We start from the raw sequence: 41,619 nt of genomic DNA, 5'->3' as shown, positions 1-41,619 counted from the left end.
TTATATACAAAATATTTCAGTGTTAAAAATCCCCCTTGGCCCATTTGTCAAACTCTCGTCACCAAATAATCTTTAGGAATCAAGGGGGAGTTATTCTAGCTCGTAAGTCTCCGTTGGTGATTGTTTTTGCCGATAGACAGGTCACATGAACGGCTGAAGCTAAATATTTGTGTCCCCTTTGTGAACCTTCGTGCTTTTCGTGGCTAAATAAAACTTTCAAAAAAATACCCTGCTTGAACAAACAGGGTATTGATATTAGAATTTGAAGTTTGGAAGATTGTCCAAAATGTCTTTGGTCATTCGATCTAGATCGTAGTCATGTTGCCAGCCCCAATCTTTTCTAGCGCAGGAATCATCGATACTATCCGGCCAGCTGTCTGCGATAGCCTGCCGAAAATCAGGATTGTATTCGATTTTGAACTTAGGAATATGCTTATGAATGCTTTGATAGATTTCTAGAGGATTGAAATTCATCGCTGCAAGGTTGTAACTAGAGCGGATTTTCACCTCTTCACGCGGCGCATTCATCAGATCCAAAGTAGCTTTGATAGCATCGGGCATATACATCATGGGTAGAGATGTATCTTCTCGAAGGAAGCACTCGAACTTCTCACCAGCTATAGCTTTATGGTAAATATCCACTGCATAATCGGTCGTGCCACCACCAGGAAGAGACTTGTAGCCAATCAATCCAGGATATCGAAGACTTCGAACGTCCACATTGAATTTTTGAAAATAGTATTCACACCATCTTTCGCCCGCTTGTTTTGAAATGCCATAAACCGTATTTGGCTCTTTCACGCAATACTGAGGAGTATTGATTTTTGGCGTATTTGGTCCAAAAACGGCAATGGAGGATGGCCAGTAAATTTTGTTTAGCTTAAATTCTTTGGCCAGCTCAAGGACATGGAGCAAACTTTCCATATTGAGCTCCCAAGCGAAAAGTGGCTTTTTCTCTCCTACGGCAGAAAGCACTGCCGCCAAATGATAAATTTGAGTGATTTGTTCTTGTTTGACCAAGTTTCTCAATCTAACCTTATCCATCACGTCGAGAACATGAAATCGACAAAATTCAAATTTTAATTGTGCGGATTTGTCAAGATCTGTAGCTATTACTTGGTTTGCGCCAAACTGATCTGCCAGAGACTTAGTGAGTTCTGAACCCAATTGCCCTGCAGCGCCTATTACTAGGATTTTTTCCATCGATGTTTCTTTCAAAATCTACCTAAAGAAGAGCTCTAGGTTTTTGTTTATATTTGGGTTTGCAGTCGCAAAAGTACAAAAAAACAGCTCTCTGAGTCGAATTTTTGACTAAAGGAACCAGACGTTTTTGAACAACATAAAATCAACAAGTTATCATGTACGATCAATTCAGACCCAAATTACAAGAGGAATTAAAAGGAATCGAAGATGCCGGACTTTTCAAAAAAGAACGTGTCATCACTTCTCCGCAGTCAGCAGAAATTACCATTGCCGGTGGACAGAAAGTATTGAATTTTTGCGCCAACAACTACCTAGGTCTTTCCTCACACCCAAAAGTAATCGAAGCAGCCAAAGCATCGATTGACTCTCATGGCTTTGGAATGTCTTCAGTAAGGTTTATTTGCGGAACGCAGGATATTCACAAGGAATTGGAAAGGAAGATTTCTGAGTTTCTAGGCACAGAGGACACCATTCTTTACGCAGCGGCTTTTGATGCAAACGGTGGTCTGTTTGAGCCGATTTTAGGAGCTGAAGATGCGATAATATCCGATGCTTTGAACCATGCATCTATCATCGATGGCGTGCGTCTTTGCAAAGCCATGCGTTTCCGATATGAGCATAATAATATGGAGGATCTGGAAGTGCAGCTCAAGGATGCTGTGGCAAAAGGAGCAAAGCAGAAAATCATCGTGACTGATGGAGTGTTTTCCATGGATGGAACGATAGCCCAGCTGGATAAAATCGTGGAACTGGCAGAAAAATATGAGGCATTAGTAATGACAGATGAGTGTCACTCTACTGGATTCATGGGGAAAACTGGCCGCGGCGTTCATGAGCATTGTGGAGTGATGGGAAAAATTGACATCATTACCGGTACACTCGGAAAAGCTTTGGGTGGTGCTTCTGGAGGTTTTACTTCAGGAAGAAAAGAAATTGTTGAATTGCTTCGTCAGCGTTCTAGACCGTATTTATTCTCCAATACATTGGCTCCATCTATTACAGGTGCGTCGATCGCAGTTTTTGATCTCTTGTCTGAGACGACCGAGTTGAGAGATAAGCTGGAAGAAAATACAAAATATTTCCGTGAGAAAATGACTGCTGCTGGATTTGATATCAAGCCGGGGGAGCATGCTATCGTACCGATAATGCTATATGATGCGGTTCTATCGCAGAAAATGGCGGAGAAAGTGCTAGAGAAAGGGATTTACGTAATTGGCTTCTATTTTCCTGTAGTTCCAAAAGGTCAAGCTAGAATCCGTGTTCAGATCTCAGCTGGTCATGACCGGGCACAGCTGGATCAGGCGATTACGGCGTTCACTGAAGTTGGAAAAGAGTTGGGAGTAATAGACTAATATGATTATCCGAACTTTTCCCATATAGCTCATTTTCGTTCTTTTATTGGCCGAAAGACGGAAGGCCGAAGCTAAGCCGGGTTTCTACACTAGATTCCCGGTTTTTTATGATTTTTTTTTAGCCACAAAGCTCGCGAAGGAGGCGCAAAGGTCGGTTATGTCCTGCTTCGCCAGAAGCCGAACTTGCTCAGGATTTATTCCGATAATTGGTTTTCTATATCCATTTTTTGATGTAAGATCCTGTCAATTAATATTATATTTAATTCAATTTTAGTAAGCACTAGATGTGATTTCGCTAATTAGATCTGTTTTTTTTAACCACCATAATTGATTTTCCAATTTGTGGATCAATACAGATTGAATCAATAATTTCAAAAATTAAGCGATAGTAACTATTAGCTTGTTCAACCGACCACTTTTCAGGTGTGTAATTCCAGATGGATTCTAAATCATTTATCGCCAGCTTACTTAATTCATAAACCAATTTCATTTGACGAATTTCTCATTCAATTGAGTCAAATGTTTCACTGGGTCAAAATTCTTAACATATCCACTTTGTTCGCCAGCTTCTATTACTTCGCCTAGCAAATGAATTTTTTGCTCTATTTCATCTACCATCCTCAAACCTGCTCTAATCACTTCGCTGGCAGAAAAATACCTTCCAGATTCTATAGGATGATTGTATAAGACGGGTTTTTTTGGCCACAAGCGCACGAAGGAGGCACAAAGGTCGCAGTTGTTTCCTCCTTGGATATGGAGTTTGAATATTGATCATTGAGACTTTACAGGCTTTTCGCCTCTCAAAAACAATTATCTGACTGTGATGTGGTAACAACTCTGTTTTCTTTCTTTGATGAAGAAAATTTTGTCGGATTCTTGAAATTCATTTAGAATCATTTCTAGCTTTTTCTGTGCGGCTCTGTTAGAACCTTTCTTTCCGTTAAATCTAATGTAGGATATATCAAAAGAGACCCCATAAGAATGAGAGCTGATACCAGAAGTTGCATTTCTATTTCTTCTTTTAAGGCTAGTTTGCTGCTCGGGTGTTCGAGTAACTGATGTAATTGTGAAAAAACTATCCTTATCCGTTTGCGTTTGAAAAGCTTGCCCTAGTCCCTCAAGCACTATTTTAGAGTATGGAGTAATGTAAGGATGGCTATGCGTTAGTGCCATTACTTCGTATCCAGCTCCATGATTTACAAGCTCTAACTTTTGCTCTTCAATAAGTTTTTTAAAATGGCTCTCGTCCTCAATTAGACCAAATCCATTATTTTCTCCTGCATACAGGTGTTTGTCATATTCTTTAGTGATTATCCCTTCAGGAATAGGAAGAATAATTCTAGGAGCGGGTAATTCAAGCTTTATAGGTTGGGGTGTCTCAACATGTATTGCAGGTTCTGGATTGCTTTTTAAGGTAGCATACGTGTCTGTTATTTGCTTTTTCAAATCGGGCATATAGGCTTGAGTTGCAAGAGCACCTGCCGAAAAAAGTATGAAAAAGAAGGCAAGTTGTAGGAAAGGGGGTTTTTTCATTGGTAAATAAAATACTTAATTTTTTGAAATTTTGCTGATGATCAAGGACTGCAGCCGAGCAAAGATTAATCCATGTTAAATGCTCCGAATTAACTAATCACATTTAATTTGAAGGCTGTCTTCCCTGCCTTCATTTGATAGAAATGATAACTTTCCTTTTTTATGAGCCAAATCCCAGATGAAATTTTTCTTAGGGCTAATAGACTTATAAACGGTATTTAAAGGGGGATATTACAGGATGGCATCAATGACGTAAAAATGACTTTTGCTAGTCGCAAAGAATTTCGTAGAGCAAATCTATTTTTGGATTTAACAAAATGAACAAGAAAATGGCTAGCAAAGCAATTGGTGTTAAGTTAAAGGCACTTCGATTAAAAAATGGTTTTTTGCAGGATGAATTGGCAGAATCTGCTGGAGTGAGCTTTGGACTGTTCGACGAATGGAAAATGCTGAAGCAATTCCATGCATGGATACAGTCAAACGATTACTCCAGATTTTGGGCTGAGCCCTGATGAAGTGCTTGATTGGACTCATACGGAAGAAAAAGGATATTTATTAGGTATGAATTTGTCAGGGTTAGCTTTTTTGCCTATTCCTTTGTTTGGAGTGGTATTGCCAATAGTTCTTTGGATGAGTCGGAAAGATAAGTTAGCTGGAGTAAGTGAATTGGGGAGGGATCTGGTCAATTTTCAGCTCACTTGGACTGCCGTTTATTATTTAGGGCTGACACTTAATGGATGGGTTGATAAATATATGATGAGTTCAGGAGATGTCAGTCCTGGTATTATATTGACTGGGGCATATTCGGATAATTAAGGACTTGCCAGTTAAATACTTTCCAAAAGTCAATTTCGTGAGATAAAAAAAACGGCAAGTGAGAGCTTGCCGTTTTTTTTATGTTGCTGACTTACTTGTCATTGCGAGCTTCCTTCGCTTTTTCAATTCGTATTCTTCGAGATCTTCGAAGCGAGTATCCACGTCAAGGTTATTCAGATAATCATTGATTAACTCTCGTATTTCTTGAAAAGACATATTGTGGAGGATTTTGCCATTTTTTGACATGGATAATTGACCTGTTTCCTCCGATACGATCAACACGATAGCATCAGTTGTCTCTGACATCCCTATTGCAGCACGGTGGCGAAGGCCGAATTGTGCCGGGACTTCACGCTCAGTAACCGGTAAGATACAGCGTGCGGCTTTGATTTTGCCATTGTGGATGATTACAGCACCATCGTGGAGTGGGCTGTATTTGTTAAAAATGGAAATAAGCAATCTTTTAGATAATTCCGCATCGAGAATATCACCGCTTTCGGCATAGAATTTTAATTCTGTGCTTTTTGATATCACCATCAAAGCTCCGGTATTGCTACCGGCAAGTGTTTTTGAGGCATCTATGATAGGACTGATATTGAAAATAGCATTGTCTTTTTTTCTCCAGAAGAAAAGCATGTCTCTCCAGATATTATCATCAGAAAGGAGGGAAGACCGGCCTATAAGAAGGAGAAATTTTCTGATTTCAGGTGCGAAAATAATGATGGCAGCGATCACACCCACTCCCATAAACTGTCCCAAAATGGCAGACAAGAGCTCCATTCTAAGCGCCCGAACTAAGAGATAGATTAAGTAGATAGAGAGGAAACCAAGAAAGATTTTGATTGCAACACTGCCTTTTAGCAGTTTATAAACTTGATACAATAGGGCGGCAACCAACGCAATATCTATGATATTGACGATGGATATGTCTAAAAATCCTATTTTGAAAAGTAAGGTCAAGGGTATAAAGTATTGTATAATTTAAATGTTTCGTTAGCTTCTTTAACGTCATGAACTCGCAGGATGTTTGCCCCATGACATAAAGCAAACATATTCAAAGCTGTTGTACCATTCAGCGCTTTTTCGGCATCCACGTCCAAGGCTTTTGATATCATCGATTTTCTCGAAATACCTACTAGCAGTGGCAATGAAAGCGCTTGAAAATGATGAAGGTTTCGCAGTAGAAAGTAATTTTGTTCTAGGGTCTTAGCAAATCCAAACCCAGGATCAATTATTACATCTTTGATGCCAAACTTTCTGAATTGTTCCAGTTTTTCAGAGAAATAATACAATATTTCTACCAGAATATCTGAATAATTCGTTTTTTTCTGCATGTTTTGAGGATTTCCTCGCATATGCATAGCTATATAGGGCACTTGGAGCTTTGCTACTGTTTGGATCATTTCCTCATCCAGATCCCCCGCCGAAATATCATTTACGATGTGGGCGCCAGAAAGTATTGCCTCTTTAGCCACTTTTGCCCTAAAAGTATCCACAGAAATTAATGTATTGGGGAAATTATCCGTAATCCACTTTACAGCCGGAATGACTCTATCAATTTCTTCTTGAAGACTTACCTCGGCGGCACCTGGTCTGGAGCTGTATCCTCCAAGGTCCAGGATGCTAGCACCATTAGAAATGTGAGAGTCGACTAAAGCTGCTACTTTATCGATTGATTTCTCGGCTCTACTTCCTTCAAAAAATGAATCTGGAGTCAAATTTACAATTCCCATCAGCTGAGGTCTGTCCCAGCTGATTAGCCGTCCATCGATTTGAAGGGTGTTTTTTTGGGGAAATGATTTATCTTCGATTTTAGAAGACTTGCCCGGAAGAGGAAACATTAAATTAAGAGACTTTGGAGACGCAAACGAGTGCCGAATATAAGGAAGTTATCAGCCGTTGTAAAGAACTATTTCGTAAGAAGACTATAGATTATGGTACAGCATGGAGGATTTTTCGCTTGCCATCGATTACAGATCAAATTTTCATCAAAGCACAGCGCATTCGTTCGATTCAGGAAAAGGGAAATCAAAAAGTGAATGACCCGATTGAAGATGATTTCGTAGGAATTATTAACTATTGCCTGATTGCTTTGCTTCAAATAAGCTATTCGAAAGACGATCGGATGGAAATTCCATTTGAAGAACTGGAGTCAGCTTATGATCACTGGGTGGATGAAACACGAGGTCTTTTGGAAAATAAAAATCACGATTATGGAGAAGCTTGGCGGGAGATGCGCGTGAGTTCGATGACAGATATTATATTGATGAAATTGCTTCGCACTAAGCAGATAGAAGATAATAAAGGTCATACTCTGGTGTCCGAGGGTATTGAGGCTAACTATCAGGATATGATCAATTATGCTGTGTTTTGTTTAATTAAATTACGCTATCATGTTTAAACAAGGATTTTTGTGGGTGATTCGATTCATAGTCGGAGGCCTTTTTATTTTTTCTGGGTTGATTAAGGTCAATGATCCTGTAGGAACGGCGATTAAATTGGAGGAATATTTTGATGTGTTTTCAAATGACATTGCAGGTTTCTTCATTTACCTTAAGCCATTTGCATTGGAGCTTGGGGTGTTTTTGGTGGTTGTAGAAGTGGTCCTTGGGTTGATGTTGATTTTGGGAGTGAAAAGCAGATTTACTGTTTGGGCTTTGGCCTTGATGATCTTGTTTTTCACGTTTCTCACTTTTTACTCTGCATATTTCAATAAAGTGACGGATTGCGGATGCTTTGGTGATGCGATCAAATTAACACCTTGGGAATCATTTTATAAAGATTTGATTCTATTGGTTTTGATATCGATACTCTTTCTGTTTCAAATGGAGTTACCAAAGACATCTCCTAAGTGGGCAAGAGGAGTCACATTTGTTGCCTTATTTTTATCTTTTCTTTTGGCCATAGTTGCAATTCGAAATCTTCCATTTATTGATTTTAGAGCGTATAAAGTGGGTGTCAATATTCCTAAAAATATGCAGCCATCCGCTCAGTTGCAGTATTCCTATGTGATGAAAAAGAATGGTGAACTTGTGACTTTTGATCAATATCCGTCCGATGAAAGTCTGGAGTTTGTAGAAATGAATTTAAAAAATCCTGATGCATTACCCAAGATTTCCGATTTCGCTGTTTGGAATGAAGATGGAGATTATTCTGAAGAGGTTTTCACAGGAAATAAAGTACTAATCTTAGTCAGTAGCATGGCGAAAATTAGTGAATCAAACCTTGATCGAATTGATCAATTGGTTAATTCACTTACAGGTTCTCCAGTTCAACCAATTTTTGTAGCTGCAGCATCTCAGATAGAAATTCAGGACTTCACCAAATCAAGAGGATGGGATGTGCTTTCACTACAAGCAGATGCTACCGTAGTCAAAACCATAATCCGTGCTAATCCTGGAATCCTAGTGCTGAAGGATGGTGAAGTGCTTGCAAAATATCATCATAATAATACCCCCGAAGCTGGTGAGGTTCTGGATCTATACATAAAATAGGGGATGGGTAAGAATTTGAAAATTGTATTAGTAGGATTGCCCGGTTCAGGCAAAAGTACATTTGGGAGACAATTAGCATCGGTTCTGGAATTTCCCTACTTCGATTTAGATCATGAGATTGAAGATCGTTTTCACATGAAAATTTCTGATATTTTCACAAAACACGGTGAAGGAAAGTTCCGTGATTGGGAAACAGAAGTTCTTCAAGATTTTTTGAATAGAGAAGATTCCTATGTTCTGGCATCTGGTGGCGGCTGTCCGTGCTTCAATGACAACATGGATATGATCAATGAGAAAGCCGTTTCGGTGTATTTGGATGTGCCATTAGAGGAGATTTCTATCCGATTGGGATTGTCTAAAGCTCATAATAGACCTATGTTTTCTGGGCTTGATCAGGGTGAAATTACCTTTAAACTGAAAAGTTTGCTTGTGGAGCGAGATTACTTCTATAGCCAATCAAAGATAAAACTCAGCGGTGAAGATTTCTCCGCTGAGCTATTGGTATCGGAATTAATTCACCTTCTTAAAAACTAAGACCTAGAGTAAGAACTCCATTTAGCAGGTTATTTTTGATTTCGGTTACTGGGCCAATGTTGTTATTCTGAACATCCAGTACTTGATAGCTTCGATAAAGTGTATTGAACTTTTGATTCACCAAAGCGAAGTCTATTGAGAATTTGTTGATTTTCATCCCAAGGCCACCGCTGATTTGCTGAATGCTTCTGTCATAGTCTGAATCTGCAATTGGGTCCCCATAATAGCCATAACCTCCTCTAAACCTGAAGTTGTTCAATTTATACTCGGCTCCAAATCGAAAATTGATGGTACTCGTGTATAGATTTTGAATTTCTAAATTATCTGGACCTTCATCAAAATCTCTGGAATTAATTCTGGCTGCGCTGTAATCGACCCAATCTACATCAGCTGAGAGGAATCCATTTTTGCCTAAGAATACTGTAGCTCCACCACCTATTTTTAAGGGGGTGTTTAGGTTGTAAGAACTAATGAATACATCTGTGAATTCCTGATATTCTCCTAAAACTTCTTCGATATCTTTTGTAGGGTTGTATACGTATCCGCTATAGTTAGAATAAATATCTGCTGAATATTCATCATTTAAAGCATACCAAGTAGGCGACTGGAATGTTAAGCCTAAGTTCAAGTAGTCAATTGGCTTGTAAATCAGGCCTAAATTCAAGTTTACACCACCACCATTAATTACTAAGCGCTCATTCAGAGAAGAATTCAATAAAGGAGCATCTGTTTCAAAAAATTCATTATACACCTTAGTTGATGAAAAGTTTAGTGTTCTTATCCCTACCGATCCGCCAATAAATAGTTTATAATTGAAATTTGCTCCATAAGCGAAATTTATTTGGCTAGAGCTACCTTCATGTTTAATATTCTCATCTTGCTGAGCGGCGAAATCTAAACTGTTTATAGGTAAATATTCACCTGAAATGGGTTGGCCATTTGAGTTGTATGCAGGATTAATCTGGTATGTTTGATAAGCCAGATTAGTTAAACCTGAAAGCTGTTCTACCGGCAAGCCATTTGCGTCTTGAACGTAGAAATCAATTATTGATGTTTCTCCTGGCTGATCCGAGAAATAACCATATTCGGTGTTGAAATTGGCAATTCTCTGAATACTAATTCCAAATGAACCTCCTTTGAAAGCTCCTCTATCAAATTCACCTTTAGGGTTTGCCATTACAAAACTGACATTCGGCAAAGAGAAGTTTGTCGTGTTATAGCTTTTGCTTTGCCCCAGGTAATCTGTCTCTACTCCCCAGTCAGTATAGCCAATGGTAGCACTTGCCTCAGATGATCTGAAGAAACCTAGTCCGGCTGGATTTCCAGCAATATTAGACACATCACCTCCTAATGACCATTGCGTGCCACCTACCCCCATTATTCGGGCTGAACCAGCAGGTTTTACTTGACTGAATCGAAAAGCATCTTCATAGTATCCACTTTGCGCAAATAGCGTGGAAGCGGATATCAAACATAGTGATAAAACCAGAATGGATATTCTCATTTAGATTTGATTTGGGTGTAATAAATAAACGTACTGAGCTGATGATTATGTTACTCTATCTCATTATTCTTTTCTCGAAAATTTTCATCTTCTTAAATCTATTGGGCTGATTCTACTCAATAGGCATCAACAAATAAGGCAGTGATCACACTGCCTTATTTTAATGATTATGAAATGGAATTTTAATTTCCTCTTCCACCTCTGCTTGGCGTTGAAGTGCCTCTGGAAGCTCCTCCTGTAGAGCCGCCACCACCAGAACTTCTACTTGGGGTGCTGAATGTGGGTGTGTTACTTCTAGTAGGAGTAGTCATCCTCATGGGAGACACTGTTCTTGTATTCGTTCCACCTCTATTGTATGAAGGCGAAGATGTTCTGCTTGGAACGTTGCTTCTATTATAAGAAGGGCTTGCTGATCTACTGTTAGAAGGATATGAATTTCTTACTGTACCACCTCTTCCAGAATCGATTGATCTTGAATTTGTTGTACCGACACTAGGTCTAGCAGAAGGCATTGCACTTCTAGTTCTTGATACTGGTCTGTCCATAGCCGCAGAACTTACATTTCTAGTACTTCCTGTTCTAGCTCTAGAATTGTAAAAATCATTTTGAGAAGAACTGAAATCCCTAGCTGATGCTCTTGAATTATCAGAGTTGGATACCACTCTTCTACCGGTACTATTAGAGCGATTGTTCAAAACGTCTCTTCTTGCTTGTGCTCTGGCAGTACTTGGTTGAAGTGCAGAATTAGAAACATTTCCGCTTCTAGAAGCACCAAGAGTAGAACCTCTTGTTCCCCTCGCACCTCTTACAACTCGGCGATCTCCATACTCTCCACCAGGAAGAACATAAATAGGATTGCGTGAGAACATAGGAGAATAGCCAAATCCTGGATAGCCAAAGCCACCCATGCCAAACATAGAACCCCAAGGATCATGGAAACCACCATATCCAAAACCACCCATGCCAAACATTGGCATTCCAAACATAGGTCTGAAGAATGGGTTACCAAAACCAAATCCAAGATTCATACTGAAACCAGGTCTAAATCCGAATCCAGATCCCCAGAAAGGATCATAAAATCCACCCATTCCGAACGGACTCATTGCAAATGAATTCATTCCGAACGGACTCATTGCAAATGAATTCATTCCATACATCATTCCCATATTGAATGCCATGGAACTATTAAAATTGGAATTATTGCCTGAGTTTCCTACTCTATAATTGTCGTAAGAGTTGATATCGGGATTACTCTCTTCTTCAGCAGCTTCATCAAAGTACACTACATCATCCTGCGAAGTGTTTTCTTCAGCCTGATATCTGGCTATGTAGTCTGGATTCACATTTCTAGAGCTAAAACTTTCTTGTGGAATAGACTCTGTAGAGTTGGATGATAGTGTTTGAAATTGCTCTGGATTATTGTTTTGTACAGCGTACTCAGTTGCGACTTTAGCATCTGAGGCCATGAAATACAGATTATCATTAGCACCTGTTGTAGCTAATTTGTTAGTACTACAGGAAACTAAGATCAGTGATCCAAGAATAAATGATGACGTTATAATTGCAGGGTTCTTCATAGTAGAAGTTTAATTGTTACTTTCTTATACGGTAGCAAGGGTAAAGGGTTATTCTTTTTGCTTTATATTTGCCCCGCATAAGTTAGCAAAAATAATGATAATCTGTATCCCAACCAATTACAATGAGTAAAGGACTACCTAAGAGGAGCGAGGATTATTCGCTTTGGTACAATGAGTTAGTGAAAAAAGCCGATTTGGCAGAGAATTCAGCTGTCAGGGGATGTATGGTCATCAAACCTTATGGCTATTCTATATGGGAAAAGATGCAAGCGGAACTTGATCGGATGTTTAAAGAAACTGGTCATTCTAACGCTTATTTCCCTCTTTTTATCCCAAAATCTTACCTAAGTAAGGAAGCTAGCCATGTAGCAGGTTTTGCTAAGGAATGTGCCGTAGTCACTCATTATAGGCTCAAAAATGCTGAGGATGGTAGTGGAATCATAGTAGATCCAGATGCAAAACTGGAAGAAGAGCTAATTGTTCGACCTACTTCAGAGACGGTGATTTGGAGTACCTACAAAAATTGGGTTCAGTCATATAGAGATCTTCCACTTTTGGTGAATCAGTGGGCAAATGTTGTTCGCTGGGAGATGAGAACCAGATTATTTCTTCGTACTACAGAATTCCTTTGGCAGGAAGGGCACACAGCTCATGCTACAAAAAAGGAAGCTGAAGAAGAGACAAACCGAATGATGAATGTCTATGCGCAGTTTTCCGAAAATTTCATGGCTTTGCCAGTAGTAAGAGGTAGAAAAACTGAAAGTGAGCGTTTTGCCGGAGCGGACGATACTTTGTGTATTGAAGCGATGATGCAGGATGGCAAAGCTCTACAGGCTGGAACTTCTCACTTTTTAGGGCAAAATTTCGCCAAAGCTTTTGATGTGAAATTTGCTACTAAAGAAGGTGGACTTGAATATGTTTGGGGTACTTCTTGGGGTGTGAGCACTCGCTTGATGGGCGCATTGATTATGGCTCATTCAGACGATAACGGTTTGGTATTGCCTCCGAAGTTAGCACCAATACAAGTAGTCATTATTCCGATCTATAGAAAAGACGAGGAGCTAGATGCCATTACAGAGAAAGCAAATGAGATCATGGCTGATCTTCGCAAAGTTGGGGTTTCAGTGAAATTTGACAACCGAGATACATATAAGCCAGGATGGAAATTTGCAGAGCATGAGTTGAAAGGCGTTCCGCTGAGAATTGCCATCGGTCCAAGAGATTTGGAAAATGGCACGATTGAAATTGCAAGAAGAGATACCTTGACCAAAGAGCAGTTTGAATTGACTTCGCAGCCGATTTCAGAGAAAATATCTGGTATGCTTGATGAAATCCAGAAGAGTATTTATTCTAAGGCATTAAACTTTAAAAGTGAAATGACCACAGAAGTGAATTCTTGGGATGAGTTTAAGAAAGTTTTAGAAGATAAAGGCGGGTTTTTATCAGCTCACTGGGATGGAACTGCAGAGACCGAAGAAAAAGTCAAAGATCTCACCAAAGCAACAATCAGGTGTATTCCCTTAGATAGAAAGGACGAAGCCGGAGTATGTGTGTATTCAGGCAAGCCTTCTAAAGGCAGAGTTCTTTTTGCAAAAGCCTACTAATCAACAAGCCCGGAAATATCCGGGCTTTTTTTAGTTGTAATTGACGAGGGGTAACGAGGAAACTCGTATTTTAGACATCTATTCTTTTTCTGAAAAGTCAATGACAATCCTAGTACTATCTAGTCTTCTACTCATAGGTCTTATCCTTTTGCTCGCTGAGGTGCTTTTCGTACCCGGAACTACAGTCGTTGGGATCTTTGGACTTGCTGTGAGTTTGGCCGGAATAGTCTATGCTTTTCTGAGCTTTGACGCTGGGATTGCCTGGTGGATAACTTCAATTGCGGTAATCTTAAATCTTGCCGCTATTGTTTATGGATTTAACTCTGGCGTTTGGAATCGCTTTTCTCTCAAATCGGCAATGCAAGGAGGAGCCTTTGATGGCCGGACTGATGCTTTGCAGATAGGAATGCCCGGCAGAACCATCTCTGATCTTAAACCAATTGGAAAAGCTAGCTTTGACGATGTAGTTTATGAGGTGAAATCAGAAAATGGTTTTATTCCTGTTGAAACTGATGTCACCATTATCAAAATTGAAAACAATAAAATTTTAGTCAAATAATATGGAGAATTTAGATCCGAACAGTTCAATGTTCATCCTAGTGGCCGCGGTCGCAGGAATTGTCCTTCTTTTCGTCTTCTTGTACTTTGTTCCAGTCAATCTCTGGATCACTGCTCAATTTTCAAATGTGAAAGTTGGAATAGGAGAACTTATTGGGATGAGAATCCGAAAGGTGCCACCAAGTATTATAGTGAACTCCCTGATCACAGCGACAAAAGCTGGACTTCAAATGACAACAAATGACCTGGAGACACATTACATGGCTGGAGGTAATATTCCAAACGTGATCAGAGCTTTGATTTCTGCTGATAAAGCAAACATTAACCTGACATTCAAACAAGCGACAGCTATTGATTTGGCTGGTAGAGACGTGTTTGAAGCAGTTCAGATTTCGGTAAATCCAAAAGTGATCAACACGCCAAATGTAGCTGCAGTTGCTGCGGATGGTATTCAATTGATTGCAAAAGCTAGAGTAACCGTACGGGCGAATATTGCGCAATTAGTCGGTGGAGCTGGCGAAGAAACTATCCTTGCCAGAGTAGGTGAGGGAATTGTAACATCAATAGGTTCTGCAGCTACACATAAAAGTGTACTTGAAAACCCAGACAAAATATCGAAGCTGGTACTTCAGAGAGGGTTGGATGCAGGAACAGCTTTCGAGATTCTTTCGATTGATATAGCGGACATTGATGTGGGAACAAACATCGGTGCAAAACTACAAATCGATCAAGCTTCTGCTGATCTAAAAGTAGCTGAAGCAAGAGCGGAAGAAAGACGTGCGATGGCTGTAGCTCTAGAACAAGAGATGAAAGCTAGAAATGTGGAAATGAGAGCTAAAGTGATAGAAGCTGAAGCGGAGATCCCAAAGGCTATCGCAGAAGCATTCAGAACGGGTAAGCTTGGTATCATGGATTACTATAGAATGGAAAATATCCAATCCGACACTTCGATGCGGGAATCGATTGCTAACTCAGACGAATCGAAAGATTCGGGTAAAGGCAAGAACGAGAAGAAATAAGAAAAGGGGCTCAGGCCCCTTTTTTGTTTTTCTTACTTGGTTCTTCTACAGTTTGAATTACCGTAGGAACATAGTTCGTTTTTGTGAAAATCTGCTCATTTACCCAATCAACAAGAATTTTTTCATAAGCCAAAGGAAGAATAATTTCGCCTGCCTCGCTGATTACACCTGTCAGCCCTTCCTTTTGAACAATAACAAAATTTTTTCTTTCTCTTCGAAGCCACTCAAATTCTGTAGGGATAACTTCACTTCCCTCACTATTAAGAAGACCGGTTTTGCCAGATTTTTCTACCATGAAATAACCATCGACAGTTCGATAAATGTCATCAAAGCCTTCGGTATTGAGAGGTGCGCCATAGGTATTCAAAAGGAAATATTTACCATTTGCTTTTGCAATAGCTAAGCCTTTATCGAATGGCTTTATTTCTTCCCAAATTGGATCAGAAACGAGCTCACCAGCTGAACTGATTAAGCCCCAGCTAAGGCCTGTTTTATAAGCCGCGATTTTTTCTGAAAACAAGGTTGTCTCTGCATACTGAGGCTTAATCACCCAAGTTCCAGCAGAATTCACAAAACCAAAAGCACCTTTTGATTTGGCAGGGTAAAGGCCTTCGTTGCCAAATTTGATCTCATCTACCTCAAGCATAGGTTGTACTAACCATCCCTTTTTTCCCAAAAGACCAATTCTGGCATCTCGAAAATGAACATTGTATAAGTCTTTGCCGATTTTATTGACAGCGGTCATCCCTACATCATCAAGTAAAATACCATCGCCTTCCATTACACGACGAAGTTTACCATGTATATATTCCAGCATGATGTCATTCTCAAAAGTGATCTTATGGAATGAATTGTAGCGGATATTTGATTTGATATCATTTCCTTCGATAAGCAAGTACTGATTTTGGTTATATCCATAATAGAAATTACCGTGGGTATGCTGTAGCATCTCAATGATGGGGTCCAAGACATAATCACCTTCCCTATTGATCAACCCAAAACCACTTGCTTCTTTTGCCAAAACAAACTCTCCATCATTATCCGAAAGGAGTTCGAAAGTTTTATCAGGATTGGGAGAAAGCGGCAAAGAATACTCATTCCCTTTGCGGATGATGATTAGTCCTGTATTTGTGATCTTAGCTTCATCCAGTTCACCCAAGTAGGTTGTTTTATTTCTTCCTCGTTGAAATAGCCAGTACTCATTTCCTTTGCTTGCCAAAAGCATATTGAAGTAGGTCTGGATCTTTTCGTATTCCAAAGGCAATACCTGCTGTCCATATTCATGAAATGCACCGATTCCATTTGGGCCTTTTACAAGGATCCATGGCTCTAGGTATTGATAGATTTCTGTCCCAACCAGTGCAACAGCAGGTCTCAGATCGCTTGATAATAGCGAAAGCTCCTTACCTGTTTTTCCTATTCTCACGGTCTCACTGAGTAGGTCAATTTCATCGTAGATCAGTCGAGATTGAAGCTGAATCTTGGTGTCATAGACTTCCCATGATTGAGAGTGGGCAGATTCAGAAATTAAAAAAGTGGAAATGAGACTTATAAGTAGCGTAAAGTTTTTATTCATTAAGATATAGGTTATTCGGAAAGGTGCTAAAGGTAAAATGACCAAAGGTTTGATTTAATCCTTTGGTCATTTATAATAAAGTGTGTAGCGCTAGCTACTCAGTTTTAACTTTCTCCAGATCAAATAGGTCTGAAATAATTTGAATCATTTCCTCTGCTTGATCACGCTGACATGCAGCTCGAAGTTGTACCACTGGAACTTTGAGGATTTTCTGCATCATACTCTTGGTGATTTTGTCGATCACTGCATATTCCTTCGAGTCAGTATTTTTCATAAATCTCGCCATCTCTTCCTGGCGGATTTGTTCTAAGGATTGCTTGAGTTTGTTGATAGTTGGCGAAGCAATCATTTCTTTTTTCCAGTCGAAAAAATCCTTGATGCTCTCCTCAATTATTTCTTCCACCTTCGGAATGGACGCCAGTCTTTTTTCCAATGTTTCGGAAGCTTTACTGCGAATGTTATCTACATTATATAATACTACTCCAGGAACATCCTCCACGGAAGTTTCGATGCTACGTGGCACGGAGAGATCTACTAGCAATTTATAGCTGTTGATTTGAAATTTCTTCACCATTTCCTTCGTGATAAATGGTTCAGAGCGCTGAATAGAACAAACGATCACGTCTGCTTCTTCCATTGCTGCCAAGCAATTCTCAAAAGGAACCACTTCAAAGCCCATTGCTGCGGCTATAGGTTCTGCTTTAGACTGAGTTCTGTTTGTGATTTTGACTTTCGAGGTAGGTAGGTGAACCATATTTTTGGCTACATCTTCACCTATCTCACCAACTCCAATCAATAGTATTCTCGGCTCGAACGTATTCGATGTTAAGCTTTCTATCAATTCTATCGCCGCATAGGAGAGAGAAGCTGCACCATCTCTGAAAGCAGTTTCCTGAACGATGCGTTTATTGGTGAAAAATACCGTATGCATCAACCTATGAAGGAATGGACCAGTCATATTCAGATCCGCAGAAGCCTGATAAGCTCTTTTTATCTGATTGGAAATCTGGATATCACCCACCACCTGAGCTTCTAATCCCATAGAGACTCTGAACAAATGCCTGATTGCAGCTCTGTCGTCATTCACAATCTCAAAATACTCAAGGTAGTTAACGATGTCAATCAGTCCTTTTTCAAGACCGATCAACTTAATTATCTCAGTGCTAATATCCTGATGGTACCTATAATATACTTCTGTTCTGTTACAGGTAGAAAGTATCAATGCGTCATTTAGGCCAAAAAAGTCTTTGATTTTCAGTAAGATACCATGCACAGCTTTCTCATCCAGAGAAATAATTTCTCGGATTTGAACTGGTGCATTTTTATGTGATAAACTGAGTGCTCTAAATTTGATTTGCATCATGCTTAAGCTTGGACTGCAAATTTAACAGACAAAGACACGGGAAGTGTCCATTTCGGGTAGGGATCTATTAATTTGGAATCTATCTAAATAACTATTCTTTTTACCACTGCAATAATAGTGGGTATTGACTTCCGAATCTAATACTATTAACTTATGTCTGATTGATATGTTCTATTTCTTTTTTTAATACCCTATGAGAGCTAGATTTTTTTATTGGTTGAAAGTTTACCTGGGATTTTCCAGTAAAGAATCACGTGGTTTCGTATTACTAATCCCTGTTTTGCTCCTTCTTGTAACTACTATGGGCGTTTTGAAACTAATCAGAAGGTCAAAAGCTGAGAATTTCCACGTTCAATATTTGGCGACAATTGACAGTCTTGAGGCTTCAGGGATGGTGCTCGTGAGTTCGCCCTTTCCTGTTTTCAATCCGCAAGACACGATTGTAAAGAAGTCAAATTCAAAGCAGCTTGAAAATCTCAATCGGATCCCTTTCTCTGAAGCAGATTCTGTGATTTTACAAATAGTGCCGGGAATTGGCCAAAGTACTGCCAGCAGGATCGTGAAATTTAGAGAAAATATCGGTGGCCTCCACAGCAAAAGTCAGCTCTCGGAGGTTTATGGATTAAAACCCGAAACAATCGAAGCGATCTGGGAGTATTTTGATTTTTCGCCAGGGATTTTTAAAAAAGTGAAAATAAATCAAGCTGAAGTGGAAGAGTTGGCGAAGCATCCCTATTTTAGTTATGCAGAAGCAAAAGTTTTAGTCGCATATCGTAAGCAGCATGGTTTATTCCAGTCTTCAGATGATTTCTTGAAAATAAAAATATTCAAGAAGGAATGGATAGATAAAATCTCGCCATACCTAGATTTTCAATAGTACAGTGTTTTCACTTTTCCCAAATGAGCTATTTTCCGCATCTTTGACCCATGGATTCTTACCTGGATCAGATTCAATTACCCAAACTTAATTTGCCGCATTTCGAACCTCAGCTTCTGGAAAAGGAAGGTAAGTTTTGGATTTTCGATTCGCTTCGCAAAAAACAACTGGTTTTGACTCCCGAAGAATGGGTTCGCCAGCATTGGATCAATTTCTTGATTATACAATTAAAATTTCCCAGAGGGCTTCTAGCTTTAGAAAAAGGCTTATTGTACAATAAACTACTGAAACGGACTGACCTGGTAGTCTGGGATAAAAGTGGAAACCCTTACTTGCTTATCGAGTGCAAGGCGCCTAAAGTGAAGCTAACTCAAAAAACTATTGAGCAGGCCTGCATGTATCATAAAGAATTGAAAACGCCTTTTCTCCTCATTAGCAATGGATTACAACACATTTGTCTGAGCTTTGACTCCGCCAATGAGAAGTTTAACCAAGAGAAAAATTTCCCTGAGCCTCCTATTTAAATCTGGTGTTGTAGATTTGCACTTGAGATTTTTCCTCATATTTCCATTATTTACGTCAATTGAGTATGTCTAAGACCTCTTCCATTCACCCTTGTGATCTTTGTGCAAGTAGGAAATTTTCCATGTTTTCTGAGCTTACAGAAGAGCAGGCCTGCAATATCTCGGATAACAAAAACATGATTTCTCATCGTAAGGGGCAAATGCTTTATTACGAAGAAGCAAAACCACTCGGAGTTTATTGTTTGAATTCTGGTGTGGTAAAGGTTTTCAAGACCGCTTCCAATGGAAAGGAACAAATCATTCATTTAGCAAAAGAGGGTGGTCTTTTAGGCTATTCAGCCTTACTGGGTGAAGAGAATTACACCAATTCTGCTATGGTAATCGAAGATGCCAAAATCTGTTTTATCCCCAAGGAGTCATTTCTTAAGACTTTGATAAGCAGTGGGCCTTTTTTCAGAAAGCTCACCAAAGCTCTCAGTCACGAAATCGGCGTGATGGAAGAAAAGCTGGTAGATGCTTCGCAAAAGAGTATCCGTGAGCGATTGGCTTATTTACTTCTGCAACTGGCTAGTTCCTATGGACTCGACGGGGCTGATCCTCAGCAGATTAATTTGGTGCTCAGTCGGGAAGAAATAGCAAGTTTGATAGGTACAGCCACTGAATCTGTAATTCGACTTTTATCAGAATTCAAAAAGGACAAGCTCATTGACCTGAAAGGCAAGAAAATTGTGATTTTAGATAGAGATGGATTGGTGAAACTATCAGATTTCTATGCTTAAGCTGAACGTACCCATTTGCATTTGGGTTGAAACAGTATGAAGTTATCACCCATTAGGAATAGTGTGACACTGGTCATTATGCTGGCTTTTTTCCATTTTTCTACCAATCTGGCAGCCCAATCCCTCGCTTACAAAACTTTACTTTTTACCCTATACGACTCAGATTTTCCAGTTTTGGAACCAGCTCAATTAACTGATTTAACCAAGTATCAGATTTTGGATACACGGGAAAAAGAGGAGTTTGAAGTGAGTCATTTGAAAGGAGCAAATTGGGTGGGTTATGATACTTTTTCCTTAAATAATGTAGCTTCTTTGGATAAGGATAAGCCTGTGTTAGTGTACTGCACGGTAGGAGCGAGATCTCAGGATATTGGTAAAAGGCTAAAAGATGTAGGCTTTAAAGAGGTTTATAATATGTACGGTGGTCTGATCGAATGGGTAAATGAAGGAAAACCAATTTTTCACGGTGATTTTCAAACCAATAAAGTTCATACTTATTCAAAGTCTTGGGGAATTTGGCTGACCAAAGGAGAAAAGGTTTATTAATTGCCACTTTTGGTCTTCTATCCGACCAATTCTTATTTCTCCACATCCTTATTTTGAATAGGATCGTAAATGAGGTCTAAATACAACCCTAATGAAAAATCTGAAAATTTACCTAGTTCTTTTTCTTAGTTCTATTCTTTTGAGCTGCCAAAGCTCGGTGCCTGGAATGGCTGAGACCACGCCTCCAAGTCACAAAGTATGGAATGAATTACTCAAAGCAAATGTGAGCTCCGACGGAAAGGTCGATTATAAAGGATTTATCAAAGAGAAAGCAAAACTTGAAAGCTATCTAAAAAGCATCAGTGAAAATGCTCCAGATCGAAAAGCTTGGTCAAAGGATGAGCAGTTAGCCTATTGGATCAATGCATATAATGCTTTTACGGTGAAATTGATTGTGGATAATTATCCAGTGGAAAGTATCAAAGACCTTGGGCCAGCGCTAAAAATCCCGCTTATTAAAGATGTTTGGCACTATAAGTTTTTCAAAATTGCAGGGCAGGAATCTAGTTTGGATGAAATAGAGCATTCGATTTTACGAAAGGAATTTGAAGAACCTAGAATCCACTTTGCTATCAATTGCGCTTCAGTTTCGTGTCCACCTTTGCTCAATGAAGCTTTCGAAGCAGCTACAATCAATGCTCAATTGGATAAGGTTGCAAAAGGCTTTATCAATTCTTCAAGAAATAAAATCACCCCTGACGCAATTCAGATTTCCTCCATTTTCTCATGGTTTAAAGGCGATTTCACTAAGAATGGAAGCCTAATCGACTTTTTGAATAAATACAGCAAAATCAAAATCAAGTCAGATGCAAAGGTGTCGCATTTGGATTATGATTGGAATTTGAACGAATAGAACCTAGTTTTTGGTAATTTCAACTTGAGTCTTATTTCAACCCCCACCCAATGAGTTCAAATCGCCATGTGGTCATCATCGGTAATGGAATAGCAGGAATTACCTGTGCCAGACAGCTACGCAAGCTTGATGAACAGGTTAGAATTACTGTGATTTCTGGTGAATCGACCTATTTTTTTTCGAGAACTGCCCTAATGTATGTGTTCATGGGGCATATGAAATTTGAGCATACACAGCCTTATGAAAACTGGTTTTGGGAGAAAAACAGAATCGAACTCAAGGAAGGCTGGGTAAAAACCATAGACTTTACTGCCAAGAATCTCCTTTTTCAGTCAGGAGAAAATACGAATTACGATGAGCTTGTGATTGCGACAGGTTCTAAACCAAATAAATTTGGCTGGCCAGGCCAGGATCTTCAGGGAGTGCAAGGATTGTATTCCAAGCAGGATCTGGAGCTTATGGAAGAAAACACCCAAGAGGGAGTTCAGCGGGCGGTCATCGTAGGCGGAGGTTTGATAGGGATTGAGATGTCTGAAATGCTCGCTTACAAGAAAATCCCAGTGACCTTTCTAGTTCGGGAAACTGGCTTTTGGGACAACGTGCTGCCAAAGGAAGAATCCGAATTAGTGGGCAGACATATGCGAGAACATCACATTGATCTAAGATTGAATGAGGAATTGGATGAAATAATTTCTGGTCCGAATGCCCGGGTGAAAGCCGTCCGAACGAAAGGCGGAGAAGAAATCCTTTGTCAATTCGTTGGACTCACGGCTGGAGTTACTCCCAGTATTGACTTTCTTCGGAATACTGAATTGGAGGTGAATCGCGGAGTAAAAGTTGATTTTGGCTTCCAAACAAATATTCCAAATGTGTATTCCATTGGTGATTGTGCGGAGTTTCATGAGGTGCCTGCTCCGGATCGAAAATCTGTTGAGCAAGTTTGGTACACAGGAAGAATGCACGGGGAGACGTTGGGCTATATTTTGGCCGGTAAGAAGGTCAGTTATAAACCTGGGGTTTGGTTTAATTCTGCCAAATTTCTCGATATAGAATATCAAACTTATGGTACAGTGCCTGCGAAATGGGATTCTGAGAAAATCAAATCTTTCTATTGGGAGCATGCAGGAGGAAAAGTTTGTTTCAGAATGTTAATGGATCCGCAGGGTAGAATTTTGGGGATTAATAATTTGGGGTTCCGTCTAAGACACGAGTTTTTCGATCTGGCCATTCGTGAGAAGTGGGATGGAGCAAAAGTTATTTCCAAACTAGACAAAGCCAATTTTGATCCTGAGTTTTTTGCTCCTTTTTACATAGAAATTCAGAAAGCATACAAAGGTCAATTCGGTGGCGACGTAAAGATTTCCAAGAAAACATTTATCCAAAAACTATTCGGAGCAAGCGTATGAAATCGAACATGAGAAGGAACGACACACAGTGGGATGATTATAGTACATGCGAGATTCTCACGAAACGAGTTCGGGACAGGCTTTCTGACCATAAAAAAATAATCATTAACAGATGAAATCGAGCATGATGAAGAACGCACACACTGGGATGATTATCAATCATGCGAGATTCTCCCGAAAGAAGTTCGGGACAGGCTATGAGGCTTATAAAAATCAAATTATCTACACATGAAAGTGATTCAGAAATTAGGCATCCTGTTGTTTTTGGTAGGTTTGACAGTCTTCACTGCAATGCCATTTTTAGGTAATTATACACTGACAGAAGATCTGGTCTTAGCTAATACGAAGGATATTCACCAGGAGAAGATGGCTGAAATTCTTTCACCAATGTTTGGTGAAACCTATACTTCGAATTTCTCTTTCATCGCAGCTTTTAAGGAGAATTTCAATTCGTATAACGATCCGCTGAAGGAGGAATCCAAGTGGGATGAAGTAATCTGGGATGATTATAGTTTTCCTCTTGCCCAAGCATCTGTTGCCAGTCCCGTCCGCGATAATCCGTGGCTTTTCATGGTATTATCTCTCGGGATAGCAATTTTAGGAGGCTTGATGTATAATCTTCCAAAATATAGAGAGGAGCCTGCAGGAATCAAAAACAATGGGATTTTCCATTCTTCCATGAAAAATCGAGGCTGGATGGGAATGATTACGGGTGCGTATTTGATTCTTTTTTACATCATTTTGTATTGGTTTCCGGCCTATATCGTCAATCAAGTCTGGATGATGACACCACTGAGTATGATTTTGAGTGGTAATCCAGCGAGTCAATGGTTTCTGTATGGCACAATTTACACTTTGGCAATCACTGTCATGGGTGTGCGGATGTTCCGAAAATATAGGGGAAATAAATACCAGCAATTGCGAACTGCTTCTGTGATGTTCTTCCAAACAGCGTTTGCTTTCCTGATTCCAGAAATTCTTGTCTTACTGAATCAGCCTTATTTTGATTTCAAAAATATCTGGCCACTGGATTATGACTTTTTTTATGATTATCAGATTGATACATTTTTGAGTTCAGGTGGTGTGGGGATGTTTATGCTGATTTGGGGGATTCTTTTGATCGTAATTGGAGTACCGGCCTTCACTTATTTCTTTGGGAAAAGATGGTATTGCTCTTGGGTATGTGGATGTGGAGGCTTGGCTGAGACGCTGGGAGATCCATACCGCCAGCTTTCTGATAAGTCACTGAAAGCATGGAAATTTGAACGAGTGATCATTCACAGCGTCTTGGTTTTGGCAGTGGTGATGACAGCTTTGACCATTGCCAATTACTTTTCTGGCTTTGCGCTTTTGGGCAGTGCCACGAATCAACTACATTCGTTTTATGGTTTTGCGATTGGATCTGTATTCGCAGGTGTCGTAGGAACTGGATTTTATCCATTCATGGGCAACAGGGTTTGGTGTAGATTTGGATGTCCTCTGGCAGCTTATCTGGGAATGGTGCAGCGTTTCAAATCAAGATTCAGAATCACAACCAACGGCGGTCAATGTATTTCCTGTGGCAATTGCTCTACACATTGCGAAATGGGAATCGACGTTCGCTGGTATGCACAACGTGGGCAGGAAATCGTAAGATCCAGCTGCGTAGGATGCGGAGTTTGTTCTTCTGTTTGCCCTCGCGGAGTGTTGAATTTGGAAAATGGCCCAGAAAAAAACAGAATCAACGAAATGCCAATAATCATTGGAAATGATTCCATCAAGATACATGCATAAATGATCTTCTTATATCTTTTGATTGGGATTTATGCCCTGGGAATGCTGTTTATTTTCATTTACAGTCTCGCTCAAGGGCATTTGCTTTTGAGGTTTCTCGGCGCAAAAAAGTCACTCAAAGAAGTGCCTCATATTGAGCCAGAAGTATGGCCAAAAGTCACCGTCCAGCTACCAGTATTCAATGAACTCTATGTTGTTGAGCGTTTGCTTGAGTCAGTTGCCAAACTCAATTATCCTGCAGATCTACTGGAAATTCAAGTATTGGATGATAGTACGGATCAGACTTCTGGGTTGATTCAGAAAAAAACAATCAATTATCCTGAGATCAATTTTCAATACATTCATCGGGTTGACCGATCTGGCTTTAAGGCTGGTGCTTTGAAAGCAGGGTTGGCAAAATCGTGCGGTGAATTCATCGCTATTTTCGATGCTGATTTTGTACCGGATCCAGATTTTTTACTAAAAACTATTCCTTATTTCTCTTCGGAAAAAGTCGGGATGGTCCAAACTCGATGGACACATTTGAATAAAAACTATTCTCTTTTGACTCGATTGCAGGCTTTTGCTTTAGATGCACATTTTCTGATTGAGCAGATAGGAAGAAATAGCCAGCATGCCTTTATCAACTTTAACGGAACAGCTGGAGTCTGGCGCAAGTCATGTATAATCGACGCTGGAGATTGGCAGGACGATACGCTGACGGAGGATTTAGACTTGAGTTATCGAGCGCAACGCAGAGGTTGGGAGTTTTTATATCGACCAGAAATAGAATCACCAGCAGAGCTTCCACCGATCATGTCAGCGGTGAAGTCTCAGCAATTCCGCTGGACAAAAGGTGGTGCAGAATGTGCTGGAAAGCATGCGAAAGCAGTTTTGAGAGAGGATTTCCCACTTTCTACCAAGTTTCATGCAATGGCTCATTTATTCAATAGCAGTATTTTCATCGCTATATTATTGGTCAGCCTGAGCAGTATCGGAGTTTGGTGGGCTGGGATAGAAGGAATGATTTCAGACAATCTGTTTAAAGTTGCCGGCTTATTCATGATCGGGTTTGTGATCATCGCCGGTGTGTATTTGGTTTCTTATTTCTATGAAAAGCGTAGTTTCTGGAGGAGTTTGTTCCAAGCACTTTACATGTTGCCGCTATTCCTATCTGTGTCCATGGGGCTTGCCTTGCACAATGCACAGGCTGTTTGGGAAGGACTTTCAGGAAAAAAATCACCCTTCATCCGTACACCCAAATTCAATCTGGAAAGTGGGTCAAGCCTAGAAAGCAATCCTTATATCAAGTTCAAAATACCTGCAACTACTTGGATGGAAGGAATCTTGATGCTGGTTTTCTCAGGGATGGTTGGGCTTCATATTTATTGGCACACTTTCGAGATGTTGCCTTTTCATCTGATGTTGGCTGTAGGCTACGGCCTAGTTTTCTTTTCCTCTTTCAAAGCATACAGTTTAGGTAAGTAATTTCTATGCATACACCGCCCATCGTTGATGTTATCATTCCCGCTTACAATGAAGAAAAATCCATTCCTAGAGTAATTGGGGACATTCCAGCTCTTGTTAGAAATATCGTAGTTGCAAATAACAACTCCACAGACTGCACTGGAAAAGTAGCAGAAGCTGCTGGCGCAAAAGTGGTTTTTGAACCTCAGAAAGGGTACGGGAAAGCTTGCTTGACAGCTATGGACTGGATTAAAAAGCAGGAAATTCAGCCTGATATTGTGGTCTTTTTAGACGGAGATTACAGTGATTATCCGGAGGATTTGCTTGATTTGATACAACCTATTTCGGAGGGGGAATCTGATATGGTCATTGGATCCAGAGCCTTGGGAGAAAGAGAAGATGGCTCCATGACTTTGCCACAGGTCTTTGGAAATTGGTTGGCGACTACAATGATGAAATACATGCAAGGTGCCAGATTCTCGGATTTAGGCCCATTTCGTGCGATCGTTTGGTCGAAGTTGTTGGACTTAAATATGGTGGATGAGAACTTTGGCTGGACGATAGAGATGCAGATCAAAGCGCATAAAGCCGGACTTCGATACACGGAAGTTCCTGTGAATTACCGCAAGCGAATTGGAGTTTCCAAGGTAAGCGGAACGATGAAAGGGGTTATTGGCGCGGGTTATAAGATTATTTATACGATTTTTAAATATTGGTAATCTTTAGACATTAGATTCAAGACATTAGTATCAAGATCCTTACAACTTGCTTGATTTTAGGTATTATACCATGTGAAATGAGAAAATTACTTACAATACTTCTATTAACTTTTAGTACAACTGTTTTTGCTCAAGTAGCTGAAAAGAAAGATTTGGTTGATTTTCTACCAGAGGGCTATGACATTTTTGAAAAAATAGATGGTGACCTAAATAAGGATGGATTAGAGGATAATGTCCTTGTTATAAAAGGAACAGATATAAGCAAAGTCAAAACTGATGAAGATCGTGGGGAATTAGACCGTAACCGAAGAGGTATTATCGTTTTGTTCAATACTAATGGTAACTACGAATTGGCATTAGAAAACTATGAATGCTTGAATTCTGAAAATGAGGATGGTGGGGTTTACTTTCCACCAGAATTATCAGTTAAAATAGAAAAAGAAAATTTGTATTTCCACTTCGGACATGGAAGATATGGTTCATGGGAATATACTTTTAGATTCCAAAATTCAGAGTTTGAATTAATCGGCTATGACGAAACTTCGAAAAGAGGGCCTGTTACAGACAGAAAGACCAGCATAAATTTTTTAACGCGTAAGAAACATGAAAAAGTAAATACTTACGAAAACGAATTAGATGAAGTGTTCAAGGAGACCTGGACAACTATTGAAGTGAAAAGGCTTATCAAATTATCGGAGATAAAAGATTTTGATGAGCTAGATATGACAGTGGATTGAATGTGAGTAATAATATGTCTAGGACCTTGATTTTAGTAATTTTACCCCTATGAAAAATTTATTCTTTCTTGGATTGGTTGTAATGTTCATCTCCTCCTGCGATTCTACAGGCAGAAAAGCTATAAACGAAAAACAATTTGCTTCGCATTGGTATCAAGACAGGGCGGAAATAAATGTCTTTGACCTGAAGCAAATGCGCTACGGCGAAGAGCGGGATGGAAAGGCGGTGATGATTTTCGTGACAGAGGACTTTTCGAAACGCAAGCAAGTGAAGCTGGATGATCCCGCCGGTGCTGGAAAAGATGCAATGAAAGTCATGAAACTGAATATGACTCGAGATTTTGTGACGGGAGTTTACCCTTATCATACGATGCTGTCAGTTTTTACGCCAGTTTATGATGACCTGAATTCTCCGAAAATTACTGCATCTATGACCGAATGGTGCGGTCAATCTTTTGCGCAGCTCAATTGGAAGAACAATAAGTATCAGGCCAAATTATTCTCTTATTTCGAGTCTGAGGGAGATCAGGAAGTTTCTATTTCTGCGATGTCCGAGGATGAGATTTTCAACTTGATCCGCTTGAACCCCGATTTGGTGCCAACAGGCCATTTACAAATAATCCCAAGTTTGATTTTCAATCGATTCACTCATATCCCCTTAGATGCAGAAAGTGCAGTGATTTCCAAACGTAAAACTGGAGCCAATCAAGCCGAGATTGAAGTGATTTATGAGGAGATTGGCAGAAAGTTTTTGGTAAAGTATATGGATGCTTTTCCGTATGAAATTATGTCTTGGCAAGAGACCCAAACCAAAGCTGATGGTACTGAAGAAGTGACTTCTGCTGTTAGGACCAAGGTTCAAATGATAGACTACTGGCGAAAAAATAAACTTCAGCATGAGGTCCTTCGCAAAAGTCTAGGACTTTGAGTCAGCAATCGCAAAAGCTTTTTTTTCCTTTGATCTGGCTACTCATGTCAGCGGGATTTTTCTATTTGTCTTACTTCATTCCACGCGAAAACTTCTGGCTTACGTTCCTTATTTACACTGCTTTGTTCGCAGGAATGCTAGCTGTTTACTTTCTTAGCAAGCAACCCAAATGGATCTGGATTTTTTTTGGAGGTTTACTCATTAGGCTGTCGCTTTTGCTAGCAATTCCGAGCTTGTCAGATGATTATCCACGCTTCCTATGGGACGGGGAATTGGTGAAAATGAGCCAAAACCCTTATTTGGAAACACCAGAAGTTTGGTTGCAAACTCATCCTGAAATTGCAAATCCTTACTTGGAGAATCTCATCGACTTGATGAATTCTCCAGCATATTTCTCAGTGTATCCACCACTAAATCAAGGCATATTCTATATCGCTGCTGTATTAGGAGACCTTGATCCCTGGACTGGGATTGTAGTCTTGAGGATGCTATTGATATTAGGTGAAATAGGAGTTTTCTTTCTTTTGCTAAAGGTTTTCGATCATTTCAAGCTCTCTTCTACGAAACTAATTTTGTACTGGTTGAATCCTTTGGTGATCATGGAAATCACTGGAAATCTGCATTTTGAAGGATTTGTACTATTGCTTTTGCTTGCATCATTATTTGCATTGATCAAGCAAAAGCATGGATTTTCGGGAGGATTTTGGGGATTGTCAGTAGGAATGAAATTGCTGCCTCTGATGCTGATTCCTACATTCTTTACATTTCAGAAAACTCGTAAATCCAAAGCCTTTTGGATAGGATCTGCTCTAGCTTTGATTGTGAGTTTTGGCTGGCTTTTGATCGATGATTCCTGGATTCATTTTCTTCAAAGTCTTAAACTCTATCAAGGCAAATTCGAGTTTAATGCTTCGATCTACTACCTGCTTCGTGAAGTTGGGTTTTGGATAAAAGGCTATAACGTGATTGGAGAAATCACTCCAATACTAAGTGGGATTACACTGCTGGGAATTCTATATTTCTCGTGGAAAAGAAAGCCAGAAAACCCGCTAAACCTTATAGATCTTTGGGTGTTGATTTATTTGATCTATTTGGTTTTACAACCTGTAGTACACCCTTGGTATCTGATTCCAGCTTTTGGATTGAGTTTATTTACAGCTAAAAAAGCCTTTCTGATCTGGACTTTCGCAGTGATATTTTCGTACCAAGCCTATGGTGATCCAAACTATCAGGAAAGCCCGATTTTCCTTTTTATTGAATACGCAATTTTGTTTGCAGCTATTTATTGGGATTATTTCAAGAATAATTTAAAACTGATTTCAACTTCATGAAGCAAAGAATTCTACTCTCAATTTTCTTAGTAACTCTTTTTTTTTCCTGCTCCCCAAGCCCAGAAAAGGAAGCGAAACAACTAATAGAAAAATCCATCCAAGCGCATCAGCTTTCCAAAAGCTGGGAGGATGTAGCTACTGTTAAATTCAAGAAATGGACACGTTTACTGGATGAAACAGGCGCTGTGGAAAGTGAGTCTGAGCAATGGGTTGAGTTTCGCCTGAAACCCTACTTCGAAGCAAAACTTACCTGGAATAAGGACAGTGTGCTCCACGTTGTCAATTTCAACGGGAGTAAAACGAGTTATCAAATGGGCTCGAACTCTATTCAGAATGAGGGATTTCTGAAAGCTAAAAGAGCGGAGATTGATGCTGCTTTCTTTGCTTTTGCGCAGCCATGGAAACTGATGGATGAAAATGCGAACTTAGAGTATGAAGGTCAAAAGACATTGGAAAGTGGTAAAGCCGTTCAATCAATTCGTGTGGATTATGGCCCTGATGCCGATGTTTGGTGGTTTTATTTTGATCCTGAATCTTATAATCTTGTAGCAAATGAACTTCATGCGAAGGATCACAGAAGCTTGATCGAAAACGTTTCTTACGATGAGTCTACTGGCTTTTTATTAGCTAAAGGGCGGAAGAGTTATAGAATCGATGAATCGGGTAAAAAGGTGTTTTTACGTGCGGAATATTTATATTCTGACTATGAAGTAACTTTTGAATAGGAGCTTTCAATACCAGCATATTTTGACATATAAAAATTAGAATAAATGAGATTAAGATACCTTTTAGTATTTCTGGTTGTTTTAACTGCTTTTGCCGCCTGCAATTCGCGCACTGAAGCTGAGAAAATTGTAGATAGATCTATTGAAGCTCACGGAGGAGATAATTACTTCAATTCAAAAATTGAGTTTGACTTTAGAAATATCCATTACACTATTTTCAAAACTCCTGATAGATTTGAGTACATCCGTGAATTTTCAGATTCGACGGGAAATGTAATTGACTCACTTAATAATGAAGGTTTTGTGCGAACAGTCAATGGTGCAAAAATCGATACGCTTTCGGAAGAATGGATCGGTAAATACTCCCGTTCGGTGAACTCAGTGGCCTATTTTGCCTTTTTGCCTTATGGGCTAAATGACCCTTCTGTTTTCAAAACTTCCTTAGGAGAGACTGAGATCAATGGAGAGAGATACGATCTGATCAAAGTGACTTTTGCTGAAGAAGGTGGAGGAGATGACTTTGACGATGAGTTTTTATATTGGATTGGCAAGGATGATTCATTTATTGATTTTATGGCGTATAGCTATCATACCGATGGAGGTGGAGTAAGAATGCGGGAAGTGAGTGGAGTGAATGAAGTCGGTGGAATTCGCTTTCAAAATTACCTGAATCTCAAGCCATCAGATGAATCTGTGTCTGTAGAAAAGATGCAGGAGCTCTACGAAGCTGGAGAATTAGAGGTACTTTCAGAGATAAACCTTGAGAATATAAAGGTGGAAACATTGAAAAACTAATCCAAAATGAATCCAAAACGACTGACATTTACCAATAGAAATGGCTTTGAGTTAGCGGCGCATTTGTACTTGCCAGCTGATCAGAAACCACATTATTATGCGCTTTTTGCACACTGTTTTACTTGCTCCAAGAATTTCTCAGCCGTTACACGTATCTGCAGGGCTCTTTCTCAAAATGGAATAGGAACACTAAGTTTCGATTTTACAGGTCTTGGCATGAGTGAAGGGGAATTTGCTGAATCGAATTTCAGCAGTAATGTAAGTGATTTGCTGGATGCAGCAGATTTTTTAGCACAGGAATATCAAACTCCTAAAATGCTTATTGGTCATTCACTTGGTGGGGCGGCAGTTTTATACGCTGCTGCTGAGCTGAGCGAGGTGAAAGCTGTTGTTACCATTGGAGCGCCAGCTTATCCTGCACATATCCGTCATTTATTCCTAGATAGTATAGAAGAAATTGAGAAAAATGGAAGTGCAAAAGTCACGATTGGAGGGCGGCCGTTTAAGATCAGTAAGAGTTTTGTAGACGATCTCGAGCAAAAGCCCCTCGCAACTTTTTTGAAAAAATTGAGAAAATCTCTCCTGATTATGCACTCGCCGCAAGATAAAATCGTCGAAATATCAGATGCAGCTGAGATCTTCAAGTCAGCTTTTCATCCTAAAAGTTTTATTTCATTGGATGGTGCTACGCATTTAGTTTCTGATTCTAAAGACAGCGAATACATTGCTGAAGTAATTGGGAGTTGGAGTAAGCGCTATGTAGTGGTGGAGGAAGAAAAGCAGGTGAATGATACGCGTGGGAATCAGGTTTTTGTCCGTCTTTCTGGAGAAAAATATACCACTGAAGTGATGACTTCTAATCACCACTTAATTGCTGATGAACCGACGCAGGTGGGTGGCGCAGACTTAGGGCCAAATCCTTATGATTTGCTTTTGGCTTCTTTGGGAAGCTGCACTGCAATGACCTTAAAGATGTACGCAGAACGTAAAAAATGGCCATTAGAGCAAGTTTCAGTCTTTTTAAATCATGAAAAAGTTCATGTGGCTGACCTTTCCAATCCTGAGGAATCCTCGGCTAAAGTAAGCCAGTTTACCCGTATCATAGAAATCGAAGGCGAATTGGATGCTGAGCAAAGGCAAAAGCTGTTGGAAATTTCCAACAAATGCCCTGTTCATCGTACGCTTCAGGAAGAAATCATAATAAAAACGATGCTATCGAAATGAAGAAAATCTGGTCAAGGAATTATTTAATGAGTTCAGTCCTAGTAATCCTAGGGTTGGGTTTATGGGCGATTTTTCCAATTGAGCCAGACTTAATCACCGTTGTCGAAAAATGGAAAGGTGTATGCTGGGTGGGAAGTCGTTCGCCGCTTTTGGGTTCTGAATTGGAGGCCTTGAAAGCAACTGGGGCAGATGCGCTTTCGCAAACTCCTTTTGGCTGGCAAACAGAAAAGACTACACCTGAAATCCGCTGGGATACGAATAATGAGAACAATTGGTGGGGGGAATCTTCAGCAGGTATTAAGGCGACTTTTGATTCATCTGCAAGACATGGCATCATGAACATGCTCAAGCCGCATCTCTGGGTTCGGGGGAGTTGGCCAGGAGAGATAGAGATGAAGAGTGAGGAAGACTGGGAGCTTTGGTTTGAAAACTACCGTGGGTTTATCCTAGACTATGCCATGATGGCCGAGGAACACCAAATCCCCATGCTTTGCATTGGAACTGAGTTGGAATTGACCTCGACCCGCGAAAGCGACTGGCGGAAAGTGATTTCGGAAATTCGAAAAGTTTATTCTGGAAAATTAATCTATGCTGCCAATTTCACCGAGTTTGAGCATGTGAAGTTTTGGGATGCGCTGGATTACATTGGAATTCAGGCATATTTCCCACTTTCTATCAAATCCAATCCTGATCTATCAGAACTAAAATCAGGCTGGAAGAAGCACTTACCAAAAATAGAAAAGCTAGTTCGTACCTATCAAAAGCCAGTCATGTTCACTGAGTTAGGATATTGCAACACCGTTGATGCGGCGGCGGAACCCTGGGTTTGGCCAAATGAACGTAAGGAAGTCGAATTGTCAGAGGAAATGCAAGCGCTTTGTTATGAAGCATTTTTTGAAACAGCTTGGCAAAAGAGCTGGATGGCAGGCGTGTTCTTTTGGAAATGGTATCCGGAAGGAAAACACAGAGAGCCGGATTTCACACCACAAGGGAAAATGGCTGAGAAGGTGATGCAGAAATATTTCTCAATGGACTGAATTGTAAATGCAGGAATCCATAACTTAAGAGTACTCTAATCAGAAGATTATACACGGGAAAATCCGAGATTTAGAATAAATGTTTGTTGAATTGAGGAGTGAAACCCATTAGATTGACACATTACAAATTATTTAACCTATGAAAACCATTCGAATTTTTATTGCTTCTTCATCGGAACTGAAAGAGGATAGGGAGCAGTTTAGGTCTTTTATTTCCCGGGAAAATGATCGATTGGTTACCAAAGGAATCTACCTGAAGTTAGAGCAATGGGAATATTTTAAGGATTCGATTTCATCTACGCGTCTTCAGGATGAGTATAATGATGCTATAAGGCAAAGCGATATGGTTTTGTGTCTTTTCTACACCAAAGTAGGAAAGTACACATCAGAAGAATTTTACACTGCCTACGAGATTTTCAAAGCTCAAGGTAAACCTCGCATTTGGACGTATTTCAAGAATGCCTCAATTAACGTAGGTTCTATTACTGATGAAATAAATACGCTATTAGAATTTAAAAAGAAATTAGGAGATTTAGGACATTTTCATACTGAATACACTTCCGTTGACAATCTGATAAATAAGTACAGAAGTCAGTTAGACATGATTTTGCCCGAATACGAATCGACTTCAAATCCTGAACTGAGGGATAATTCAAAAAATAAGAAAGCCACTAAAGAGCTTGAAATAATAAAGAATACTTTTAACGAAGAGCTGACAGGTAGATTGCTAAAGGCTATTAGTACCCATAACCGGAAAGTAGGAGATTTTTTGACAGCTAATAGTGATTGGGCAGCAAATGAAGATTTGATCAAAACTGCCAAACGAATCATCATCAACGGATATGTGGGCGTGATTGGTGGCCAAATCCGGAAATTGATGTCTATTGGTGCGGAGGACTTTTCAGAAAGTAAAATGATGCGGTATCTGGAAAATTGTCAAATCACTGCAAAGAGGTGTTTACAGCTGATTTGTTATGCATTGATATCGAAGCTATGGGATCACCAGCTGGCTGAGAAAATCAAATTTTCCCGTGCCCAAATGGATGTGTTTATCAAGTTTTTCAGAAATGCAGCTGAAGAAGATATTCCTGCATTTGCAGAATTATTAAGAAACCTATTAGAAGTTTATTCGGTCAATAAATTAGACTTTCTCATTTCTGAATCCATGGATCTACTTCCAAAACTTCAAGAAGGCAGTGAGTTTCTATCTGCATGCGAAAAACTAAATGAGTCATCCCAGCTATTGAAAAATTCCACTTTTCAGATGAATGACTGCTTAGCCGCTGAAAAGAATGTGGCAATAGTGTTAGAAAATTTAAGCTTCCTGGCAGAATACAGAATGATTTCCATCAATGAGATTGACTATAATCAGCAGCGGAATGATAATGAAGGCTTATATCTGCACAATTACACGTTGCTAGTAGGTGAAAATCTTGCAAATAACGATAGCCAGAGTAACGTGAGACGTGAATCCTCACCGGTGATTTCCCATGCGGTGATTATTTTCAAGGATAATTATAGAGAGAATATAAACCTCGATCCCTTTATCATTGATTTTAATGGACTGAAGTTGGACGGCGGGTCAAAAATCTGTTTTTATTCTCACGCCAATACCTATGATGACCTTAATCTAAACTACAGTTTTATTGAAGATAACAGTAAGGTAATCATCAAGAAATCAAGTAATCCCAAGCCGAGTGATTCTAGCTTAAATACCCTCAATACATGGCTTTCCAAAAAGGATAACCGAATAGATATGAACTTCGATAAGGTTTATAGTTTGTTTTTCGAAGCTAAAAAAACCTTAACCGGAATAGAGGAAGAAACCACCGAAGATTCGTTTTAATTTTTTTTAATCCACTGATGTTAATCCCCATGAAAAAGTATCCTTTCAAATTTCTTGACTCCTATCAACGAGAAGATCGCGGTGTTTTTTTCGGGAGGGATGAGGAGATCAACGCCTTGTACGAAATGGTGTTTCAGTCGGCAGCAGTGCTGGTGTATGGAGCTTCGGGTACTGGGAAAACCAGTTTAATCAATTGTGGACTTGCAGGTAAGTTTCAGCCGCATGATTGGCTGGATTTGATGGTTCGAAGGGGGAGTAATATCAACGATTCCTTAGCCTCAGCCTTGGAGCAAGCCGGAGGAAAGATTGAGCAGGGTTCCGATGAGACAAAATGGGTTGACGAATGGGAAGAAGATACCGATAAGGCAGGTCAGGAATTGACCCCGATTAGTAAATCTATCCGAGCAGTTTATCAAAAATCGTTTAGGCCGATCTATTTAATATTTGACCAGTTTGAAGAGCTGTTTATCCTCGGTTCTGTTTCCGAACAGCAAATTTTTATTGAAACAGTAAAAGGAATTTTGCAATCGGGTCAGCCTGTCAAATTGATTTTTTCGATTCGTGAAGAGTATTTGGGCTATTTATTTGAGTTTGAGCGAGCCATTCCTCAGTTGCTTCGCAAAAAACTAAGAGTAGAACCAATGAATCTTGAAAAAGTGAAGCAGGTAATTATCGGAGCTGCCACATTTGAGGGATCTACTATTTCAATTAAGGAAGGCGAGGAAGATGCTGTGGCCGAAAGCATCTTTCACAAGATCAAAGGAGATAAGAAATCACTAACGATACAGTTGCCATTTTTGCAGGTATTTCTGGACAAGCTTTACTTGAATATCACAGGAGATAAAAAGCGTGAAGCACCCGCAGAATTCACTTTAGACAAAGTGAATGAAATGGGTGAGATTGGGGATATCCTGAGCAATTTTCTGGAAGAGCAAGTGGCTGATATTTCTGTTGAATTGAAAGGGAAATACCCAAATCTAAGCACTGAGCTCACTTGGAAAATCCTTTCTCCATTTGCCACTTTGGAAGGCACCAAAGACCCGATTACCAAGAAAGAATTGTTTGAGCGAGTGCCAGATTTAGATCAACAACTGGTAGTCGATGTGGTAGAGGCATTTTCCAATAGCAGACTGCTGCGCTACAACGAGAATACGGATACGTATGAGATTTCGCATGATTCGCTAGCCAAGCCAATCGCGGAAAAAAGAAGTGTTGAAGAAACGGCTTTGCTTGAAATCAAGCGCTTGATAAAAAGTCAGGTTGGAGTGAAAGCTGAGGCTCGGGAGTATTTCACTGAGAAGCAACTGATCTACATAGAGCCGTACTTGGGCAAGTTTAAACTGAATGAAGAAGAGAGTAATTGGGTAGCAAAAAGCCGAGACTCGGTTAAGAAGGAAAAGCAAAAAGAGGCTAAGCAGAAGTACGATGACTTGGTCAAAAGTAAGAAGTCCATGTATTTAAAAATTGCCATAGGAGTCTTTGTGGTGATCACCGGGCTTTTTATTTACCTGGGAGTTAAAGCAAGGCAAAGTGAGATTCTGGCTCAACAGGAAAAGATAAACGCTCAAACTGCCGAAGATTATTCAAAAGAACTACTTAGGCTAGTAATGCGTGGAAGAGGGCCTAAATATGAGAATCTCACAGATGAACAAATCGGAGATATTATTCATGAGGAAAGAACCTATCCTCTTGATAGTTTAATAGAAATAAAAGCATCAGTCAGTCCTTCCAATGTAGGAGGTGAAAATAGAAATTACACCATGTGGGTAGATATGCCATCTTTTCGGAAGGACGAGATCAAAGAAGTTCAATACAATTTTTGTAAAGGATTTATTGATCGATCCCGAGTTTCAAAAGATCCAACTTCTTCTTTTTCGATAGGGTATTTAGGATGGGGATATTGCCCTACTATGAAAATTGATATACTACTTGTATCAGGCGATACGATTCACCGATACTTTTCTTTTGAAGAATACTTTGATGCAATCCCTTCAACTGATTAGGCTCAAGGATCCGGTTTTACTGAATTATCTTAATTAATCCAGCATTTTTCAAGTGATCCTGTGCTGAAATTTTTCCGGAAAGGTCTAGTTCTACTGTGCTCCCAACATCATTTTGATGGAAATGATATACAAAAATCGATAGCGTTTTATTGGTGAGTATTTTGTTTGTCAAATCAGCTGGAAGTGAGTCGTAACTGTTTTCTATGAGTTTTTCAGCAAATCCAGGAGTCATGCTTTCTTTACTCATCTTGGCTGCATTAGATGCTACGATCAAAGCAAACATTCTGAATTCAGATTCAACTTCAAAGAATAAGGATTTGAAAATTTCATAGTATGACAATTTGCCCTCGCCCCCGAGACTTTTTACAAACCGCTCATCGGCTGATACGGCTGAACCATCGATATTAAATTTTTCCAAACTTGTGGTCAACGCAAAGCCATCGGAGGCATAGTAGTAATGAAGTTGTTCTTTGTAACCTGCAGAAATAAATTCCTTTGTTAAGAATTTATCCACCTTTCCAAGTGTCTTCAATTCAGGTTTGAAGTTCCTTTTAATGAAACTTGCAGATGCAAGTGGGGCAAATTCCGGGAAGAAATAGTTTGGCTCATTATCAAAAAAATCAATTATTCCATCACCATCATTATCTAAATCCCTAGCATTACCATACTTCCCAGGAGTTGGGCCCCTTTCAAAGATGTAAGGAAATTTTTCCTGCAATTCATGAAACAAAATTTCAATTGCCTCAGTATTCAATTCACGAATAATAAATCCGTCCTTTTCATATTCAAGTACATAGAGAAAATCACTGTATGAATAATACAATTGTTCCACGTCAAATCCACTAGATGGAATCGAGAATTGATCTGAAGCTAGAAATTTGAATTGCAAGAACTTTGAGGTTAAGTCAAGCTTAGATAACATATCGTATTCTTGACTTATTTCACCCTTATATGAAGAAACCTCATATTCTTTATTTTCCAAAACCGATAAATCAAGCCTGATATTGTAGATACTTGCAAATGATTTTAGCCCTTCAAAATCGTATTTGTTGCCATTTTTAGCTTTGTAAAATATCCGTTGAAAATCTGGATAGATATCATCGTTGAAATAAGGAGTAGATTGATTTTTTAAATTTTTGATATTTTTGGTTATCGAATTGACATCCTCATCGTGAAACTTGATCAGGTCATGAAACAGATTTTTCTCTTCAGTTTCTTCACTTTCCTTTTGTGAGATGTTATAATATTCAATTCCTGTTTCAAGCGATTCTTTCCATCCCACAAGCCTTTTCCGATCGATATTTTTTCTGGTTCGATAGAGTAGTCTTGCGCTGTTTTCATACAATAGCGAATAGGTAAAATGGTAGAGTTCATGATTTTGAGTGATGAAGGCTATGTCGGTTACAGCACTCAATTCTACTTCATTGGATGCGAGAACTGAGGCGATATGGCTGTTGCTCAACGATTCAAAATTCTCCTGAATCAAGGAAAGATTGATAAATGCCTGCGCTGTGGCATACGACGCGTAGGAGAAGTTCTGTCTTAACCCGGTATAGAGCACATCAAACTCCTTGGGATCCAGTTCAGTTTTCAAAAACGGATCTTCTATTTTGGTGATCTTGTTGATAAATAACTTATCTAAGCTTGCGTCTTTGAAAATATAATAGTCATTGTATAGTCTATAACTTTCAAACCAGTTCAGTGTGTCCGTATTATTCTTTGAGGCGAGCTTCTTTAATTGAATATACCTGGAGATAAGGTCTAACTTTTCATCGAGCAAGTAGGCGGTTTCTATAGGGTCGGTATAGGGATGATAGTCGTAATCCCTTTCATTGTAATTGTATTCAGAGACTAATGGAAGTGTGTTTGATCCGAAATTATAGTTACTCGAATCGTATTTCTTATCAATAATTGATGCGGTGAATTCTAGCTCATAAAGCCCAGCAAAATAAGCCAGGGAATCTATTTCAAAGCGATCAGAATTTTTGGCCATTAAAAATATGCGTTTATAGTCTAGGTAAATATCTTCATTGAAATAAGGAGTGAAGAGACTTTTCAGGGCATAGAGTTCTCGATGCAATGCGGTATAAGATCCCTCTTCAAATTTTATGAGTTCGAAGAATGGATTATCCTGATCCAAGCTTGATTTCTGCATAGAAATATTGAAATATTCTATCGCTTTTTCCAGTGATCTATTCCATTCAATAAGCAGTTCGCGGTCGGTGCTTTTCTGAGTTCGAAAGAGGAATTTTGCCTGATTGTAATAGAGTAGTGACCAGGAAAAATTATAAAGTCCAGCATTATCCCTAAGAAACGTGGGATCTGTAATCGATTCCAACTCTTCGATTTCAAAGGGGAGAATTTTCCCAATCCGCTCTTCGCTCAATCCTTCAAAATACTCCTTGGTCAATGTCAAATTGATGTAAGCCTGAGCCAGGGTGATGGAATCATTTTTGACTGGTGGAGGCATTTCTTGGGCATTTAGATTGCCTAAAAAAAATGTCATTAAAGTAAACAACACTAAGAATTTGAAAAGTCCCATTGCTCTGGATTAAATGAATTATGTACGATCCCACTGTAATTATTAAAAAGATGGGAATGGTTGATTAAAAGCAGTTACTAAGCTCAATATAAGCTATAAATTGGTTTATTTCCTTTTAAATTTTTGATAGTCAGTCATCTGTAGTTCCGTGGAAATTAGACTTTGGCAACAATTCATAATTAGCACAAGTCCCAGTCATAAATACAAATTTTTTTAAGGTGAAATCCAGATGTTAATATGACAAATGTCAAATTTCTGCTTCGGGCGGGGTTTACCTTTGAATCGAAGAATCCAAACCGTCATTCATTTAAGGTTTGCTGAAAAGTGCAACTCAACCGCAATTTTTTTACCTCTTATCTTATTGACAAAATGTAATCCTCGCTCATATCATAAGAAGTAGGTTGTCCCACATATTAGTGGTATATGACCGAAAGCCAAAAGCTCTCGTTTTTTTATTTGTAAGGTGTCAGTACTTCCTTCATTTTTTTATTAATTAGCTAAGTCAATAGAACATAGCACTATGAAAAATAACCAGAGAAGAGAGTTTCTGAAATCCACCGGATTGGTAGGTTTGGGACTTTTTGGAGCGGGGAGTACCCTCGCCAATGAATTTGAGGCACTTCCTTTACAAGCTAAAAAAGGTGTCAATCGAATCCAATCCTTTAATATGAGTGGTTTTGCTGCTCCTAAAATTGATACTGTCCGCGTTGGGATAGTTGGACTTGGCATGAGGGGTCCTGGCGCTGTTGATAGATTGAGTAAAATAGAAAATGTAGAGATAAAGGCACTTTGTGACTTGCTTCCTGAGCGAGTAGAAAAAGCAAAAGAACAATTGAAAGATACTCCGCACAAGCCAGATGGATATTCAGGTAATGCTTATTCTTTCAAAGAAATGATGGATCGCGATGATCTTGACCTTATCTATATCGCAACACCTTGGGAATGGCATACTCCCATGGCTGTATATGCGATGGAAGCCGGTAAACACGCAGCCTGTGAGGTGCCTATTGCTCGTACGCTTGATGAGTGCTGGCAATTGGTCGAGACTTCTGAGCGGACCAAGAAGCACTGCATGCAGCTGGAGAATTGTTGCTATGATTTTTTCGAGTTGATGACCTTGAAAATGGCTCGTGAAGGATACTTTGGTGAAGTGGTACACGTGGAGGGTGCCTATATTCATGACTTGCTTTCTTTGAATTTCAACAAGGAAGACGGCTATCAGGATATGTGGAGGCTGAAGGAAAACTATCGAAATGGTAATCTTTATGCTACACATGGACTTGGCCCAATTTGCCAAATCCTGAATATCAATAGAGGTGATCAGATGGATTATTTGACTTCAACTTCTTCTAATGATTTCTCCATGCATGCTGAGGCAAAGAAATTGGCTGAGCA

At 39.5% G+C, this 41,619-nt stretch carries 39 protein-coding genes (1 of these 39 cut by a window edge); 28 read left to right on the top strand and 11 right to left on the bottom strand.

All coding sequences use genetic code 11. The annotated features are described in order from the left end of the window. Positions 1-255 precede the first annotated feature (255 nt). Positions 256-1,203 (bottom strand): NAD-dependent epimerase/dehydratase family protein, encoded by a 948-nt coding sequence (locus BVH04_RS17825; protein WP_086542829.1) that lies wholly within the window; start codon positions 1,201-1,203, stop codon positions 256-258. Positions 1,204-1,358: 155 nt separating this feature from the next. On the opposite strand from BVH04_RS17825, the gene kbl reads away from it, so the two are divergent. Continuing rightward, positions 1,359-2,555, top strand: coding sequence for a glycine C-acetyltransferase (gene kbl, locus BVH04_RS17820; RefSeq protein WP_086542828.1), 1,197 nt, complete (start codon positions 1,359-1,361; stop codon positions 2,553-2,555). Positions 2,556-2,850: 295 nt separating this feature from the next. Here the strand turns inward: kbl and BVH04_RS26700 are convergent, their stop codons facing one another. The 3 genes from BVH04_RS26700 to BVH04_RS17805 all read right to left on the bottom strand — a co-directional run bounded on the left by BVH04_RS26700 (position 2,851) and on the right by BVH04_RS17805 (position 4,088). Next, the gene (locus BVH04_RS26700; protein WP_086542827.1) at positions 2,851-3,045 is read right to left on the bottom strand and encodes a type II toxin-antitoxin system RelE/ParE family toxin; all 195 of its coding nucleotides are present in this window, start codon (positions 3,043-3,045) and stop codon (positions 2,851-2,853) included. Beyond that, positions 3,042-3,263 carry a type II toxin-antitoxin system ParD family antitoxin gene (locus BVH04_RS17810; protein WP_240510974.1) on the bottom strand — a complete coding sequence of 74 codons (222 nt, stop codon included), beginning with the start codon at positions 3,261-3,263 and terminating at the stop codon, positions 3,042-3,044. Before BVH04_RS17810 ends, BVH04_RS26700 begins: the two co-directional genes overlap by 4 nt. 102 nt (positions 3,264-3,365) lie before the next feature. Then, complete coding sequence (locus BVH04_RS17805; protein ID WP_086542825.1) at positions 3,366-4,088, bottom strand: DUF5715 family protein; 723 nt, start codon at positions 4,086-4,088, stop codon at positions 3,366-3,368. Between the two features lie 329 nt (positions 4,089-4,417). Here BVH04_RS17805 and BVH04_RS25525 point away from each other — a divergent pair, with 329 nt between their 5' ends. Both BVH04_RS25525 and BVH04_RS17800 read left to right on the top strand, forming a co-directional pair. Beyond that, on the top strand, positions 4,418-4,600 hold the full coding sequence (locus BVH04_RS25525; protein ID WP_147303439.1) for a helix-turn-helix domain-containing protein: 183 nt from the start codon (positions 4,418-4,420) through the stop codon (positions 4,598-4,600). Continuing rightward, positions 4,551-4,904, top strand: a complete 354-nt coding sequence (locus BVH04_RS17800) for a DUF4870 domain-containing protein (RefSeq protein WP_086542824.1) — start codon at positions 4,551-4,553, stop codon at positions 4,902-4,904. Before BVH04_RS25525 ends, BVH04_RS17800 begins: the two co-directional genes overlap by 50 nt. Positions 4,905-4,982: 78 nt before the next feature. Here BVH04_RS17800 and cdaA read toward each other — a convergent pair whose 3' ends face one another. Both cdaA and folP read right to left on the bottom strand, forming a co-directional pair. Further along, positions 4,983-5,864: a diadenylate cyclase CdaA gene (cdaA, locus tag BVH04_RS17795; protein WP_086542823.1), complete on the bottom strand. Its 882-nt coding sequence runs from the start codon at positions 5,862-5,864 to the stop codon at positions 4,983-4,985. Next, positions 5,861-6,745 (bottom strand): dihydropteroate synthase, encoded by an 885-nt coding sequence (gene folP, locus BVH04_RS17790; protein ID WP_086542822.1) that lies wholly within the window; start codon positions 6,743-6,745, stop codon positions 5,861-5,863. Before folP ends, cdaA begins: the two co-directional genes overlap by 4 nt. A 14-nt stretch (positions 6,746-6,759) precedes the next feature. Between folP and BVH04_RS17785 the strand changes: the two genes are divergently transcribed. From BVH04_RS17785 to BVH04_RS17775, 3 genes are read left to right on the top strand one after another with little or no spacing between them, the layout of a single operon-like run. After that, positions 6,760-7,305: a DUF1599 domain-containing protein gene (locus BVH04_RS17785; RefSeq protein ID WP_086542821.1), complete on the top strand. Its 546-nt coding sequence runs from the start codon at positions 6,760-6,762 to the stop codon at positions 7,303-7,305. After that, positions 7,298-8,398, top strand: a complete 1,101-nt coding sequence (locus BVH04_RS17780; RefSeq protein WP_086542820.1) for a BT_3928 family protein — start codon at positions 7,298-7,300, stop codon at positions 8,396-8,398. Before BVH04_RS17785 ends, BVH04_RS17780 begins: the two co-directional genes overlap by 8 nt. Positions 8,399-8,401: 3 nt before the next feature. Next, positions 8,402-8,932: a shikimate kinase gene (locus tag BVH04_RS17775; RefSeq protein ID WP_086542819.1), complete on the top strand. Its 531-nt coding sequence runs from the start codon at positions 8,402-8,404 to the stop codon at positions 8,930-8,932. Here BVH04_RS17775 and BVH04_RS17770 read toward each other — a convergent pair. Together BVH04_RS17770 and BVH04_RS17765 are read right to left on the bottom strand one after the other, a co-directional pair. Next, positions 8,922-10,436: an OmpP1/FadL family transporter gene (locus BVH04_RS17770; protein WP_086542818.1), complete on the bottom strand. Its 1,515-nt coding sequence runs from the start codon at positions 10,434-10,436 to the stop codon at positions 8,922-8,924. The genes BVH04_RS17775 and BVH04_RS17770 overlap by 11 nt on opposite strands. A 182-nt stretch (positions 10,437-10,618) precedes the next feature. Next, entirely contained in the window at positions 10,619-12,013 is a 1,395-nt protein-coding gene (locus tag BVH04_RS17765; RefSeq protein ID WP_086542817.1) for a hypothetical protein, read from the bottom strand. A gap of 122 nt (positions 12,014-12,135) precedes the next feature. Between BVH04_RS17765 and proS the strand changes: the two genes are divergently transcribed. The 3 genes from proS (at position 12,136) to floA (ending at position 15,194) form a co-directional block, all read left to right on the top strand. Then, positions 12,136-13,617 (top strand): proline--tRNA ligase, encoded by a 1,482-nt coding sequence (gene proS, locus BVH04_RS17760; RefSeq protein ID WP_086542816.1) that lies wholly within the window; start codon positions 12,136-12,138, stop codon positions 13,615-13,617. 100 nt (positions 13,618-13,717) lie between these two features. Further along, entirely contained in the window at positions 13,718-14,176 is a 459-nt protein-coding gene (locus BVH04_RS17755; protein WP_086542815.1) for an NfeD family protein, read from the top strand. Position 14,177: 1 nt separating this feature from the next. Beyond that, positions 14,178-15,194: a flotillin-like protein FloA gene (gene floA, locus BVH04_RS17750; RefSeq protein ID WP_169714459.1), complete on the top strand. Its 1,017-nt coding sequence runs from the start codon at positions 14,178-14,180 to the stop codon at positions 15,192-15,194. A 10-nt stretch (positions 15,195-15,204) separates the two neighbouring features. Here floA and BVH04_RS17745 read toward each other — a convergent pair whose 3' ends face one another. Together BVH04_RS17745 and hemA are read right to left on the bottom strand one after the other, a co-directional pair. Beyond that, entirely contained in the window at positions 15,205-16,770 is a 1,566-nt protein-coding gene (locus tag BVH04_RS17745) for a WG repeat-containing protein (RefSeq protein WP_086542814.1), read from the bottom strand. A gap of 94 nt (positions 16,771-16,864) precedes the next feature. After that, positions 16,865-18,130: a glutamyl-tRNA reductase gene (gene hemA / locus BVH04_RS17740; protein WP_086542813.1), complete on the bottom strand. Its 1,266-nt coding sequence runs from the start codon at positions 18,128-18,130 to the stop codon at positions 16,865-16,867. A 196-nt stretch (positions 18,131-18,326) separates the two neighbouring features. Here hemA and BVH04_RS17735 point away from each other — a divergent pair, with 196 nt between their 5' ends. From BVH04_RS17735 to BVH04_RS17650, 18 genes are all read left to right on the top strand, one after another. Further along, positions 18,327-19,010 (top strand): ComEA family DNA-binding protein, encoded by a 684-nt coding sequence (locus tag BVH04_RS17735; RefSeq protein ID WP_086542812.1) that lies wholly within the window; start codon positions 18,327-18,329, stop codon positions 19,008-19,010. Between the two features lie 50 nt (positions 19,011-19,060). After that, positions 19,061-19,534 (top strand): type I restriction enzyme HsdR N-terminal domain-containing protein, encoded by a 474-nt coding sequence (locus BVH04_RS17730; protein ID WP_086542811.1) that lies wholly within the window; start codon positions 19,061-19,063, stop codon positions 19,532-19,534. A gap of 65 nt (positions 19,535-19,599) precedes the next feature. Beyond that, complete coding sequence (locus BVH04_RS17725; protein WP_086542810.1) at positions 19,600-20,313, top strand: Crp/Fnr family transcriptional regulator; 714 nt, start codon at positions 19,600-19,602, stop codon at positions 20,311-20,313. A 36-nt stretch (positions 20,314-20,349) separates the two neighbouring features. Further along, positions 20,350-20,859 carry a rhodanese-like domain-containing protein gene (locus BVH04_RS17720; protein ID WP_240510973.1) on the top strand — a complete coding sequence of 170 codons (510 nt, stop codon included), beginning with the start codon at positions 20,350-20,352 and terminating at the stop codon, positions 20,857-20,859. Between the two features lie 91 nt (positions 20,860-20,950). Beyond that, a complete protein-coding gene (locus BVH04_RS17715; RefSeq protein ID WP_086542809.1) occupies positions 20,951-21,712 on the top strand; it encodes a DUF547 domain-containing protein in 762 nt (253 codons plus the stop codon). 50 nt (positions 21,713-21,762) lie between these two features. After that, positions 21,763-23,118: an NAD(P)/FAD-dependent oxidoreductase gene (locus BVH04_RS17710; RefSeq protein WP_086542808.1), complete on the top strand. Its 1,356-nt coding sequence runs from the start codon at positions 21,763-21,765 to the stop codon at positions 23,116-23,118. Between the two features lie 228 nt (positions 23,119-23,346). Further along, on the top strand, positions 23,347-24,891 hold the full coding sequence (locus tag BVH04_RS17705) for a 4Fe-4S binding protein (protein ID WP_086542807.1): 1,545 nt from the start codon (positions 23,347-23,349) through the stop codon (positions 24,889-24,891). Further along, positions 24,892-26,358, top strand: coding sequence for a cellulose synthase family protein (locus BVH04_RS17700; protein ID WP_086542806.1), 1,467 nt, complete (start codon positions 24,892-24,894; stop codon positions 26,356-26,358). A gap of 5 nt (positions 26,359-26,363) precedes the next feature. After that, entirely contained in the window at positions 26,364-27,056 is a 693-nt protein-coding gene (locus BVH04_RS17695; RefSeq protein WP_086542805.1) for a glycosyltransferase family 2 protein, read from the top strand. Positions 27,057-27,133: 77 nt separating this feature from the next. Further along, complete coding sequence (locus BVH04_RS17690) at positions 27,134-27,793, top strand: hypothetical protein (protein ID WP_086542804.1); 660 nt, start codon at positions 27,134-27,136, stop codon at positions 27,791-27,793. A 49-nt stretch (positions 27,794-27,842) separates the two neighbouring features. Beyond that, positions 27,843-28,721, top strand: coding sequence for a hypothetical protein (locus BVH04_RS17685; protein ID WP_086542803.1), 879 nt, complete (start codon positions 27,843-27,845; stop codon positions 28,719-28,721). 29 nt (positions 28,722-28,750) lie between these two features. Further along, the gene (locus BVH04_RS17680) at positions 28,751-30,052 is read left to right on the top strand and encodes a glycosyltransferase 87 family protein (protein WP_140160610.1); all 1,302 of its coding nucleotides are present in this window, start codon (positions 28,751-28,753) and stop codon (positions 30,050-30,052) included. Beyond that, complete coding sequence (locus BVH04_RS17675; protein WP_086542801.1) at positions 30,049-30,777, top strand: DUF6503 family protein; 729 nt, start codon at positions 30,049-30,051, stop codon at positions 30,775-30,777. Before BVH04_RS17680 ends, BVH04_RS17675 begins: the two co-directional genes overlap by 4 nt. Positions 30,778-30,822: 45 nt before the next feature. Then, positions 30,823-31,572: a DUF6503 family protein gene (locus BVH04_RS17670; RefSeq protein WP_086542800.1), complete on the top strand. Its 750-nt coding sequence runs from the start codon at positions 30,823-30,825 to the stop codon at positions 31,570-31,572. Positions 31,573-31,578: 6 nt separating this feature from the next. Next, entirely contained in the window at positions 31,579-32,796 is a 1,218-nt protein-coding gene (locus tag BVH04_RS17665; protein ID WP_086542799.1) for a bifunctional alpha/beta hydrolase/OsmC family protein, read from the top strand. Between the two features lie 26 nt (positions 32,797-32,822). After that, entirely contained in the window at positions 32,823-33,833 is a 1,011-nt protein-coding gene (locus BVH04_RS17660; RefSeq protein ID WP_086542832.1) for a glycoside hydrolase family 113, read from the top strand. Between the two features lie 139 nt (positions 33,834-33,972). Beyond that, positions 33,973-35,679 (top strand): hypothetical protein, encoded by a 1,707-nt coding sequence (locus BVH04_RS17655; RefSeq protein WP_086542798.1) that lies wholly within the window; start codon positions 33,973-33,975, stop codon positions 35,677-35,679. A 29-nt stretch (positions 35,680-35,708) separates the two neighbouring features. Next, a complete protein-coding gene (locus tag BVH04_RS17650; RefSeq protein WP_086542797.1) occupies positions 35,709-37,682 on the top strand; it encodes an ATP-binding protein in 1,974 nt (657 codons plus the stop codon). Positions 37,683-37,698: 16 nt separating this feature from the next. On the opposite strand, the gene BVH04_RS17645 is transcribed toward BVH04_RS17650, so the two are convergent. Continuing rightward, a complete protein-coding gene (locus BVH04_RS17645; protein WP_140160609.1) occupies positions 37,699-40,152 on the bottom strand; it encodes a hypothetical protein in 2,454 nt (817 codons plus the stop codon). A gap of 592 nt (positions 40,153-40,744) precedes the next feature. On the opposite strand from BVH04_RS17645, the gene BVH04_RS17640 reads away from it, so the two are divergent. Next, positions 40,745-41,619, top strand: partial view of a Gfo/Idh/MocA family protein gene (locus BVH04_RS17640; protein WP_086542795.1) — the 5' portion only. The gene runs 538 nt beyond the window's last position; the window shows 875 of its 1,413 coding nt (coding positions 1-875); its start codon is at positions 40,745-40,747; the stop codon falls past the right edge of the window.

It is taken from the genome of Algoriphagus antarcticus (assembly GCF_002150685.1).
Lineage (GTDB): Bacteria > Bacteroidota > Bacteroidia > Cytophagales > Cyclobacteriaceae > Algoriphagus > Algoriphagus antarcticus.
Note: the sequence above shows the minus strand (reverse complement) of the source record. Positions and strands in the feature narration are given on the sequence as shown.

Bases quoted from the DNA above. Each gene is read 5' to 3' on its own strand.
- BVH04_RS17825 (WP_086542829.1), bottom strand. From the start codon at position 1,203: ATGGAAAAAATCCTAGTAATAGGCGCTGCAGGGCAATTGGGTTCAGAA.
- kbl (WP_086542828.1), top strand. From the start codon at position 1,359: ATGTACGATCAATTCAGACCCAAATTACAAGAGGAATTAAAAGGAATC.
- BVH04_RS26700 (WP_086542827.1), bottom strand. From the start codon at position 3,045: ATGAAATTGGTTTATGAATTAAGTAAGCTGGCGATAAATGATTTAGAA.
- BVH04_RS17805 (WP_086542825.1), bottom strand. From the start codon at position 4,088: ATGAAAAAACCCCCTTTCCTACAACTTGCCTTCTTTTTCATACTTTTT.
- BVH04_RS25525 (WP_147303439.1), top strand. From the start codon at position 4,418: ATGGCTAGCAAAGCAATTGGTGTTAAGTTAAAGGCACTTCGATTAAAA.
- BVH04_RS17800 (WP_086542824.1), top strand. From the start codon at position 4,551: ATGCATGGATACAGTCAAACGATTACTCCAGATTTTGGGCTGAGCCCT.
- folP (WP_086542822.1), bottom strand. From the start codon at position 6,745: ATGTTTCCTCTTCCGGGCAAGTCTTCTAAAATCGAAGATAAATCATTT.
- BVH04_RS17780 (WP_086542820.1), top strand. From the start codon at position 7,298: ATGTTTAAACAAGGATTTTTGTGGGTGATTCGATTCATAGTCGGAGGC.
- BVH04_RS17775 (WP_086542819.1), top strand. From the start codon at position 8,402: ATGGGTAAGAATTTGAAAATTGTATTAGTAGGATTGCCCGGTTCAGGC.
- BVH04_RS17770 (WP_086542818.1), bottom strand. From the start codon at position 10,436: ATGAGAATATCCATTCTGGTTTTATCACTATGTTTGATATCCGCTTCC.
- BVH04_RS17765 (WP_086542817.1), bottom strand. From the start codon at position 12,013: ATGAAGAACCCTGCAATTATAACGTCATCATTTATTCTTGGATCACTG.
- proS (WP_086542816.1), top strand. From the start codon at position 12,136: ATGAGTAAAGGACTACCTAAGAGGAGCGAGGATTATTCGCTTTGGTAC.
- BVH04_RS17755 (WP_086542815.1), top strand. From the start codon at position 13,718: ATGACAATCCTAGTACTATCTAGTCTTCTACTCATAGGTCTTATCCTT.
- floA (WP_169714459.1), top strand. From the start codon at position 14,178: ATGGAGAATTTAGATCCGAACAGTTCAATGTTCATCCTAGTGGCCGCG.
- BVH04_RS17745 (WP_086542814.1), bottom strand. From the start codon at position 16,770: ATGAATAAAAACTTTACGCTACTTATAAGTCTCATTTCCACTTTTTTA.
- hemA (WP_086542813.1), bottom strand. From the start codon at position 18,130: ATGCAAATCAAATTTAGAGCACTCAGTTTATCACATAAAAATGCACCA.
- BVH04_RS17735 (WP_086542812.1), top strand. From the start codon at position 18,327: ATGAGAGCTAGATTTTTTTATTGGTTGAAAGTTTACCTGGGATTTTCC.
- BVH04_RS17730 (WP_086542811.1), top strand. From the start codon at position 19,061: ATGGATTCTTACCTGGATCAGATTCAATTACCCAAACTTAATTTGCCG.
- BVH04_RS17725 (WP_086542810.1), top strand. From the start codon at position 19,600: ATGTCTAAGACCTCTTCCATTCACCCTTGTGATCTTTGTGCAAGTAGG.
- BVH04_RS17720 (WP_240510973.1), top strand. From the start codon at position 20,350: ATGAAGTTATCACCCATTAGGAATAGTGTGACACTGGTCATTATGCTG.
- BVH04_RS17715 (WP_086542809.1), top strand. From the start codon at position 20,951: ATGAAAAATCTGAAAATTTACCTAGTTCTTTTTCTTAGTTCTATTCTT.
- BVH04_RS17710 (WP_086542808.1), top strand. From the start codon at position 21,763: ATGAGTTCAAATCGCCATGTGGTCATCATCGGTAATGGAATAGCAGGA.
- BVH04_RS17705 (WP_086542807.1), top strand. From the start codon at position 23,347: ATGAAAGTGATTCAGAAATTAGGCATCCTGTTGTTTTTGGTAGGTTTG.
- BVH04_RS17700 (WP_086542806.1), top strand. From the start codon at position 24,892: ATGATCTTCTTATATCTTTTGATTGGGATTTATGCCCTGGGAATGCTG.
- BVH04_RS17695 (WP_086542805.1), top strand. From the start codon at position 26,364: ATGCATACACCGCCCATCGTTGATGTTATCATTCCCGCTTACAATGAA.
- BVH04_RS17690 (WP_086542804.1), top strand. From the start codon at position 27,134: ATGAGAAAATTACTTACAATACTTCTATTAACTTTTAGTACAACTGTT.
- BVH04_RS17685 (WP_086542803.1), top strand. From the start codon at position 27,843: ATGAAAAATTTATTCTTTCTTGGATTGGTTGTAATGTTCATCTCCTCC.
- BVH04_RS17675 (WP_086542801.1), top strand. From the start codon at position 30,049: ATGAAGCAAAGAATTCTACTCTCAATTTTCTTAGTAACTCTTTTTTTT.
- BVH04_RS17670 (WP_086542800.1), top strand. From the start codon at position 30,823: ATGAGATTAAGATACCTTTTAGTATTTCTGGTTGTTTTAACTGCTTTT.
- BVH04_RS17665 (WP_086542799.1), top strand. From the start codon at position 31,579: ATGAATCCAAAACGACTGACATTTACCAATAGAAATGGCTTTGAGTTA.
- BVH04_RS17660 (WP_086542832.1), top strand. From the start codon at position 32,823: ATGAGTTCAGTCCTAGTAATCCTAGGGTTGGGTTTATGGGCGATTTTT.
- BVH04_RS17655 (WP_086542798.1), top strand. From the start codon at position 33,973: ATGAAAACCATTCGAATTTTTATTGCTTCTTCATCGGAACTGAAAGAG.
- BVH04_RS17650 (WP_086542797.1), top strand. From the start codon at position 35,709: ATGAAAAAGTATCCTTTCAAATTTCTTGACTCCTATCAACGAGAAGAT.
- BVH04_RS17645 (WP_140160609.1), bottom strand. From the start codon at position 40,152: ATGCCTCCACCAGTCAAAAATGATTCCATCACCCTGGCTCAGGCTTAC.